The organism is Pseudothermotoga elfii DSM 9442 = NBRC 107921 (genome assembly GCF_000504085.1).
Taxonomy (GTDB): domain Bacteria; phylum Thermotogota; class Thermotogae; order Thermotogales; family DSM-5069; genus Pseudothermotoga_B; species Pseudothermotoga_B elfii.
In genome coordinates this window covers 519,044-576,714 of sequence record NC_022792.1, presented here as the reverse complement: position 1 = coordinate 576,714, position 57,671 = coordinate 519,044, and the positions used below count along the sequence as shown (strand labels likewise).

Sequence of the window (57,671 nt, the reverse complement as noted above, 5' to 3'; positions counted from 1 at the left end):
GGCGCAAAATACTGAATAACCGAAGCTGATAAATACTTAAGAGACAAGAAAACGCCGGAAAGCCCAAACACGTATTGAAGCTTCCAGAAATTTTTTTGATAATGCTTCAAACATATCATTTCAGTGAAAATAACACTCAGATCCTTCGCTATATATTTGCGATTCGAGGATATTCCGGGAAAGTTGCTTTATTTAAGTAGCTCTCGATCTACCATCTACTATTCACAAATCCAAGTAGCAAAAGAGCACAAGAAAAGGCGCAATAACTTTCTCAAGTGGTATCACTCAAGGCTATTTATTTTTCGAAACAAAATACTCTATTGACCTATTCCAACTTTTTTCATCTTCGTCAGAAAAATAACACGCCGGTAATTCACCATGAGACCGATGGTAAGAAAGACATTCACAGCAAATTCCTTTTCGGGGGCAGCCGGGATAAGAACAATTGCACTTTTTGAGGTTTCTTTCCTTGTTTACGCAATTCACAGGTATTCCTCCTATTCGGGCTTCATGAACATCTTGGAAGAAAATATCAACCCTATTATGCCACAGGCAAAGAAAACGGAGTTTACTATCAAGTAAAATGCAAAACTCATCTGCTGAGCATTGGCTGCAAATCTCAAAAGATCTGCCGCATATTTCACAGGAGAGATGTGAGCAATCCAGCGAATGTACGGCGGCATAAATCTTACGGGAAAATAAATACCAGAAAAAAACACCATGATCACATTCATGACAGAAGCGGCATTTGAAGCAGCATTTGGATTTTTCAAAAGGACAACGATTAAGATTCCTATTGCCATCATGCCAAGGGTAACAAAAACAATCGAAGGTACTAAGAAAAACCAGTTAAATTGTATGTTGCTTCTAAAAATTAATTTGGATATGAAGAGGATCATAGCGAGCGATATAAAGCTCATAACAAGCCTTACAAACGAGATGCTCACCAGTATATTCATAGGATCAGCACCTGTTGTCATAAGGCGTTTGAGAACATTCTGCTTTTTATACCTACCAAAAACTGTTACCATCGAAAACATGCCGTTGGAGAACAAAGATAATGCGATAACCCCCATCATCATGTAATCGAATTCCGATACATCTATTCCAGTCTGGCTAATCTGAGATACATTTACCGCAAGATATTGTTTTGCAGAATTCAGAGCTTTCTCAACTATGGGAACAAGAGATGATTGCAAAATTTTCATATCTCCGAGGATAGATACTTCACTCCGGCTATAGTAAAGTATTACATTTTCATCTTTAACAACTACCCCGAGTGGAATTTTTCCGTTTTTGATATCTGTGAGTAATTGTTCTGTATCACTGTATGATTTCAATTCCCAGTTCTCAAGCTTTTCAAGTTCTGAGTAATAAATCTCTCTGTCAAAAAAAACTCCCAAAGTTTTATTTGATGGAGATGTATCTGAAAACATGAACCCAAATATTACAAGAAAGACTATTGGAAAAAGAACAGAAAAAAATAACTCAACAGAATTTCTCAAAGATTCCAAGATATATGCTTTAAGAAAGCTGCTAAATTGTCTACTCATATCCCATCACCTTCTTGAAATTTACCATAAAAATAAGCATGGAGATGGCAAACCAAATACCCGGGAGTACCCACAGATCAAAGGCAGAGAAAGAGTAGAAATTATACCCGAGAGAAACCCTGAGATCTTCAACCAGATATGTGGTTGGCAGCATTCTGGCGATCACTTTCAAGAACTCAGGCATATTATAATTCAAAACAGGAAAATAAAAGCTACCAAGGAACATCAAAATCTGGTAAGATATCTGAGAAATAACCATCGCAGTCGAAATTTTTTTGCAGAATGATGCTATCATTATCCCCAAACCCGAACAGACTATCATTGCATAAAACAATTTAACCAGAAATTCCCCACTTAAACAATTATGGCTTACACCGTAAATAAAGATGCCCATCGAATAAACCACCACACATGAGATAATCATCATCGAGACAAGACTCAAACTTAATGAAGTGAAGTAATCGAGCACACCAACCGGAGTAGTGTGCAATTTTTTGTTTATTCCCTCATATCTATTGTAAATAAGCGTCAACGGTAAGTTAAACACAGCTATAGAAAGAACAGACATCAGCAGTATGCCGGGGAAAATATATGTAGCATAATGAAATTCATTTTCGGTTTCTTTTTCAACAGCCACAGTTTTTGCCTCAACTGAGACATATTCTGCAGATTGATTTTTCATCTGCCTGGATATGCTCAAATCTACTTGCTGAAAGATCATACTTAATATCTGCGCAGCTGTTGAAGATTCATAGTAATTCGAAAGTGTATACAGATCAATCTTTGCCGGCGCATCGGAAAATAACACAGCCCGCATTAGTTTGACGTTAAAACCTTCAGGGATGCGCAGAATCAAATCCACCTTTTTGCTTTTCAACGCTTTTTCTGCCTCTTCAAAAGATTGGAAATACGCCACCTGAAAAGGATCGGGCCGAATCTGATCGAGCACTCTTTCAAGAATTTTTCCAAATCCGGCAAGCTGTTCTTCTTCAACAATTGCCAAGCTGAACGTTGTTGAGTAGCTTTCCGTTGAAACACCTGAAAATATCGAAACGAGTATAAAAAAAAGAATTCCAGGGAAAATTATTGGCCAAAAAAATCCATTAAATTCGCGTATTTCATTGAAAAAGAGAAATTTAGAAAGCTTCAGTATTCGCATCGCGGTCCACCTCAATCTCTGAGGTACCGGCCTGTCAGATGCAGGAAAACATCCTCAAGATTTGGCCTTCTAATTGTTATGTTATCGATTTGAAATCCCATTTGCTTTACTCTGTTCAACAACACCTGAATAGTTTCTTCGACATCATTTGTGGCTAATGCCGCCCTCTGTTCTTCTAAAATCTCCATTCCATCAATTTCTTTTCTCAATTCTGCTATTTTCTCCGCATCATCTACAGTAAACTCAATATAACTATCCATATTCAAAGATTCAACCAGTTGCCAAACAGTACCTGAGGCAATTATTTTTCCGTGATCCATTATTAAAACTCTGTCAGCGAGTCTTTCTGCTTCCTCCATATAATGGGTTGTCAGCAGAATTGTTTTTCCCTGTTTTTTGAGTGTTTCTATAATTTGCCAAACATATCTGCGCGCCTGTGGATCGAGGCCTGTCGTTGGTTCATCAAGGAATATAATCTCAGGTTCATTAACGAGAGCCGTTATAAGCGCCAATCTTTGGAGCTGTCCACCGGAAAGATTTTTCACCCGGCTTTTAGCTTTCTCACCAAGTGAAACGAGCTCCACAAGATTTTTAAGTGTTTTTTTATCAACTTTCATATCATAGAGACCGGCAAAAAGTTCCACAGTTTCCTGAACCGTGAGATATTCGAAAAAAGCTGTTTTTTGGAGCTGGACCCCTATTCGCTTTTTTATCTCTTTATCTATATGATCAACTTTTCTGTCAAAGTAGTAAATTTCTCCGCTATCTTTTTTTCTGAGGCCTTCGAGTATCTCAATAGTCGTCGTCTTGCCAGCACCATTGGGCCCAAGCAGAGCAACCACTTCACCCTGGTTCACATCAAAACTTATATCATCAACAGCTTTAACCGCTCCGTAGTATTTTTTGAGATTTTTGACAATTATCGCTTTCATCCCATCCCCCCTTATGGTAGTATATTAGCAGGGTGGTCTAATGAGAAAGAGTGCTTTTGATTATTTGTTGCAGGGTGTTTACCTTGTATCAACACGTTGTGAAAATCAACTGGCAGGCTTAACGGCCGCCTGGGTTATGCAATCTTCTTTCAAACCAGCAATGATAGCTGTTTCTCTTGGTCCTGATAGAAGAACCGCAGAATTAATAGAAAAAAGCGGAAAATTTTCAATTCAGGTACTTGATAATTCTCAAAAAGATATCGCTAAAATATTTGGTTATCAATCGAGCAGAGATATCAACAAATTTTCCATAGTTGATTGGTTTGAGAGTGAAAAGCTCAAGCTCCCAATCGTTAATGGAATCCTGGCTTATTTCGAATGCGAACTGTCTGGAAAACTTTCATCGGGAGATCACGTGATCTACAATGCCACTGTTTTAAACCATAAAGTTTTGAAAAATGGAGAACCAATGATTTTCTCCATGCGAGACTGGTTTTAAGGAGAGATCACAATGTTCATTCAGATAACCAGAGGTGTATTTGTGAACAAAGATAGAGTCAAAGCAGTAATGCCGCTGAACAGTGTAATGGCAAAGCAGATGAGAGAAGCAGCAAATTTTTCGAACAAGACACTTAACCTTACTTATGGTGCACAGGCAAGAACTGTCGTGATTACAGATAGTGGCCATGTTTTTCTGCTTGGTGAAAAAGTAAACAAGGTTAGGCAGAAGCTTCTTAAAAAGAAAGAGCAGGATCAGCAGTCACATTGAGTGAGGCATAACTTTCATTTTTCATAAGATCTATTGCTGCTCTTGCAACCATTGCAGCATTATCGGTACACAAGTTTTTAGGAGGAATGTATATCTGAAGATCATTTTCCTTTGCCCAGAAGGTTATTTTTTCCCTGAGTCTTGAGTTTGCTGCAACGCCCCCCACAACCACAACTTTTTTCATACCTGTCATTCTAACAGCCATGGCTGTTTTTTCGATAAGAACATCTACTACTGCTTCCTGAAAGGAAGCTGCTATATCAGGCTTGCAAATTTTCTCATTTTCTTTTAATGTATACAAAACCGATGTTTTTACCCCCGAGAAGCTGAAATTCAAGTTGCCTTCCTCCAACATTGCTCTCGGAAATCGATATTTATAAGGGTTTCCCGTTAAAGAGAGCTGTTCTATCGCCGGACCACCGGGATATCCAATTTCAAGAAGCCTTGCCACCTTATCGAAGGCCTCTCCTGCAGCATCATCAAGTGTTCTTCCAAGCAAAACAGGGTTAATTGAAGAGTTCTCAAACATGAGAAGTTCCGTATGCCCACCAGAAACAAGCAATGCCAAATAGGGCGGCTCAAGCTCAGAAAAAGCCAGTTTTGCAGCAAAAACATGAGCCAGCAGGTGATTAACACCGATCAGCGGTTTTTCCAAGGCTATCGCTACACCTTTGGCAAAAGAGATTCCAACAAGTAAGCTTCCTGCAAGACCTGGTCCAGTTGTAACAGCTATTGCGTCAATTTGGGAAAGTGAAATATCTGCCTGCTGAATAGCCTTTTCAAAAACGAGTGGCAGGTTTTTCAAATGGTGTCTTGCTGCAACTTCTGGCACGACACCACCAAAAACAGCATGAATATCTATCTGGGATGAAATAATATTCGAAAGTATCTGATTATCTTTCAAAATAGAAACTGATGTCTCGTCACACGAGGTTTCAATCGCGAGAATTGATGGCACTAAGCTATCTCCCTCATAACTATTCTTGGTTTTTCCTTTCCTTCAACAGATTCTCTTGTCACAACCACTTTCTCGACATTTTTTGTCGAAGGTATCTCGAACATCACATCTATCATTACTTCTTCGAAAACACCTTTTAATGCACGTGCCCCTGTTCCTTTCGTAAGTGCTTTTCTGGCAATAGCGTAAAGTGCATCTTTTGTTATCTCCAGCTCTATATTGTCAAGCTGAAATAATTTTTTGTATTGTTTTACAATGGCATTTTTAGGCTCATTCAAAATTCTTACCAGATCTTCCTCAGTAAGATCATCAAGTGTGGCTATCACCGGGAAACGTCCAACAAACTCTGGAATCATCCCATATTGAACAAGATCATCAGGTACCACGTGAGAAAGAATTTCACCAAGCCTCATACGCTTTTTGCTCTTTATATCCGCCCCGAATCCCATTGAAGAGTCTTGTATGCGCCTTTTCACGATTTCTTCAAGTCCATCAAAAGCTCCACCAACTATAAATAATATATTAGAAGTATCGACTTTTATGAACTCCTGATAAGGATGTTTCCTCCCCCCCTGCGGTGGTACGTTTGCAACTGTTCCCTCAACAATTTTTAAAAGTGCCTGCTGAACACCCTCGCCCGAGACATCTCTTGTTATAGATGGGTTGGGAGATTTCCTCGCAATTTTGTCAATTTCGTCTATGTAGACGATCCCATACTGTGTTCTCTCCACATCAAAATGCGCCACTTCAAGCAGTCTCAATATGACATTTTCCACATCTTCGCCTACGTAACCGGCTTCTGTTAAAGGTGTCGCGTCTGCAATAGCGAAAGGAACATCAAGGATTTTTGCCAGAACTCTTGCTATCAGAGTTTTTCCACTTCCAGTTGGACCAATTAACATGATGTTGGATTTCTCTATTTCAACATCATCATTATCACTCTCGTAAAATACTCTTTTATAATGATTATAAACAGCAACTGAAATTACACGTTTCGCCTTTTCCTGACCTATAACATATTTATCTAACTCGGCTTTTATCTCAGCCGGTTTTGGCAACTCGCGCCTCTTTTCTCTTTTAACCCTTTTGTCGGTGACTAATAAATCATGGAAAAGCTCAACACATTCGTCGCATATATATGCATTGGGCCCAGCTATTAATTTATTCACTTGATTTGCAGATCTTCCACAAAAAGAACAGAATTTTTCTGCCAATTGTCTCCCTCCAAAACAAATGTAACATATAAGAACCCTGTAGATGTTAATAAAATTTCACAGAAAGATTAGCAAAACAAATTTAAAGCTCGGATAAATACTTGGATAAAAACAGCTGTTTTTCCCAGTAACCATCGAGATTTCCTTCCTGTGCAAACCTGCTCAATTCCCTTCTCACCCACTCTGGGAGAACAGCATGGCCAGATGACTCTAACTCTGTCCCTGGTAAGGGCATAAATGTGTGGGCATGAATTTTGCAACCCATCTTAACTAATTTTTTTATGAGATCAAATGTTTTTGCCAGGTCATCCTCGTTTTCAAATGGAAATCCAAAAATAATATCAACGCGTGGAACAAACCCATTATTTAAAACAATCTCGGCTGATCTGACGACATGCTCAACTGTGTGGAATCTTTTTATCAATCTTAAAACTCTGTCGCTACCACTCTGTGCACCTAAGATTATATATCTGTTGTTGACATATTTCTTTATTGTTTTCAACACTTCATCAGTGACAAACTCGGGTCGAACATCTGATGGAAAACTGCCGAAATAAATCTCTTTCATTCCTACTTTTTTCAGATTATACAGCAAGTTGTCTATCGCCTCAACGTTAACTTTCATCCCATCTGAACCATATCCAAACGCATTTGGTGTAATGAATCTTGCAATGTATCTTGATTTATTTATACCACTTTTGCAATGGTGAACAATCGACTCAACACTTCTATGCCTTGGTTTTTTGCCACCTATTAGTGAAACCTCACAATAAGCGCATCCAAATGGGCAACCTCTGGTTATCTCAATAGGCATAAACAGATCCAAATCGCTACAAAATGGAGGATATTCATCTATATTAATCCTTTTAACAAGTCCATCAAAAACAGTGCTCCTTTCGCCTTTGAGAAAGAGCAGTATATTTTCCTCTCCATCACCCTTAAAGACATGATCGAACCCCATTCTGATGACATCTTCTGGTTTTGCAGTTGCATGAGGGCCGCCCGCTATCAAAGCGTATCCCTTTTTCTTCAAAATATTTACCTCTTGAGATACCCAATCAACGTCAAAACTCATGAACGAATAAGCAACAACAGCAGGTGGAGAAATGTTCATTATTTCATTTAGGCTGCCAACAAATGCCATCTCAATTGATGGAAATTTGTCGTGAATCGCTGCGATAAGGGGTATCAAGCTGTATCTGTTGTGTTTGTGAAATCTAAAAATTATCTTCAAGTTTCGCCCTCCATGAGACGAAATACGAAATCTATGAAAACATGGATAGCAATCAGGCGGTATTCTGAGGATTTAACTTCACGATCCAGGTATTGAAGTTGCCTTAATATAATCCTCAATTTTTCAAAACTATAAATCTTAACGTGGTTTATGGAAGATGGCTGATTTTTAAAGGAAAAACCGAGAAATTTAGCCGATTTTACAACGGGTATATTCAGTTTTTGAGATATATTCTTTATATACATCCAAGAATAACTATCACGTTTTTCAACAGCAGAAAGTATCCTGTACAAATCGACAAAGTGTTTGCTAAGGACATTTACTAAAGCAACGATTTCGGTATAAAAAGACATATCATGAAGCAAGTAATGAGCATGCCTGTTTAATGTAGAAACTGCAAAACAAAACTCTTCCATCTGAATTTTTGAATAATTGCATACTGCCAGAGACACTATATCTGGAGTAACCTTTTCACCAATACATGCAAGTTTTTCCGTTTCTCTTTCTATGAGAAGATCATCAGCTCCGACAAAATCAAAGAATTTCTCTACTCCTTCATAATTATATTCCAAAGAGCTCTTTTCGAACCTTTTGCTTATATACTCAATCCATTTTTCCTTTTCCCAAGGTTTGGGAAGAGAGAAATCAATCACATCTGTTTTTCTGGAAGTAGAAAATGTTCTAAGCACAGCTAAGAAATTGCTCGATGAAAGTTGTTGAAGCAATTCTTTTTGATCAACCTTCTTCCATTCGTCAAAATCCACCACATCTATTAGAAAATCCTTAGAGAACAATCCCATTTGAGAAACAAGCTCTGGTATTCTTTTAGATTCTTCAAGAGAAATTTTAATTTTCTTCAGCATCTTTTTCCTGCAAAGTGCTTCCACATATTCATCTTTTAGAACTCGAGCATCTCCACTCAAAAAAATAACTGCCAAATTCTCACCTCTCGTTAATATATCATCTTCTCAAAGATTTGACCTGCGAAATAAAAGCATCTATCTTGGCTTCAACAGAAGGCGTGAATGGATTGCCATCAACTTCAAGGGCTATAAATGGATATCTTTTTTCTCTCTTTTCTAAAGCGTTCTTGATTATAGCTTCAGCAATCCTGCTTGGCATGCAGCCAAACGGTCCTATAGCAACGACTCCTTCGTAATGTTTTCCAATCTCTGTGAGTGCTGAGCCAATTGTGAGGATCGCTTCTCCGGTCAGAGCAGGATCAAGATGCAAAGAAGCATTCGCCATTATTTCATTTATATTCAACATTCTTGTATCGCACAAACCCGCAGCTTCGAAAATATGTTTTACTCTTTTTTCAAAGTATCTCTTAACAGCTATTTCTAAAGCCTTTTTTATTCTTTGCCAGAAAGGAGCATCTTTACTTGTCAATTTTTTCATAAATATATAATCAGTATAATATATCCATTCATGTATTGGGGATACTTGCATAACCACGCCATATGACGCAAACAAATCTTCCAGTTTTTTTCTGCTGAATTCATCCCACCGGACATATATTTCCCCGGTTAACAGAACCTTTGGCGCATTTTTGTATTTTTCTGATAGATTCATTTCGATCAGATCAGTAGATATATTTTTTAATGTTTTAAATATTCCTGATATATCTTGACTTCTTAACGATTTAACAATTTCACTCTTGTGAGTTTGTACGAGTTTTGATGCAAATTCTCTATCGGGATGAAGTGCTAAGATAGTTTTTTCAATATTTGAGTACAGATCAGATATAAGTATAGAAATCCACGCCCTGATAGTGAAGTTTATCCCAAGACCTCCGTATGCATTTTCAGAGTTCAGAGATAGTAATGCAACATCTGAGATTTTGTTTTGCCTGAGCCATAATTTCATGTAAACGTTGTATTGCCCGAATCTACACGGCCCAGATGTCTGTGGCATAAAATACAGAGTTATCTCATTTTCTGGACGGATAGATATATATCTTATCAAACTACCAAGTGTGAGGTGCAGAGGCAGGCATTCTTTCGAAAGAGAATTCCCCCGGCCAAGCTTATATTCAATTTCTCCCATTTCTGGACAAACATGTGTACGCACACCAAAGTGTTCAAAGGATGCCACTAAACAGGATGCGCCAAACGCTCCCATTGTTGGAAATACAAGTCTTACCCTTCTATCTGTCCATGGAATTACCATGTCATCTTTTTTTATAAAAACACCTGCTTTATCCACCTTCACCTCCATGAAGCTGTTAATTGCAGGTTTCTCAACTTTCGTTTTTCTATGTTTTATCACATCAAAAAAAGCCTCCAGACGTGTTTCGATGCCTGCATCAGCTGTATGGCTGTCAAGCTCAAGAATTAAAGCCGGCTTGCCTTTCATTATTTCTTTAAAATAGGATATTACAAAAGAATCTGGCCCGCAGCTAAAATTGGTTATATAAACAGGGTAAAGATCTGGCATATTTTTGACATATCTTGCTGCTTTTAATATCATTTCTCCCCATGCCCAGTACATGTTTTCATAACCACTCTTATCTTCAAATGGCAACATATCAAAACTCGAAACAGGATAACCATAACTTGCTATCTTTTTTGGAATTCCGAGATTGGCATAACTCAGAAAGGCATTATAAGATCTCCCAAAAATTACTATTCCCGTTCCAAACTCTCTGACTTTTTTGAGAAATTCAACACCAAATTCCTTCAATTTCTCTCCAAAATTTTTTTGGGCTTGCATACCTGCTGAATATGCTCTCTCAACATCACGCAATTTAAAACCAGCTTTTTCAAGCATTTTATACAAAGATTTGATAACACTGTCAGGTTTCTCTGTGAAATCTATCCTGCAGCTTAAAATGTTCACATTCTCCAATTCACTTATGTCTGCCTTAAGCCAATCATATTCACTTTGGACAAATGGACAAAAGACACCTTTACTGCTCGAATGGTCAATTTTTATGGCTCTAATTTTTGGAATAAAAATATAATCAGGTTTTTTTCTGAGCAATGAAATCAAAAAGCCATGGGATTGTTCGACAGGAAAACAAAACTCTGCTCCCATGATATCTTTGGCATGTTCATCAGGTTCATCAGGTAAAACAATCTCAAATCCCATGTGAGCAAAAAAAGCCGAAAAGAATGGAAACAAGCTATTCATAGCAAATGAACGGCTCAATCCTATTCTTTTTTGCGCATTTTCAACACGAGGAATCGAATAAAGAAGGTTTTCTCTTTTTTTGACAAAATCAAGTGTATCATCGGTTACTCTATTTTCCCTGATATTTTCATATAAATTGCACGAGCCACCAAAAGGTACCCGCTTACCATCAATTTCTATCACACTGATATTGCATTTTCTATCACATCCACTTTTGCCGCCTTTACAAACAAACGGTTTCAAATACTTCACTTGGCGATCTGCGAGTTCTTTGAGATCATACAGATTTTTTTTGAGGATACCTTTTTGTAAATTTTCAATTGTTATCAGAGCCACGCCGTAAGCTCCCATCAACCCCGGATAAGGAGGTACAACAACTCTTTTACCGGTGAGTGCCGCAAAAGCTATGGGCACAGCTTTGTTGTAGCATGTTCCTCCCTGCGCAAAAAGTTTGTTGCCAACAGGTCTGTTTCCTTTTACCCTATTCATATAGTTCATACATATTGAATAGACTAAGCCAGCACATATATCCTCAGAAGAAATACCATCCTGAATGGCTGTCTTGATATCACTGTTAATAAATGCTGCACACTGATCGCTGAAATTGGGAGGGTTTTTCCCTCTCAAAGCTCTGTCGGCTATATCTGTGTAATTTATTCCCAGAGCTTCCCGCGCGGCTTCTTCCAGAAAAGAACCTGTTCCCGCAGAACAAGCTTCGTTCATTGCATAATCATAAGGAACGCCTTCATTTAAATATGTATATTTTGCATCCTGACCCCCTATTTCGAAAATAGTATCAACTTCTGGGTCAAAATATGCCGCGGCTTTGGCATGAGCCATGATTTCGTTGTAAACCGCTTCTGTTCGCACGTGCAATCCCACAACTTTTCTTCCTGAGCCGGTTACGCCAACTGCAACTATTTTTACAGGTAGATGCTGTGATAATATCTCCCTGTAACAGTTTTTTGAAGCATTTACCGGGTCACCAAGTGTTCTGAGGTAACTACTGGCAAGAATTTTTTTATCACTGATCCTTACAACAACTGCTTTCGTGGTTGTTGAACCCACATCAACTCCTAGAACGCATTCGTCATCAATTTGTGGAATCCCCATGTCCATCGACTTGAATTCTACCAGCTCAACAAATTGAGAAAGAGGTGGATGACGAGGAAATTCTGAAGAACGTTTAAAATCAAATAACCGGCTTTTACCAATTCTGGGTGGATTTTCCATAGATACCCATATATATGCGCCATACGCTTCAAAGTAGGTGGCTTCCTCCGGTACAGTGAATTCAATTTGGTTTTCAAGATGCCTTAACATAAGTGGATTTTTTGTGGTTCCACCAACAATTAAAACTTTATCAACTTTCGCCGCTCTGGCGAGTTGAAGAATCTTATCGGCCATAACCTTGCCAAGTCCATTCAGTATCATTTCTTTTGGTATACCTTTATTCAAAGCATGAGTACAATCACTTTTGCAGAAAACAGTGCACCTCGATGAGAGTTTGTATAAACCATCATACGTGAATGAATTTATACTCCCAAGGTCTATTCCCATTCTCTTTATTTGCTGTAAGAAAAACTCCCCTGTTCCAGAAGCACATTTGCTCCCGGTATAAATACCCGCTATTTTTCCATCGCTACCAAGTTTGTACAGGACAAAATTTTCGCCACCAGCAGTTACTATGGCCTGATATTCACCATATTTTCGTTTTAGACTGGAATATGCAAGCTCGCAGGCTTCCGACTCTGGCAAAGAAGGAACCTTGAACTTTCTTCTAAGTTTTCGACCAGTAAAAGCAATCTGAATAGAATCTGGAAAATCTCTGAGCAAATTCGAAAGTACTGAAAAGGGATCTCCGTTGTGCTGGACCCATATCGGCAGCATCTCATCACAATAAAGTGAAATGCTGCTTGAACCCAAACACAAACCTATTTTCACACACTTTCACCTTCTCCAAGGAAACTCATTGTTTTAACAAACTCTGCCAGCTCTTCAGCAACACTTTTTACAGACGATTCATCTTTTCCCTCTACCATAACTCTGATTAACCGTTCTGTTCCAGAAGGTCTCACAATAATTCTATAGCCATCATTTTGAAATTGATCTATCTTTTCTTTTAATTTTGGGTGCTCTGCAACAGATTTATCTGTAACATCAACATTAATCATATGCTGTGGATAATCAATAACCATCGATTCCAGATAACACGGATCCTTCCCGGATAAAACCATCACTCTTAAAAACTCTATGGCTGTTATCAATCCATCACCTGTCGTTGAGCGATCCAGAAAAATGATGTGCCCTGATCTTTCACCACCCAAATTGGCTTCAAGTGATATCATCTGTTCCAAAACATATCTGTCTCCAACCTTTGTTCGAATCAATTTTATACCACGCTGGCTCAGAAAAATTTCTAAGCCAAGGTTACTCATTACAGTTGCGACAACTATGTCATTTTTGAGCCTCGATTCTTGCTTCATCCAATCAGCCAGAACACCCATCGTTTTGTCGCCGTGTATTTCTTTACCATTTCTGGTCAAAAAAATGCACCTATCAGCATCCCCATCATGAAGAATACCGAGATCAAAATCATTGATATTCTCTTTAAGAAAAGAAGGGTAAAGAGAGCCACAACCCTGATTTATATTTCTTCCGTCCGGCTGATCTGCAAAACACGAAACTTTTACTCCAAGTTTGTTCAAAACAATTGGCGTTGTTCTGTAAGCTGCACCATTTGCAGCATCAACTGCCACCTTTAAACCGGAAAAATCGATGTCTTTAAACATATCGTAAATTGCGTTCACATATATATCCAGAGCTTCGGCAAAGTTCATTACTTTTCCACATCTGGTTTTATTCAGTTCTTTTTCATTTTCAAAATCTCGTTCTATTTCAATTTCTTCTTCATCTGAAAGCTTGTAACCACTCTTTAAGAGCTTTATACCATTGTAAAAGTAAGGATTGTGTGATGCTGAAATTACCACACCAAAACAGCCTTCAACTCTTGTCACCAGAGCAGCCGCTGGTGTTGGAAGTATCCCGCCACGCAAAACCACCACATCGTTTTTCAAAAGTCCTTCACAAATTGCTTCTTCTATTGCCATTCCCGATTCGCGTGTGTCCCTCACAATGAGAAATTTACCGCCACGGTATTTCTTGCCAAGAATAAATCCAAGTTTGTAAGCCATGCTTTCTGTTAAATCAACCTGATACACTCCCCTGATTCCATCGGTTCCGAAAAGCTTCCTCATTATTCCACCTCCATGAGTTTTTCGATTTCTTTTGCTCTGTCCAGATTCCCCGTTTTTGTATACAGTTTTATCAGAAGCCTTAGACCTTTTTGAGCGTATATGGAATCTTTAAAATCCAGAAGTCTTTCAAGTGTAATTTCTGCTTCCTGATATTTTTCAGCGTTTATCATAGAAAGCCCAAGATAATACAAAATTTCAGTGTAAAGTGGATTACTAATTTCAACATTTCCAAGCGATTCTTTGAAATAATCTATAGCTACTTCATAATCACCGGATACGCATTTTTTCAATCCCTCTATGTAAAATTCACTGTAATTCCTTTTTAAGGACTTCAGATATGTCAGATTTTGCAAATTGTTCTGCTCAATATAATGAAAAAAATCCTCATAATAACCATTTGTGTATAGTTCATATGCTCTGATCATTTTTTGATACTCTGCCAAAGAAGATTCCATCGCGCGGTTATTCAAAAACGCTATGACGAACAATATAGCGAAAATAGACATCAAAACCAGAAAAAACTTCTCTCTATTCATATCTTCACCAGCTTTTTGATTACACTGACAATATCGGGGTAATCCAATCTTTGTGGAATTATTGCTGAAACAACTACATCATCTGAATATTCGATGTTTTTAACCCTCCCACTCAAACTTTGAATCGATCTGATCAAATCACTCACTTTGGCGTAATCACAACGAAAGATATGCTCATACATCAAAACCAGTGCAACCGTTCCTGCATCTTTCAAAGCCTGATAAGCTGCCTCGGAATAAGCATCTATCAATCCTCTTACACCAAGTTTTACACCACCAAAATATCGAGCCACCACACAACAAGTATTCATCATGTTATTTTTCTTCAGAGTATTCAAAATGGGTAATCCTGCTGTCCCACTTGGCTCGCCACCATCTGAAGAGAATTCAATCACATCTGTTTCGTAAAGCCTGTATGCCCAGCATACATGGGTTGCATCAATGTATTTTTGCTTATAATATTTTATTTTTTCTCTAATACTCTCATTATTAGAGACTTCGAAAATATGAGAATAAAATAGCGAACGTTTCACATTTAATTTGAATGAACCCTCTTTTGCCACTGTATAAAAACCATTCACCAGATTTCCACCTCTAACTGCAGCTGAATACCACAATGTTCCTTAACACGGTGCCTGATTATCTCGATCAATTTCAATACATCAGACGATCTGGCTTCCCCGAGATTCACTATAAATCCCGCGTGTTTTGTAGATATTTGTGCATCTCCAACGCGCAGCCCTTTTAGCCCGATTTCTTCTATCACCCGGGCAACATAGAAATCTTCACCCGGTTTTTTAAAAACACTGCCTGCGCTTGGCATGTCCAGAGGCTGAGATTCCATCCTTCTGGTCATAATTTCTTCCATAGCATTATTTATTTCATTCATATCGGCCTTTTTCAATTTAAAAGCGGCTTTGAGTATCATCCATCGTGTTCTCTGGAAAATACTCTTTCTATAACTGAACTCGAGCTGCGATCTGTCTAAGGTCATAACTTTTTCACCATCATAAACTTCAACCCATGCCACAACATCACAAATCTGACCACCATAAGCTCCTGCATTCATATATATTGCTCCACCAACGGAGCCCGGTATACCATAAGCAAATTCCAGTCCTGAAAGACTGTTATGAGATGCCTTTTTGCAAACCGAAAACAATGACGCTCCTGACTCGCATACAATCAATTCATCGTCAACAAAACATTTATTTAAATTGACTGTGCTTATTACAACATCGACACCACTATCCGGAGCCAGGATATTCGTGCCCCTTCCAAGGATTTTCGCATCCGGGAAATGGCTCAGAGCACAAATCAGCCCCTCGATTGAGTTTGGAACAACGAACAGACGGGCAGGACCACCTATTTTAAAACTTGTATGATATTTTAGAGGTTCGTCAAGTTTTATTTCGCAAAAATCTCTTTCCATCAGGATAATTATACTCTTTTGTTGTCTATCATATTTATATAGCAGGTGTTTTCAGAAATATCAATCTATAAGGTCACGAATTTTTCAACCTCATCTGTTATGATTCCATCAACCATATTTACAAACCTTACGCATTTGTCCGGATCATTAACTGTATAAATGTAAATATCTACCTTTTTCGATTTTATAGCCGTGCAAATAGATTCGAAGTATTGTGGGTAATCAACAAGCTGAACAGGAAGATGAATCGAGTAAGGCTTTTCTTCAAGCAGCGAGTGAATCAAACCAATTGGATCATTTCGAAGTTCTTCTCCAACAAGAAAACCAAATTTGAAATCCGGATAATGTTTGATGAGAAAAGATATCAGATCATGATCAAAAGAGGAAACAATTGTGTTTTGAGGCGAGAACAACTTTCTCACGGCCTGCAGAGCGCTCTCAGCTGGCGTACGTTCTTTCAACTCAACGTTCAAAATTTTTCCAGGTGGTATTATTGAAAGCACTTCTTCGAACGATGGAATCTTTTCACCTTCGCGATTATACTCTCTGAGTTCTCTAAGGTTAAGATCGGAAATTTTTACGTTTATTCCACAGAATCTCTCGAGATTATCATCGTGAACAACCACAATCTGATTGTCTCTGGTCGACCTCAGATCAAGCTCCACTCCATCTGCCCCAAATTCAAAAGCTTTTTTAAATGCTGTCAGTGTATTCTCAAAAAACTTTGCCGAATAACCCCTGTGCGCCAATATTACCATCCCTCGCTACCTCCTAATTTTGCGAACCAGTTCATGGCATAATTTGCAAAATCTTCCGCATTTGAGGATGACTCCACGATAAACATCCACACATCTTTCCACCAGACTACTATATACTTTCCGTCTTTCTTTGAGCTGTATAACCCACTGTTTAACAGATCAAAGTAGGTACGTGAACTCCATATTCCAATTTCCTTAACGATTTTCTTCCAGTACACTTTTGGTGAGTCGTCATAAAATTTGAATCCGTAGAAAAGGTAATTCTTTCCATCGTGAACATAGCTTGCAACCACGCCCTTTGCCTCAACGGGGCCATATCCATCCACTTCCTCAACAAAAACAAGCAAATACGAATCTTGCAAAGATTTCACAGCAGAACTTATCGAATAAACTCTTGGTGGAACGTAAATTGGCCTGATCATACAGCTTGAGAAAAAGAACAAAACAAGCAGCACAATCAAAGTCTTTTTCAAATCAGCGCCTCCCTTAGAAAATAGTTTCTTTTCAGGAGTTCTTTAACTTTACCCCATTCCATATGTCCAGGCAAAACCAATAAATCCGGATCAACTTTTTTAAAAATATTCAAAAGCATTTTTATACTCTCTACCATCTTTTTTTCATCAGATTCCGGGAAATCTGTTCTGCCTATACTATCCATAAAAATTGTATCACCAGTGAAAAACATCCCATCTGTTGAAAGGACTACGGAACCCTTCGTATGCCCGGGAGTTCTTATAACATCAAAATGCCATTTACCTATTGTCAGAGTATCCTGAAATATATCAAAAGATCCATCGTAAACGAAAGAGTTTCCAAAAAAGCGTGATTTATTGACTGATGGATCACCAAGACCTTGAAGATCTTCCTCAGAAACATAAACTTTCGTAACTTTTATTTCATTCAAGCCACATATGTGGTCATAATGGCTGTGGGTTAACAAAACCACACACTCTTCTTTTAAATGATGCCCTATCCCAAAACCTGGATCTATAACAATCACTGGAGAATTTTTCAAGATATATGTGTTTGTTCCTATAGGGCCTGTTGAAACAAGAGATACAATTTCGTTTATTTCATGAATCATGATATCTACCTCCTGTATAATCTGATTAGTATGATCAGGCATCTTACCCTTTGTTTATTAATAATAGCACGTTTGATTGTAGCTATAGAGGTTATTTTTACACCTATGTCTGCTATCGACATAGTGAGTATTCTTGAAAGAGCCGAATACAGTATTTCGATATGCACATTTTCAATTGATGAGCCGTCTATAATAAAATCACTTGAAGGAGCAGTAAAAAGAGGAGTGGATGTCAAAGTTATTTCAGAAACACCATTATATGCGAGTAACATACCATTGAAAATCGATGCTGAGAGTTCGTTATTTCATCTGAAGGTGATTCTGGTTGATCAGAAGATTTCAATAATAGGATCAGCGAATTTTACTTCTCATAGTATACAGAGATCTTTTAATGATATTCTGATAATCAACGATCCAAATATGGGGGCAAAATTTCAGAATTTTTTTGATGATCTCTGGAACGGATTTTTTGGGAAAATACGATTGAGATCTGATGATCTTTATGCAACAACAACCAATATTGAGGAAACAGTTTTGTGTGAACTTTCAAAAGCCAAGAAAAGCGTCGATGTGGCCATGTATGCCCTGACTCATCCGTCAGTGTGGGCAACGTTGAAGATACTCTCAAGCAAAAAAATTCGTGTAAGATTATTAGTCGATGAATGGTTCCTTAATAACTCAAATTTATGCAAACTGCCATTCACAGCCATACAAACGAGAGTTATAAGAGATATGACATTGCATAGCAAATTATTTATAATCGACGGCAAAACTGTTCTAACAGGCTCTGCGAACGCAACAAAAAGCGGGTATTCAAGAAACGCCGAGATGCTGATAGTTTTGAAGAACAGGAATGTTCTGAAAAAATATATGGAGTACTTTGAGACTATTTGGGAGAGAGGTGAACCGTTCTGAAAATCTTCATATTTGATCTGGATGGAACGATTTTGATGGACTCACATGATATCCATCCGAAAAATCTTGAAGCCATCAGATTACTTCTGGAAAGAGGAAAAGAAATTGTTTTTGCCAGTGGCCGAATGCTCCCGTCTATCACAAAATTATTGCGCCGTTATTTTGACAGGGAATTTTCTTTAATAGCTTACAATGGATCTGTTGTTTGGATCGAAAACAAAGGTAAGATCCTTGATATAAGGATCAACCCAGAAACGGCCGAGGAAGTTGTTAAAGTGCTTAGAATATTGAAAATCCACAGGCAGGCATATATAAATGATAAACTCGTAGTCGAGGAAGAAAATGACTTTGCGAAAGCTTACAGTGATCATTCACAAATTGAGCTAACAGTAGTACCAGATCTGGCAGAAGCAGTGAGAAAAAATGCCCCCACGAAAATACTGGCAATCGACAGCCCGGAAAGATTGGAGCCTGTTATACCAAAATTGAGAGAAAGTTTTCCCAATCTTTCAATCTTCAAATCGTTTGAAAATTATCTTGATTTTGTTCCATTTGAGATTAACAAAGGAAGAGCTCTTCAGATACTGGCAAGAGAAAAAAACTGGAACTTATACGAAGCTGCCGCATTTGGAGACAATGACAACGATATACCCTTGTTGATGTCTGTTAAAGTAAAAGTGGCTGTCAACAATGCAACCAGATCACTTAAGGAGGTTGCTGATTTTGTTACTGAGGATAACACAAAAGGTGGTCCTGGTACTTTTATCATTGATATGTTTGAGCGAGGCATTTGGAATTGATATTTGCACACAGCTCAAATATGTTCACGCTGATTGTTTACTAAATGTACCTCTTCAGGTTCTTTTGAAAGACATCTCACTTTTAAGTATGGGGTGCAATCAGAATCTTGATATAGCCAGAGATGTGGGGTATTTTGCCGGGATGGTTGCACGTTCATACGGTTTTAATTATGTTGCTTTCGGTACACTTGACACACTTGATGAGCTCGATCCCAATCCAGTTGATAGAATTTCCCGTTCTCCATATATTACCGCACAGGTTATCACATACCTTGCTGAAGGCTTTGTAAACAGCGGCGTTATTCCAGTGGTGAATGCTACAGGAAATATAGATGCAGAAGTTGTAAGGGCCTTAGTGAATCGAAAAGCAATTTATCCATCCCTTGTGGAAAGTGAAAATAAGATTCAAAAACTGATAGATCTGGGTTATGAAACAGTTTTCGTCTTGGTTGATGGCTCTGTAAAAGGAAAATTGCCGAATCTAAGAATAGATACCAAGGTAAATCTTTCAGAAATTGAGCAAATAAGAAAAAAAGTCCTTGAGGGTGCTATTGTTCTTTTAAGCAGATCAGAAGAAATTATCAATGTGAACCAGCCTTTCTCAAAAACAGGTGTTCTGGTCTTTTCAAATGAAGAATGGCTTCTTGAACAAGCAAAAGAGGTGATTCGCGGCTCAAGAATTCCTACTGGAAGGGCCCCTTAACAAACATATAGTCAACACGGAAACCCCATCTTGAGATTCAAAACCAAGCCCGTTAGCACTTTTGAATTTTACACTGATTCTCTGTTCAGGTATATTCATAATCTTCGACAAATTTTTAATCATATCGTCTCTGTAATCAGAAAGTCTGATTCTACCACAGGTAACAATCGTATCTATATTCACAACTTCCCAGCCCTGATCCCTTATCATGTCAATAATTTTTTCAAGCAAGAAAATACTCGAAGCGTCTTTCCACTCATCAGTTTCTGGAAAATACTGGCCAATATCCCCCAAGCATACTGCTCCAAGCAAAGAATCTATCAATGAATGGCATAGAGCATCACCATCTGAGTGACCTAAAAGGCCCACAGATGAGTTTATCTCCACACCTGCAAGAATCAATTTTCTTCCTTCAACAAAAGGATGTCTGTCCGTACCTATGCCAACACGAAGGTCATTCATCCGGCATCCTCTCCATCTCGTAAAACGAGGCTGTTTTCGGTTCGAACATGAGAACCACGGTGCCTATCGGGCCATTTCGCTGTTTACCGATGATTATTTCTGCCTCATGAGGCTCATGTATTCGATCGCTCTTCTTGTAATATTCATCTCTATATATAAAGAGCACCGTATCTGCGTCTTGCTCTATTGCGCCAGATTCACGTAAATCACTCAAACGAGGCCTTTTGTCTTCTCGGGATTCAACGGCACGAGAGAGCTGCGAAAGTGCGATTACAACCACATTCAGCTCCCTTGCAAGCAACTTTAAGGATCGCGAAATCTCAGATATTTCCTGCTGTCTGCTTTCAGACGAACCTCCTCGTACATGCATTAATTGCAGATAATCAACAAAAATTGCATCAACATTGTATTCTCTTTTCATTCTTCTGGCTTTTGCACGGAGTGTTCTTGGGTCCAGCGATGGTTCATCATCAACTATCAAATTGGCTTTGTATAATCTCGATGCTCCTATCGTGAGTCTTTCCCATTCGTCGTTGGTAAGAAAACCCGTCCTGAGTTTGTGTAAATCCACACTGGATTCGGTGCAAAGCAATCTCTGAGCAAGTTGTTCTTTCGACATTTCCAAACTGAATACACCTATTGATAAATTGAATTTCACAGCCATATTTCGTGCAATAGTCAACGCGAAGGCCGTCTTTCCGACTGATGGTCGCGCCGCAACAATTACAAGGTCCGATTTGTGGAAACCTGTAGTCTGCCTATCAAGAGACTTCAACCCTGTTGGAAGTCCACTTACCACTGCTCCAGGTTCCAGAACATTCGAACTCCTTGTTCGTAGCTCTTCGAGATTCTCAAAAACTTGATGCATAATCGCTCCAATATGGTTGTAGGTCTTTGTTGCACGAGATTCAGCTATTTCGAAAACCACCCTTTCTGCTTCGTCAAGAATTTCATCCACTTCCCTTTCCTCGTAAGAAGATTCAACAATACTCCTGCCAGCTTCTATTAAGCTTCTGAGAATTGATTTGTCCCTGATTATCCTGGCATAATGCATGGCATGAGCTGATGTTGGAACGGATTCCGCAAGTTTTGCGATATCCAGATCACTTCCGACAAATTTCATCTGGCCGTTTTTCTTCAGCTCCTCGCACACAGATAATATATCTATTGGATCTCCTCTTTCGTACAATCTTTCCATGACTGCGAAAACGACTTGATGCTTCTTTGAGTAAAAATCTTCACTTTTCAATATTTCCATCACATCGTTAACAACACTGGGATCAATCAAAATGCTTCCCAACAAGGCTTCTTCTGCTTCAAGATTGTGTGGGGGAACTAAATTCATAATCACCAACCTCCAATTAAAATCTAACACAAAAAACGGGGCATTTGTTCGCCCCGTTGGTGGAGCCGATGGGACTTGAACCCACGGCTTCTACCTTGCGAAGGTAGCGCTCTCCCGACTGAGCTACGGCCCCAGCAGAATAGATTATAAAACCTTCACTGCCAAATTTCAACTTTCTTTTATCAATCCACGCAAAATCAGCAGTTGTAACGACTCTGCTATCGGAGGGTCGGATGTTGAATCACTCATTGCTTCTGCAATCAACTTTGCCGCTGCTTTGGGGTCTATATCCGGATGTATCAATTCGTTCTCTTTTCCCTCTTCGATCAACTTTGCAACTCTTTCCACAAAAACATTATATCTGTCTCTTAACCTCGACCATGTTTCTCCACTGTTCGCAGCATTAAGTACAGCAGGTTTTTCTCTTTCTATGACTCTTGAGAGAATTTTTCTGCTCGTCACAAAATCCACATAGGCTTTGAGAAAGCGCTTTATTTTCTTAATATAATAATTTTCTCCTTCTATTTCCTTAAAAATGTGTTTTTCAAGTTCTTCAAGCGCATTATTCCATACTTCTTCAAAAAGAGTCTCCTTGCTGGAAAAATAATAGTATATGAGCGCTTTTTTTACTCCGGCACGATGCGCTATTTCCTCGACACTAACGCCATCAAAACCCCTTTCTGAAAATGCGGCCCTGGCAGCTTGAAGAATCTTTTCACGAGCATCGGACATTTTTTCACTCCCTGCCATGAAGTGAGGAGCAACTCCTCACTTCATTTTTTTATCAACAGCAAGGGCTTCTTCTTTATTTGCATAGCGTTTCATGCGTGTCTCGTAGTTGTATATTCCTCGATTAACGGGATATCTGTCTATATAGCCTTGTTCATACCATAATTTATCGGCGTAAACTTTCCATTCATCAGCTAATTTGTCAATTTCTTCTGCTAACTCTTCTACTACTCTTTCTGATCCTTCATGCTGGGGTATTGCATTGAAATGTTTTACCATAGCTCTGTAAACTTTCGGGTTATCTATGATTGGGCATGGTCTGAAGAGGTTGTTTGAATAAGGAACCATACGCTTATAAGATTCAAAGAATGGGGATTTCAAAATTTCGAGCACCGACTTTTCTCTGATGCTATCTACTGCATATTGCTGGAAAACGCACGGTTCGACATAACCTTTTGCATTTACATGGAAGTATTTTGAACCTGCTGCAAGACATCCATGTGTCAAAAATCCATGGTTCCAGAAATCAGCAACAAATGCAAATTTTCCACCAAGCCTGACTTCATCAGTTTTAAAGAACCTCTCGTATCTCTGTTGTGGTGTTGGAACAAGATCCATCGATGCATTAATTCCAACAGGCATATATTGGAAGACCCATGCATAAACAACCTGCTGCTCTTCCAAAAATTTCCAGAATTCATCCTTCATAAGGGTATCGTGATTCATTCTTGTTGCAGTTATAGATGCTCCAAAAGGTACCCCATGTCTTCTCAACCTATCCCAGGTTTCCATAATGCTCTTAAAGACGCCTCTACCTCTTCTCCAATCTGTATCGAGCTCAAAACCTTCCACAGATATTGCCGGTGTAGCATTCCCAAGCTTCGAAAGTTTCTCTGCGATCTCCTCCGTGATAAGAGTGCCATTGGTGTAGATCAGGAAGTAATTATCGTTGAATTCCTCCAGGATATCCATTAAATATGGCCAGTAAAAAGGTTCTCCGCCGGTGATAACCCAAAAATAGATTCCAAGTTCATTGGCTTGCTGTATAACTTTGCTAACCTCTTCTTTTGTCAGTTCGTATTTTCTGCCGTAAAGACCCGCATAACACCCCACACAGTTCAAATTGCAAGCATAAGTGGGGCTTATAACACCAAGTTTCGGCAAAACAACTCTGTGGTCATGCATTTTCTGCTGTCTGACTGGTTCTCCTATTGCGAATTCATTGATGATCAAATTGTTTATGATCTTCTCAACACATTTTGGACTTGATCTTCTGAATACGTTAACCCAGCTGGTAATCATCGGATGTTTTTCCTTAGCCATGATTGCAAGTTTTTTCAGACCACTCTTAGATGGTTCCTTGGTAAATGCGCTGAGTGTTGAAAATAACTTGTACAATCCTTCTTCATCGGTGTTTTTTAAGACCATTGAAACAAGCTTGCCAGCCTGTCTATAAATCAATCCTTTAACTCCTCCCACAACCGCCATAGTTTTACCTCCTTTTTACTGACTGGTCAGTCAAATTATGGAGCAAGAAAATTACTTTTTGATTATCTGTAAATTACTTTTTGATTTCGAAAGTAATTTAGTTTTTCCACCACGAGCTTTGTAGCACGCGTGTCATCTTCGTTATATTCAAGGAGAATATCGAGATATTCCTGATCACGTGTAGAAAGCCATAATTGATAATATCTCGAAGCTCTTAGACCATCGAGATTTGTGCGCCATTGATAACCCAAAAAGCGTGCTACACTTTTCAGTGAGTATGTGAAAAGAGGAAGAGCAATATGTTTCACTAAAATTTGATAGACATCGACAAATCTTGTCTTTATCTTTCTATATACAGTCCCCAAATCACTCCATCTGTTCACAAGAGAGGAAAATCGAGAAGGTTCATATGGACAATAATGATATATGGGACCACTTGTTCTATCAAGAAAATCGAGGAGTTCTCCAAAAACTCTGTATTCATCTTCTATTGACTCACAGAGATAGGGAATATATTTATCGTCAACAAGCACACCAAATAAGTAATCAAAATCTTTCAGTGGGTGTGACTCTATATCAAGAAAAACACCTTCTTCCAACCTGTCATACTGGGATATGACCAGAACCTTATCTTCAAGTAAGGCGGTCACCTTTTTCCTGAGTTTTTCAACAGTATCTATAGAGATATAATCTATATCTTTCGATAAAATATCCGGAAGATCTGTCACACCTTGTTCAATCAATTTCATCTTCAATTTGCTGTTCAAACCGTGTATCGCTAACAAACTCCCTTCTTTAACAAGTATTTTTGTACATTCAAGAACGTGTCTGCAGGTTTTGCACTGAGAAACAGGTTTTGGCACGGGAGGATCGTCCATCTGTGAATAAACAATGTTTTCTATAACACTAAAAAGATGAGGGATGCCTTCTTTCCAGTCTATACTTGCTCTAAAATAAGGCGATTCAACAATAACCTGAGAAATTATATATCCGTTGCTTGAAAAAACATATCCGTGAAAAGCTGCTTCCAGCAAATACTTCTTCTTAAATCTTTTGGCAGTTTTTTTCATTAAAATCTTCCACATCTCTCCATGGGGAACTATCGCGTCGGGTGATGAGATGAGGGTATTCCCGAAAAGATCGGCGGAGATTACAGGTTTTTCGATAGAAAATTTTAGTTTCATCAATTCTCTTGTTTTCTGTTCGTCTGGTATACGTTCATAATTTCTGGATGTTTTTTCTATGCAATACCTCCTTGGGCAGACGAGAAACTGTTCAATGTCATCAAACCAGATATTTTCATTCATAACTTCTCCACCATTCATTCATAACAACTCTGGTTTTCTCTAAAACAAATGATCTGATCCTTTCAAATTGATCCTGAACAAAACTATCGCCCGAAACTTTATCAATCAATGGTACTGTTGATTCAAACAATTCTTCGTTTTTTGGTGATGTCTTGAGAGGCCTTCTAAGTTGCAGAGCTCTAGTAGCACACATTAGCTCTATAGAGACAAGCGAGATTATATTTTCATATATTCTCATCAATTTTAGACAAGCATTCATTCCCATGCTGACATGATCTTCCTGATAACCACTTGTTGGAATCGTATCCACCGATGCTGAATGAGACAAAATTTTATTTTCATTGCAAAGGGCCGCTGCTGTGTATTGCCATATCATGTAGCCAGAATTTGTTCCCTCGTCCCCGATAACCAAAAAGGGAGGCAAATTCGCATTAACTTTCGGGTTCACCATTCTATCTATCTGTCTTTCCACCATATTGCCGAAATCTGACAGAGATATAGCAAGAAAATCAGCTGATAGAGCCAGAGGTTCACCATGAAAATTCCCCTGAGACAGTATTTTTTCACCAAAAACCAGCGGATTATCTGTAGCTGAATTCAGTTCGATCTCGACAATCTTTTTTACATATTCTAAGCAGTCCAGGACAGCTCCATAGACCTGTGGGATGCATCTGAGAGAATAAGCATCTTGAACCTGTGAACAATTTCTGTGAGACTCCCTGATTTGACTACCTTCAAACAGTTCTTTCATCAATTTGGCAACGATTTTCTGACCTCTGTGTGGCCTTGAAATCCATACGATATCCTCGTACGCATCAGGAGAAGCCATCAATACATCTGCAACCAAAGCAGCCACACGCACAGCAAGATAAATCAAATTGGCTACATCATTCACCACAATCGAAAGAATAGCTGCCATTGCTTGAGTCCCATTTACAAGACTCAGACCTTCTTTTTCTGAAAGAATAAGAGGATCTATATTTTTTTCGAGCAGAACTTCCTTAGCTGGGACTTTAACTCCGTTTTTGAGAATATATCCTTCGCCAATTAGAGGCAGAGCAATATGGGCAAGTGGAGCAAGATCTCCACTTGAACCAACTGATCCTTTTGATGGGACATATGGAGTTACTCCTTTGTTCAAAAACTCGCAGAGTTTTTTGACTATCACAGGTCTGACTCCGGAAAAACCAAGAGAGAGAATGTGCCCTTATCAGCATCATCGCCCTGACTATTTCTTCACTCAATGGTTCGCCTACACCGCATGCATGAGAAAGCAAGATATTTTTCTGTATTTGCAACAGATCATCTTTTGGTATCTTAACATTGGCAAAGGCCCCAAAACCTGTATTCACACCATAGATAGCTCGTTCCTCTTTCAATATCTGTTCTACCACTTCGCGACTTTTTTGCATCTTCACTATAGATTCAGGAGAAAGTTCTACTTTTTCACAATATCTGGCAACTTTAACAACATCAGAAACTGTTAATCGAGAACCACCAATTTCTATCATCATGTTCGCCTCCAATCATAGTATATCGAAAAGCAAAAACAGTTGTGATATACTTTAATTTCAAGGGGTGAATGGATTTGGACAGGCTGGCTGAACTTGAAAAGCTTGTAGACAAACTTCTGGAAGAGCACAAGAAAGCAAAAGAAGAAAATGAACAATTATGGAAACAAATTAACGAAGCTTTAAGCAAAATCGAAAAACTTGACAAAGAGAAAAGGGAACTCGAAACCCTTGTTGAAACTTATAGAAACTCCATGAATTCTCTGATTCAAAAACTTCAGAACATGATTAATGTCACGGAGAGTGTTTATGAAGAAAAGCGTGAATATTAGACTTGACGATAAGAACTATGATTTAGTCACAGATGCCACAGAGGAGGAATTACTGAACGTTCTGAATCGTCTCCAAACAGAATATTCTCAGATAAAAAATATCGTCGAAGAGGCAGAAACAGATGAAATATTGCTCGTGATGCTTACAAATGCCCTTTTGAATGAGATAAGGTCTGAAAAAATCATAAACCATTTGACATTCAAGATAAAATCATTTTTCAGTGAAAAAGAGGAAGGTAAATCATGAAGATAGGAGTTTTTGATTCTGGAATAGGTGGATTTACTGTGTTGCAAAAGCTGGTAGAATATATGCCGCACAATGAATATGTGTATGTTGCAGATACACTTTATGCTCCCTACGGTACTAAAACTCATCAGCAGATCTTCGAAAGGGTAACCAGGATAATAAATTTTCTCGCTTTACAGGGTGCAGATTGTATTGTTGCTGCGTGCAACACTGCAGATGCTGTCCTTAAACTATCCAGTTTATCAGCCAGAATACCTCCCTATTTCGGGATACTTGATTTTGACATCAATTTTTCCTCTGCGCAATGCATAGGGGTTGCAGCAACAGAACTGACAATCAAAAGTGGTATATATGAAAAATTACTATTAAATCGAGGAATAAGCAAAATTATTCAACGGCCATGCCAGAAACTTGTCGAACTTATAGAAAACAATGAAGTTCATGGTAGACAAGCAGATATAGAGATTAAAGAATGTTTCGAACCATTTAAAAATGCCGATCTGGTAATTCTTGGATGCACACATTTACCTCTTCTTATAGAAAAAATTCAGACGATCTTTCCTAAATTACGATTTTACGATCCTGCCGAGAGTTTGGTTAAAAATATCTGGCTGAGCTGCCGACAAGATGGAAAAATCATCGGAAAAATTAGCTTTTTCGTGACTCAGGACCCGCTTTCATTTCATACGAAGATCTCAAAATACCAAACTTTGTTGAAACTTCCATATACTGTGCAGTTCACTGACTTGGAGGATGAGAAAAATCATGAAGAGAATACTGGTAGTCTCGGGTTTGTCTGGAGCGGGAAAAAGTACAGTAGCGAGAGTTCTTGAAGACATTGGTTTTTTTTGCATAGACAACCTTCCACCAGCTCTTCTGAACGATTTCATGGTGTTGCTCTCAAGTTCATCTATTGACAAAGTGGCACTTGTCGTGGATATCAGGAGCGCTCAGCTGGGTAACGCCGTTCAGGCTATTAAAAAACTTGTAGATAATTACAGTAACATTGTGACCGTGTTATTTCTGGAAGCTTCTGATGAAGAACTTCTTAAAAGGTTTGCCACAACGAGAAGACGTCACCCGTTGGAAGGGCAATTGAGCTTGAAAGAAGCTATTTCAAAAGAAAAAGAATTGCTCGGAGATATGAAAGAAATGTCTGTAGTTATAGACACGACAGGTCTTGACATCCATACGCTCAGAGAAAAAATAGGATCTCTGCTGAAAGAAGAAGCACAATTTGTTATCAGAATAAGAAGTTTTGGCTTCAAGTACGGATTACCAGCCGACACTGATTTTATAATCGACACACGCTTTTTACCAAACCCATATTATGATCGCAAGCTGGCACAGTTAAATGGTACAGATCAAGAAATAGTAAACTTTTTTTCCAAATATCCCATAGTTGAGGACTTTATACAGTACACTTACAAGCTTTTACATATTGCTGCCACAAGATACAAAAGTGAAGGCAGGCCATTCATGACAGTTTCAATAGGCTGCACCGGTGGAAGACACAGATCAGTTTATGTTGCCGAAAAACTCTCAAAAATACTTAAAGATAGATTTTATGTCTACGTTGAACACAGGGATGTGAATAAATGAAGGTAGTCGCCGTAGGCGGGGGAACAGGTCTTTCAGTTTTGCTGAGAGGATTGAAAAATACTGGGGTAGATTTAACCGCAATAGTTGCGGTTACTGACGAAGGAGGGAGTTCTGGAATAATCAGAGAAGAACTGGAGATGCCTCCTCCAGGTGATGTAAGGAACAATATCATTGCATTAGCTAAAGACGAGGATTTGATGAGCAGAATTTTCTCTTTCAGGTTCAAGACAAATGGTACACTGTCAAATCACAGTGTTGGGAATATAATATTAGCTGCCCTGACCAGAATGACTGGAAGTTTTAGCATAGCTGTCAAACTTGCATCGCAAATACTTGCTATAAAAGGAAAAGTTCTCCCTGTTTGCGAAGAATTGATCAGATTGATCGCTATATATGAAGATGGTAGCGAGATAATCGGAGAAACTGAGATTGTGAGGCAAAAACGCAAAATAATATCAATTAAACTAAACAAAAGGGTTAAAGCCCTGGATGAGGTTATTAACGCACTATCTGATGCGGATGCAATTGTTTTCGGCCCAGGCAGTCTTTATACAAGCGTGATTACTAATCTTCTTGTGGATAATGTTGCTGACACAATTAACAGCAACGAAAAAGCCATTAAAATATACGTTGCAAACATAATGACTCAACCAGGCGAGACAGCGGGACTGAGCCTGCAAGATCATGTAAAAGAATTAGAGAAATATCTTAGAAGTAGGGTTGATTTTATCATCGCAAATAATTTGATGCCACCTGAAAAGCTTTTGAATTCTTATGCCAGGGAATTAGCAGAACCTGTTTTGTCGAATGGTGATGTGGATGAGCGTTATATATTTGAACCTCTGCTGACGATAGAATTCGAACCCAATGATACCAGACCAAAAGCAAGGCACAATCCACAATTACTTGCAAAAGTAATCATGAAACTTTTGGAAAGGGGAAGCTGAAGGATGAGCTTCTCTGAAGAAGTGAAATATGAGCTGTGTTCTACAGAAATTAACGATAAGAAAGAGGCAGAAGCCGAGCTCATAGGTTTTATCAAAGGAAAAGGAGTTTTAAGGTTGTCAAAAAAACAAATGAATCTATCTATTATGTTCCCGAGCATAAAGATTGCGAGGAGATTTATAACTGTTATGAAAATCCTGTCATCTGGTGATTATGAAATCTTTGTTGTTCAAAATCAAAGGTTGTGGAAACAAAAAAACGTTCAATTAGATCTGACGGTTAGTTCATTTGGGAACAATGAAATATATTTTCTGAATACTGATATACCCGAATGGGTCTCAATCGATCCAGAGCTTTTTGGTGTCTTTCTTCGAGGCTTATATTTAGTCTGTGGAACAGTTATAAACCCTGTTGCTTCATACCATCTGGAAATCAATCACTCGGATGAAAACCTACTCAATCAAATATCATTTACCCTGAGAAAAAAATTTGAGATACAATCAAAAGTTCTCCAGGTAAGAAACAATTTCAAACTTACAATCAGAGCAGCGAGTGATTTGATAGAGTTTTTGAACCTTATTGGCGCAATTCAGTCGGCTACAAAGGTCGAACAGATCGTTCAGAGACGTTCTGTGATTTCTGATGTTAATAGAAGTATGAACTTTTTGTCAGCAAACGCTGATAGAATAGGTAATAGTACCGCAAGGCAGCTCAGGGCTATAAAGATAATAGAGGAAAGCATAGGTCTTGATTCACTAAACGATGAGCTGAGATTATTAGCTTATTTAAGACTTGAAAATGAAGATATGAGTTTGCGAGAGCTCGGAGAAATGATGGAGCCAAAGATGACCAAATCAATGGTTTTTACGAGAATGAAGAAAATAATCTCACTCGCCGAACAGATAGAGAAAGGAAAGTCAAGATGAAATGTCCATTTTGTGGTCACCCAGATAGTAGGGTTCTAGATTCAAGACCAACTCTGGATGGCACAGCTATTAGAAGAAGAAGAGAGTGTATTGAGTGTGGCGCTCGTTTCACAACATACGAGCGTTACGAACTTTTGCCTATAATAGTAGTCAAGAAAGATGGAAGGAGAGAGACGTTCGATCGTTCAAAATTGCTCAACGGAGTTTTAAAAGCGTGCGAGAAAAGACCTATTTCTTACGAAACGCTGGAAAAGCTGGTTGAAGAAGTAGAACTTGCTCTTCAAAAACAGGGTAGCACAGAGATCCCATCAAAACTCATAGGGGAGCTGGTTATGTCGAAATTGAGACAAATAGATCAGGTTGCATATGTCAGATTTGCTTCTGTTTACAAAGATTTTAGAGAGATAGATCAATTTCTCGATATTGTCCGGGAATTAAAAAAAGATCAGGAGGTGGATTGATGAACAAGAAAAACGTGATTTACCTGACAAAGGAAGGATACGAAGAATTGAAGCAAGAACTTGATTCTTTGAAGCAAAAGTTGATGTATGAAATATCAGAAAGGATAAAGGAAGCAAGAGAGCTTGGAGATCTGTCTGAAAATACAGAATATGATGAAGCCAAAAATGAACAGGGACGTATAGGAAGCAGAATAACGGAATTAGAACAGATTCTCAACAACTCTGAAATAATAGAAAATACAGATTCGAATCAAATATCCGTCGGTTCCTATGTGATTATTAAAAACCTGAACACAGGCGAGGAACGTTCCGTAAGACTTGTCAATCCTCAGGAAGCTGATATCTTTTCCAACAAAATAAGTGTCGATTCTCCTGTGGGAAGAGCACTAATGGGTAGAAAAGTTGGTGAAGTAGTAAAACTCAAAGCACCCGCAGGTTCGGTAAGATATGAAATTCTTGGAATAAGCTCCAAATCACTTAACCAAGAATGAGGTGATCATGTGATAAAAGATATACTAAGCCAGCGGGCTAAGGAAGTAGAAGAACTCAGAAAACTGGGAGTTAATCCATACCCATACAAATTTGAAAAAACACACACGACGAAAACTATACAGGAAAAATTTCAAGCACTTCAGCCTGGCGAAGTTTTGCAAGATGAGGAGATATCCACTGCAGGACGTGTTATGACAGTTCGTTTACATGGAAAATCCTGCTTTTTCACAATCAAAGATTTCTACGGAAGAATACAAGCATACATAAGACAAAACGAAATTTCAGAGGAAAAATACAACCTTTTCAAAAAATACATTGCACCAGGTGACATTATCGGTATCACAGGTTTTCCATTTAAAAGCAGAACAGGAGAACTAACCGTTTATGTTAAGAATTTCCAGCTTCTTAGTAAATCAAGAAGACCATTACCAGAGAAATGGCACGGCTTAAAAGACAAAGAAGTTGCTTACAGGCAGCGCTACGTTGATATGATAGCTAACGATTCTACCTTAGAGAGGTTTAGAATCCGTTATGAAGCGATAAGATTCATAAGAGATTTTTTAAATCGGCTTGATTTTGTTGAAGTAGAGACACCTGTGTTGAATTTTATACCTGGCGGAGGTGCTGCAAAACCGTTTATTACAAGACTTGAGGCCCTGGATTGCGAAATGTATCTAAGAATTGCCCCCGAATTACATCTCAAAAGGTATATTGTCGGTGGATTTGAAAAAGTCTACGAGATAGGAAAAAATTTCCGGAACGAAGGTATATCGTACAAGCATAGTCCGGAATTCACCTCTATAGAAATTTACCAGGCCTATGCTGATTACAATGACATGATGGAATTGACAGAATCTCTCATTTCTGAACTTGTACTTCACCTTTATGGTTCGTACAAATTAACTTATCAGGGTGTGGAACTTGATTTTAAACCTCCCTGGAAAAGAATTAAAATGAGAGAGTTTATAAAATCGAGATTGGATGTGGATATACTCGAAGATAATGATGAAAAACTATACTACGTGCTCAAAGAGCGGGGCGTCGAGCCGGATACCAAATCTCGAGAAAAAATGATAGAGAAATTGTGGGACCTGGTAGAAGAAGAAGTGATACAGCCAACGTTTTTAATGGATCATCCAGTAGATATATCCCCACTTGCAAAAAGGCACCGTGATGATCCAAGATTGACTGAGAGATTCGAACCGATTATTTTTGGAATGGAGATGGGAAATGCATTCAGTGAGCTGAATGATCCAGATGATCAATTGGAGAGATTCAAAGCCCAATTAAAGCTTAGAGACGCAGGTGATGAGGAAGCCCACAGAATGGATCTCGATTTTATAAGGGCTCTGGAATACGGGTTACCTCCAACAGGTGGCTTGGGAATAGGCATAGACAGGCTGATAATGTTGCTAACAAATTCACCGTCTATAAGAGATGTGATAGCTTTTCCTCTTGTTAGCCAAACCGAAGAGGACGATCTTGAAGGGAGTGCTGTTGAATGAGAGAATGGTTTAAGAAATGGCAGAAGGTTATCGTCTGGATCATAGCTGTATCTTTTGTTGCCGGCATAGCCTGGTGGTCAGTGGCAAGTTACCTATCGGGAAGGCAGGAAAGTAGCAAGATTTCCTTAGACCAGGCAATAGGTTATTTAACTATCGCTGGATCACCTATTGAGGATTCAGATACATGGGTATTGCCTTCTGAACTTGATTCAGAATACGGAAATCTTTTAAGCAATTACGGGATCAGTCAGTTAGATCCCATCTTTCAGGAACCATCACAGAAGGCATCTTTGCTCGAAGATTTGCTTAAAAACAAGGTTATTCTTCACTATGCAAAACAGAATAAGCTAACAGCGTCAAATAAAGAGATAGAAGCAAAATTAAATGAGTACAGGCAGCAGATTGAAAAAGATCAGTCACTGGTCCAGTATATAAAACAGCGTTATGGAAGTGTTAATGTATATCTAAATGCCGTACTGAAACCAACTCTGGAGAAATCTTTAACCCAGCAGAAAGTTGTGGCTTCAGTAGCAAATGTTGATAGTGAAGAAATGAAAAAGTATTTTGAGGAGAATATAGATCAATTACGAAAAAAATATGACAAAGTTGATGCAAAATTAGTTTCATTCACTGATGAAAGCAGTGCAAACAAGTTCATAAACATTCTTCTTGAAAAAGGATTTGATGGGGCAGCGAGTGAAATGGGCTTATCTGTGCAGGATATACCCAATCTCACCCGCGGAATCTTTGATGAAAAATTCGAAAAAGATATCTTTTCAGGGGCTACAAATACAACCGTTGGTCCTATACCGCTTGGTAGTTCGTGGTATGTACTTGAAGTTCAAAGCGCGACTGTTTTAACTGATTTTGAAAACTTTGCACTTTCGGACACATATGAATCAGAAAAAAATTCTCTCCAATCTCAGAAAATGCAGCAATGGTACGAAAATTACACCAGCGAAAAAAATATAGAACTCGTCATCGCAGATGAAGTGTACAGTACATGGAGAAAAGTCAGCTCGGTATCCACGCCAACAGAATATGAATCTCTCAGGGAAGAATTAAAAGAAAAGATTTTCCAGGACAATTCAATCTCGCCTCAAGCTCCTGATACGCTTAAAAGTGCTTATGTGGTTTTGTTAGAAAAAATTGAAGAATCCTTAGATCAGAGTGATGATCAAAGTAGCGAAAAACTTAAGCAGATTATGGCGGAAAAAGAAATGCTAATCAAAGACTTGTATGAACAATATCCAACATCACTTGAAGTGGCAAGCCGTATGTATCAATTAGATCAGAATAATCTACAGGTGAAATACAATTATCTATCTCTTCTCTATTCAGAGATTAAACCATATTTGTATCCCGAATATATTCAGTACTTGCTGCAAAGTTTAATTGAGATCGAATCTGGTTTTTCAAGTATTGCACTGGATACAAATGCTTCTACTGAAATGCGGGCGAGCTCTTATTACAATCTTTACGACTTGAGCAAATCTCTGGAAGATGCAACAAGCGCAAAATTCTATCTTGAGCAGTTGAGAAGAATAGATCCAAATTACATTGACTTCGACGCTGCATTAAGTGAACTTGAATAACAACCTTGATGAAAAAAGAAAGCGGGCATATGCCCGCTTTTCTGGCTGGGGCGGGAGGATTCGAACCTCCGAATGTCGGATCCAAAGTCCGATGCCTTACCAGCTTGGCTACGCCCCACCGTGGTATAATTTTATCACTGCTGGAAACCAACGTCAATAGACTAAGAAGGTGGTACATTGATAAAACTCTACTTTTTAGAAACAAATGAAGAGCTTATCGTCCCTGAGGGCACAAAGCTAATTGATTACGTCTCAAAATTCAGCAAATATCATCAGACAGCCATTGTAGCAGCAAAAATTGATAATTCTATAGTGGAACTCAACAAAAAACTGGATCGCGGTGGTAATGTTTCTTTTATAGATCTTACCACCCTGGATGGTTTGAGAATCTACCAGCGCGGTGTGCTGTTTCTTCTTCACATGGTTTTGAAAGAAATGTATCAGGATTATCAGCTGTGGGTACTACATTCTGTTGGTAATGCCCTGTACTGCGAGTTAAGAAAAAACGGGTACAGAAAAGAGTTTTCAGAAGAAGAAATAGTCAAAATCAAGAGCAAAATGAGTGAACTGGTAAAAATGGATATAACTTTCGAAAAACACGAGTTTTACAAAGAAGATGCCTTCAAAATTTTTACAGAGCAAGGTGACGCAGACAGAATAAGATTGTTCAAATTCAGAAAAAAGAAGACGATAAAGCTTTATAAATGTCTCAACCATTATGATTATTACTATGGTTATATGCCTCCCAGTACGGGTTATTTAACTCACTTCGATCTTCAGAAAGATGGCGAGGGGTTTCTCGTCGTTTTGCCAGACAGGGCAAATCCTGAAAATATAAGCTCACCAAAGAAATTGCCAAAATTGTCCTCTGTTTTTCTTGAATACGCACGCTGGCTTGATGTAATAGGTATTAACACTGTCGCGGATTTAAATGAACTGATAGCCAGGGGTGAGAGAGAAGTAGTTGATTTGATGATACTCAATGAAGCCCTTCACGAGAAAAGAATAGCCCAAATAGCTGAACAGTTTTCTGAAAGCATGGCTCGTTTGATTCTCATAGCGGGCCCTTCATCATCTGGAAAAACAACCTTTGCCAAACGCTTACTGGTCCAGCTTAAAGTATTTGGTTACAAGCCAGTAACAGTATCTCTTGACGATTACTTCGTCGATAGAGAAAAAACTCCTAAGGATGAAAATGGTAATCCGGACTTTGAATCAATTGAAGCCATAGATCTGGATCTTTTTAACCAACATCTGGTTCAATTGCTTGACGGGAAAGAAGTGGAATTACCAAAATTCGATTTCAAAATCGGAAAAAGAATACCTTCTGGTAAAAAAGTTAAGGTTGATAAAAACCAACCAATAGTTGTTGAAGGTATACATGGATTGAATGAAAAGTTAACCTCTTTGATTGATAGATCATATAAATTTAAAATCTATGTGAGTGCTTTAACTCAACTCAACCTTGACGCACACAACAGAATCACGACAACAGATACAAGATTGCTCAGAAGAATAGTCCGAGATTACAAATTTCGTGGCCATTCGGCACTCGAAACAATTATGATGTGGCCAAGTGTCAGACGCGGAGAAGAGAAATACATTTTTCCATTTCAGGAAGAAGCAGATACAATGTTCAATTCTGCTATTGTTTACGAATTAGCGGTACTCAAGACCTTTGCCGAGCAATTGCTTGTTCAGATATCTCAGAATGCCTCGGAGTACACAGAAGCTCTGAGACTCACAAAGCTTCTGGATTATTTTCTACCAATTACGAATATAGAAGATATACCAAGAACGTCGATTCTCAGGGAATTTATAGGAAGGAGTGCCTTTAAATATTGAGAAAATTATCTTTTTTCCTTGCTTTTATAGCCTTCTCTCTCTGCTTTTCAATTGAAATATATGTCGGGACTAACATGATATATTCATCTCCTGCTGAGAATTTTACAGTGGATTGGAATACATTTGCGACTATATGGGAAAACTACTGCAAATTGATGGGACTAGAAGAGCCCGCCACAGGAGAAATTGGTGATTTTTCTTATTTTGTATGGAAAGGTCACACGGCAGGATTTTCCAGACAGGCATCCACTTTTTTTATTGACGGAGTTGCAAAAAAATCAGATAAAATACCTTTAAAAGACACTCTCGATACCTTTGATATACCTGCAATGATCGAAAATAACAGATTGATCCTGCCACAGATGATTGTTGAAGATATGAAGTTCGATGAAAATATGATAGAAGTAGTTTACAAAGGTCGCAATGAGTTGATATTCAGCGAACATGATGGGCAAATCACTGTATCGTCTGTAAATTATGTATCCTACAGAGGTTTGCTTTACAAACCAGGTCAAATGATAGCAGCTTTTGATACACCACAAAGAAAGATTGATCAGCTCATAGAGCTGAAGGGGCTGATCAGAGTAATACTTTATTCGAAAGAATTAATACCAGGAAATGTGGTTTTAATCCCATTTTTTTCTGAACATAAGGTCGATCAGAACGGTATTTTGTTGTTTTATGCTGAAGGTGACGGAAGAATCATAATAAGACCTTATTCACCAGATTTCGAAGGATCTGACTGGGCAGTTTATGCCCAGACAAAGGAGATCGCTGAAAAAATAGCAAACCATTTTGGTTTAAAGATTGAAATCTGTCCTATCTACGATATACCTGTTGGCAAAATTGGAATGATATTATTGTTAAACAATCAGGACATTGAACAAGTAAGAAAATTCGTTGAGGAGATGCTTGAATAAATGAGAAACCTGAAATTTTCGATCCTGATGTGCCTGGTTGTGGTAACGGCGTTTTGCAGAAATTTCACGCTATTTTATCTGAATGACAATTTATCTCCTGTGAGTTATACAATTGATTATGAGGGAGATAATGCTGTGGCTTTTTTGATGGAAAAGCTTGCACAACCTGTAAAAGACACTATCAGCTTTGTTCCAAAAGAACTGCTAAGGGCATATTTTTTTGTAGAACGATCGCTTGTAATCGATTTGAAGTCATCAGCTATAAAAAATTTGAACTTTGATCAGGAAAGGTATCTTCTACATCAGATTCTGAGAACTATTTTTGAAAATTTCAAAGGATTGGACTCAGTCTACATTTTAATTGATGGTAAAAGACAAGATAAATTAGTAAATTATGTGGACATAAGATATGGTTTTTCAAGAAAAATATGGTCAAGCTGGCCTGTAGAGGGAGGATTATGAGCGAATTCATCAAACAAGATGACAGGGCACTGTTATTATTTGAAGATGATACTACATTCATAGTGCAGGTTCAAGACAACATTCTTGGGACCCACAAGGGTGTAGTGGAGTTGAAAAACCTCATTGGAAAAGCTTATGGAGACAGAGCAGAAACAAAAAATGGTGAACCATTTTTGATTTTACGCCCAAGACTTGTGGATGAAATTTTTAAAATGAAACGTAAAACGCAAATTGTTTATCCGAAAGACATGGGCTATATATTAATGATGCTTGATATAAAGGAAGGAGATGTAGTTATAGATGCAGGTGTTGGTAGTGGAGCAATGTGCGCGGCCATAGCAAGAATGATCGGACCAGATGGAAAAGTTTTCGCTTACGAAAGAAGGGAAGATTTTAAGAAAATAGCTGAAGCCAATATTGCAAAATGGGGGCTTTCTGAAAGAGTCGTATTTAAATTGAAAGACATAAAAGATGGTTTTGACGAGAAGGCTAATGCAATCTTTTTGGATGTGCCAGATCCGTGGAATTATATACCGCACTGTCATAAATCTTTGCTTGGATCCGGTAATATCGCAATAGTCTGCCCGACAACGAATCAAGTTCAATTAGTACTGAAAGAGTTACATGGTCATGCATTTGTTGATATTGAAGTATGGGAAAGCCTGCTTCGACAGTACAAACCAGTTCCAGATCGACTCCGACCATTCGACAGGATGGTCGCTCATACAGCCTTCATGGTATTCGCCCGAAAAGTTAATGATTTTAAGGAGGGATAAAAAATGAAAAAGAATTCACTGGGTTTCATAGTCATACTCGCTGTTGCAGTAGTTGCTATTAGTTGGCTTTTATCAGCTGCTGTTACTCCCAAAGAAGTCAACACAGCATTAGAACCGTTCTATCAGACTCTTTCCTATATTCTCAACACTTACTATGAGAAAGATGAAATTGATTTGAATAAACTGATGGATTATGCCATAGATGGCTTGGTAAAAGGGCTTGGAGATGATTTCTCATATTACGAGAACCCCGAAAGTACTGAAGAAAAACAAATAGAACTCGAAGGGGAGTATGGTGGTCTTGGCATAGAAGTAACTTATGACAGCGAATATAAAGCTATCAAAGTCATCTCGCCGATGTATGGCACGCCCGCGTGGCGTACGGGCTTAAAGGCCGGAGACAGAATAGTGACGATAGACGATGAGCCTGTAAGTGAAATGACTTACATGGAAGCTGTCAGGAAGTTGCGAGGCCAGCCTGGAACAACCGTAAGAATAAAGGTACTCAGGGAAAATGTTGAATCTCTTTTATCTTTTGAGATAGTAAGAGAAGTAATACAGATTATCCCTGTGAAACACGCCTTTATAGAAACTTCTAAAGGTAGAATCGGTTATACACTCATAACAAGGTTTGGTGCGAAAACATCACAGGAAATGGCAGAAGCACTGGATGATATTTTTTCCAAGGGAATCAAGGGTTTAATAATCGACCTGCGAGACAACCCTGGAGGATATCTCAATAGCGCGATAGAAGTTGCAAGTTACTTCATAGACAACGGTATCATAGTGAAAACAAAAAATGCTTACGGAGTCGAAGAAGTCTATGAATCAAAGGGCAACAATTACCCAAATATACCGATGGTCGTGCTTGTAAACGGAGGCTCTGCTTCTGCAGCCGAAATACTAACGGGCGCACTGAAAGATCATCAAATAGCCAGAGTGGTTGGAACTAAGACATTTGGAAAAGGGTCTGTACAAACAGGATTTCCCCTGAATAACGGTGGAACATTGTATTTGACAACTGCCCATTACATGACCCCATCTGGAAAAGATATACATAGGATAGGAATAGAACCGGATGTCTTTGTTGAGGAAAGTACAGATGTTTCACACGAATCTGTCGTGATCGATTACACCAAGAAAATCATCGATGTCAATACGGAAGATCCGTTCATAATTAAAGGATTGGAAACTTTGCTGGAGTTGATTGAATGACATCAACGGGAATGGCTGTGACGTGCTTTCTGATATGTATTTCACTTTTTTTGTTTATCATCCTTTCTATGAACCAGGAGAAACAAATATATCAGATACAGCCGTTCCCGAACGTCGTCTTGGTGTCTCCGCTTGATTGGTTTTTAAACCAGATGAAAATAGTTGCCGAGAGAATTCTTTTATACAAAAAAGCACTCTTGACTGGAAAAAGGATCGATATTGATCTTTTATCAGATAGAACAGTATTCCGGGTAAAATCTCTGGATGCTTATCAAGGATTATTTGAAGAAGCCAGAAAGAAAGCTCCATCAGTTTTCGAAAGAAAAAAATTCTTAAAGTTTGGTGACTATGAAAAATTGATGGAAGCATCTTTTGAATTCAATGGAGTACTTTTTGTTTATAAGCCCTGTGTGACTCTTACAAATAATGGTTATATTTTATCCGAGCATATAGATGTCGCCAGAGTCATAATCTTAGCATTGAATGGCGAAGGGCCAGAAGTAAATATACTGGAGAGCAACAAAGATCTGATAAACTCACTTCTTTCAATGGTTGAGAAATACAGGATAGAGGTGGCAAGGACAGAATGAATTACTTAGTATTACTTTATTCACCAAAAAAAATTTCAAAATCGTCAGATTACAGATCAATGATAGTCCCATTTTTGCTCACAAGCACGCTGTGGTTTTCATTTTCAAAAGAAGTACACTATATCTTCCTGTGCACAAATCTTGCAATTAAATTTGTTGAGTTTAATATTCTGATCTACACTTATATAATGATCCTGTGTGGTTTAATCGCTTTTATTGAAAAAACCCCTAAAAAAGTTCTATCATTTCCCATGTTTTTCTTGCCTTATTTTTTTACACCAATTTATTTCAGAATTCTTGAACTTTTGAATTTTCCAGCTATGATGGCTTTCACAATAAGTTTTGTTCACTCTCTTTTTCTTTCGCGCAATCAATACGGTCTTTATTTGCATTTAATTCGTACATCAGCATTTATAATTGTGTTATTGGTGGTGAGACGTTGTTTCTTGGTGAGTTTATAGTCAAATATCGTATACCGATTGTACTGATATTTATTGCTGCCGCTATTTTTCTTGGCTATCTTGGTATAACGAATCTAACTATCAATTCCGACCTTGCTGGACTGGCTCCTCAGGGGAACAACTTTTACACAGAGCAGATAGATTTTCTTGCTGAAAAGTTATCTTCAAACACGCTAACTGTTATTGCTTATACTGATAACAACATTCCAAAAACAAAGGCAGCATTACAAATTTTGAAAGACAGATTCGAAAATACCGATCACATAATTGAAACTATGAAACTCGATAATCCTGAACTGTTCATCAAATATGGTTTTCTTGCGATCGATTCCACTGGATTGAAAACCGTGTCTGATACATTGAACCTCAGTGTTGAGAATATGCTTGATTTTTCTGAATGGAGAAAAGTAATAACATCTTTCTCCACTGCTCAGCAGCTGCTGGAAGAGTATATTTCTCAACAGGGAATAGATCAATATACAATGCTTTCACCCGACAATCGTGTCATGGTTATAAATTTCGTTCTGAAGGATAACATCATAGATGTTGGTAACGTGAGTAATGCTATACAGAACCTGAAAAAAATAGCCAACCAGGTAACAAAAGAAACTGGAGTGAGATTTCTTTTCACTGGAACGGCTGTGGGAGTCTATGAATCGAACGAACAGGTCAAAAAAGACTTTTTCCTAACCACTTCGATATCGTTTATAGGAATCTGCCTTTTGATTTACTTTGGTTATGGAAGCCTATGGATATTGATTTTCCTGATGATATCTATGGCAGTTGCTATGTGTATAACCCTTGGAATTGTCAAGTTATTTTCTGGTGAAATCAATATAGTCACTTCTTTCGTGAATGCAATGATATTGGGGCTTGGTATAGATTATGGAATCCACATGATCACCAAAATAACCTCTCACTCTCAATTAGGAAAAATTGAAGAAAAATCTATAGTCGCTTCTGTAAAGGAATTTTTCAGACCTGCTCTTGCTGCTTTGATGACAACTATAGGAGCTTTTTCATCTATGTTCTTCGGTCTTTCAAAACCATTCATGCAAATGAGTATTTTTTCAATTGTTGGCGTTGTTTCTTTTTTCTCAACCATGCTCTTTTTCCTTCCGGCGCTGTTGATAATTATTAAGCCAAAATTTAAGGAGAAAGGAAAAAACCGAAGATTTGATTTTTCCTTCCTTGTGGCTGGTAGGACAAGAAAAATTTTGAGGTTCATTGCTATAGGTGCAATTGTTGTGTTTTTACCACTTGGAATAATAAACTTGAAAAACTACTGGTATACCCCTTCAGGCCTGGTCTCGGAAAAATCGGAATCTTCCATAGCTTTTTCAGAGGTGAAAAAGAGTTTTCAAAAGGTTGGTTTTGGCGAAATCTGCGTAATAGCTGACAATCTTGAAGAACTCGAAAGAATCAGCAATTTGATCAAAAATTCCGGTTTCATGACCACTCCTCTTTCTATGATGAGCATTTTAGAATATGCATCGTATGAAAACATCGATAAGTTACCGAGCGTTTATTCTGATCTGTTTCAGATTGTGAACAACCCAGTTCTCACAGCAGTTTTCAAGAAAGTTGGTGTCTACCGCCAGATATTAGAAATGTTGTCAATGGCAAAAAATTCCAAAAATCTGCAGGATGTAATAAACGAACTAAAAAAAGATGTCCCCATGCTCTTTTATGAAAAAGATGGTGTTACAAAATATGTTCTCTATACCGACACAACGGAGGATTTATATAAAGAAAACAGGATTAAAAGGGTTTTCAACTTTTTCAAAGAAAACAATGTCCAATCATATGGATATCCTACAATACTTTATAGTGTGATGAACGATATGAGGGGAACTATATATTGGATAGCACTTCTGGTTTCAGCAGGTGTTCTGGTAATGCTTTTGATAGATACAAAATCATTAAAGATGAGTGCTGTAATTCTTGCTTGTGTGATGGCTGCTGTTGTGATTGCGTTCGGTATAGGGTATGTACTTGAAATTCACGCTTCTTTCATGACACTGTTGCTCATACCGATATTGGTTGGAATTGGAGTTGATGGAATGATACACATCAAACATATTTCAGAAAGCAATTCGAGAGAATTAATTTCAAGAACATTGAAATCAATAACTTTCTGTACTTTTACAACAGTTGCAGCATTTGGAAGTTTCTCGCTGGCAGAAGGGAAACTACTACAAGAATTTGGAATATTAATGGGGATAGGTTTATCTGCATCATGGTTGATAACAGTCTTTATAGCTGGTTACCTTCTTAAAGGTGGTGACCAATTTGAAGATAGCGATGTTCACTGATTCTTATTTACCACAAACTAATGGAGTGGCAACTTCAGTTTATTTATACAAACGGGCGCTTGAGCGCATGGGGCATGAAGTTTACATAGTTTCTCCAATTGGTCCAAAAGATGAAACTGTCCTGGTACTAGGAGGAATTCAGTTTAAGTGGGAAAAGAACCACATTATACCAAGCAGTGGGAGAATTTTACCCATAATCGATTTTGTTAAAAAAAAGCAAATAGATGTAATTCATAGCCATGCACCATTTGCTCTTGGTTTTCGGGCATTGATAGTCCAGAGAAGACTCTTTCTTCCACATGTCCACACCTACCATACACTACTTGTTGAATACAGACATTACATTCCCAGACCGCTCACGCCGTCGGCAAAAAGCGTGGAAGAGTTTTCTTCATGGTTTTGCAATATGACAAACCAGGTGATAGCCCCCACTGAAAAAATCAAACTCGAATTATTGAGATATGGTGTAACTAAACCCGTACATGTCGTCCCAACAGGGATTGATGTCGAATTATTTGAAAAACCAAACGACTTTGACATAAAAAAGCGACATTCTATCCAGCCAAAAGCAAAAGTACTCTTATTTGTTGGAAGGTTGGCAAAAGAGAAAAATGTCACTTTTATTCTAAGAGTTTTCAAAATTTTGCTGGAAAAAAAATACGACGTGCACCTGATAGTTGTTGGCGATGGTCCTGAGAGAAATGCATTACAACAACTGGCAAAAGACATTAAAGTCGATCACAGAGTAATTTTCACAGGATATATGCCAAGAACAGAACTCGCGAACTACTATCGACAGGCAGACCTTTTCGTTTTTGGTTCTCAAACCGAGACACAAGGATTGGTGGTGCTCGAAGCTCTTGCTGCTTCAACACCTGTCGTAGCAGTTGCTAAAATGGGCATAGCAGATGTTTTAAAAGAAGGAAAAGGGGCCCTTCTAACAAAAGAAGCCAGCACAACGGAGTTCGTTGAAAAAGTTGAACAAATCCTGAGTGATGAAAGTCTTGCGGAAAAGCTTCGTTTAGAAGGTAAGAAATATATCCTTCACTACTGGTCAATAGATTCTAAGGCAAAACTCATAGGGAAAATTTATGAAACTGCTGTTGAGGAAGGTGCTTGCTTCAGTGATTTCAAATCTAATATATGGCTTGAATTGATGGTTGAAAAAATGAGAGGAATCTCTGCTAAGATATTCGAAAGTACATCAAACGGAGGTGCGAGGCGTGCTGCCATTAAACGTGCTGTTAGGACACATCGTCGCTGACCACGCATTCACAAACAATGCGAAGATAAGGACCTATAAAGGCTCGAAACTGATCGGTCATATTCTCTGGTCAGTTCTGGCTATTCTGGCTTTTACATTCGATACACTCCTGAAATCTCCTTCAGGAATAGCACTCCTTATTGTTTTTGTATCTCTGCACGCATTTTTGGATATTGGACGAGTGAAGATGTATCAAAAAAACAAAAGAATAGTTGACCTGATAGAAGCGGCAGGTATACTTTTAGCAATAATCATAAACACTCTTTGCTTTGACACATTAAGCCAATCTTACCTAACACCAGAATTCGTTCTCTATCTCTTGGGTATGAGTGCTGTATCAGTCGGTGTTACATATCTTTTCAGAAATTTCTATCCGGCCAAGGAATTTCTACCAGATGTTGACGGTATATCAGAACGACTGGCAATTTTTATATTTCTTCTTGCTTCCAAACCACTTTTTGTTGTGATATCGATTGTTATAGCCTTTTTATATCGACTGGTGTTTGTGAAAAAGGCAGACCATACATGGTGGATAAGTCCTGCAAGCGGCATTCTAATAAGTTTGTTGTGGAAAGTGTTGCTTTACACATGATAGGTGAAAAAATAATCTGGACCGCGATTTTGCCTTCAACAAATGATTTTCTGAAAGAAAACTGGAGAACTTTATCGCATGGTACCGCAGTTGTTGCGGAGATGCAAACCAATGGAAGGGGCAGATACAATAGAAACTGGTTGTCGCCGCAGGGCGGTTTATGGTTTTCCATACTTTTCAAGCCAAGAAAATCGCTTCGTCCGGCATTTTTCACAAAAGTGTGTTCACTCTCTGTTATAAAAGCATTGCAAGCATTGAAGGTTGAAGCGAGAATAAAATGGCCAAATGATATATATATCAATGGTAAAAAACTTGCCGGTATTCTTACTGAATCTGTTTTTGATGAAAACATTCCAAAAGCCATCATAACGGGAATAGGTATAAATGTAAATAATAATATTCCACAGGAACTTTCAAACAAAGCTATTTCACTTTATCAGATAACCGGACAAATATATGATCCGAAAATAATTCTTAAAATGATCCTCAGACAAATCGATGGAATGATCAGACGATATTCGAAAAAACCAGAAATAGCAACACGCCTCTGGAAAAAGTACATGATCCAGAAAGAAGGACAGGTCATTTCTTTTATAAAAAGCAATATAATACAGAGCGGAAAGCTTTTGAAAATTCTTGAAGAATCCCTTCTCATAGAAATTGATGGAAAAAAGATTGAGATCAGCTCGTTAGAGATTCTCGATGTTTGACTGGTTGATTATTTCGTATTCAGAATCGGAGACCACTCTTACCACAATTCTCCTGAGCGGATGAATTATTGTCACAATATCGTTTGTTTTGATTTCATATGAAGCCTTTACAGCTCTGCCATTCACAAAAATTTTCTCGTGCTTTAGCATTTGTTGAGCAATCGTTCTTCTTTTTATAAGTTTTGTAGTTTTTAAATATTTATCTATTCTCATAATGCATCACCATCTTGTAGTATACTCAATAAAAAGGAGGATGCAAATGGCTTTCTACAAATATATTGCTGTCGAGAAAAGTGGAAAAAAAGTTAAGGGTGTTCTTGAAGCAGATAACGAATCGCAAATAATAGATCTTCTGAAAAAGAGGCAGTACGTGGTCCTAAATGTCCAGCAGGTTTCCTCAAGGAAGAGTCGGGAACTTCTTAATGTATCTCTGAGTGAGCTGGTAGTTTTTTCAAGGCAATTGGCCACGATGGTGGGAGCAGGTGTCAGGATAAAAGATGCCCTTTCTATACTTTCGAATCAAGTTGTTTTTTCTTCGCGATTCAGAAAAATTATAAACCACCTTGTTGTGTCCTTAGAAACCGGTTCGTCATTTTCTGAAGCTCTCAGAAACGAAGGGGTTTTTGATTCAATCTTCATCAATCTGGTCTCTGCCGGTGAAGAAGGTGGCGTACTGGATAAAACTCTTGATAAAGCCGCTGAGTTTTATGAATCTTCAAAACGACTTCAGGATGAAGTAAAATCTGCTATGGCTTATCCTATGTTTGTCTTAGTATTTGCAATTGGTGTGATATTCGTAATATCGTTTTACATACTCCCAAGATTGATAGGTGCTTTTGGAAGTATACCCTCTTCCGGAATAATAGGTTTTCTTATGGGAGTCAACAAATACCTCAGCACTCATTGGTTGAGCACCATTATAGTTCTATTGACGGTGATTCTGGGATTTGTGTTGTTCATGAAGACTAAATATGGCAATTATGCCAAGGATTTTTTTGCGGGATTGTTTCCTCCAGCAGCCAAATTGAGAAAAATGATGTCGGTTGAACGGTTTTGCAGGACTCTTTCTGTTCTGACAGGTAGTGGCGTTCTTTTGACAAAAGCTATAGAAATGTCTGCCGCAGCTTCGAATAGCCCAAAGATGGTCAAAAAAAGTAAAATAGTTAGTGAGAGAGTAAAAGAAGGGGCCAGTTTGCGGCAGGCAATGATCGAAGCAACGATTTTTCCCCAGATAGTTTACGAACTTGTGGGAACCGGCGAAGAGACAGGAAAATTGGAAGAAGTACTTGCAAAAGTTGCAGATTTTTATGAAGAACAGGTCAGAATAGGGGTTAAGAAATTGGTTTCACTGGTTGAACCAATGCTAATAGCCGGTGTAGGTGGGTTTATCGCGTTCATGGCTTTTACGATGTACAACACTATTTTCCAACTACAGCAAACTATTGGAAGGTGAAAAGATGCTGCTGAAGATGGTATTTAATCTTCTACTTGTTGCTGTATTCCTGTCAACAGTCTTACCAATAATGTCGGTAATTGACAGAATCACTCAACACATACAACCTTACTATATCAAGTGCGCCGTCTTTAAAGCTCTGGAATGGGTGCGCAGAGAAATCCCGGGGCAGGTTGTCATCAATAATACCAGTGGCACCAAAAAACTTATAATAAAGACTATACGAATAGACGAAAAAGAGACAAAAATACTGAGCCTTGATTTCAAAAATACAGTTGAGTTTAACACCAGAAACAATAACGCAATTGAACTGAGCCCGATATGTGTTTCAAATGCAGGAAGCATTGATTTAGGCAGCTGGACCATCACCTTTCCACCGGCTGTAGTGAAAGTGAATATCAGGGAAGAGAGGTGAGATTTTGCAAATCTTTCATAAAATGATCACGGCGATAGATATAACCAAAAGATATGTTGAAGTTATCCGAGGGAGAAAATCAAGAGGCGTTCTGACTTTATTAGATAAATTTTATCAGCAGGGGGAAGATACATCGAAAATTCTCGAACAACTTGCAAAAAAAGTTAATTCCGATGTTGAAGACATTGTAGCAGTAAATTTTCCAAGCGAAAACCTTCTGTTTTTCACAATTGACATACCAGGTGGGCTCAAGATGAAAGATGAAAGAGATTACACAAAAACTGAAATTTCAAGATTATTGAACCTTTCAGCTCAAGAAATTGTTGTGGAACCGATAAGAAATCCGTTAAACAAGGCTCTTGTTATAGTGGCAAAACAGCGGGATGTAAATGAAGCTATAACGAAAGTTGTCAGTGCTGGCTTTCCAGAACCCGATGTGATGCTGCCTGATATTTTTAAATATCTCGAATTAGTAGAAATCAAAAACAGTTCAATAACAACTTTAATTGTGTTAGCACCTGATTATGGTGCGATAATATTATTCATGGCTCAAACACCAATTGGTGTGAGAACATTCACATACTCAAGCTGGGAAATACTTGATATTTTGCGTGAGGAAACAGGAATCACGGCTGAGGACTTCATGAATAATCCCGCCATTCTAAAAGACAACACGAGCGCTGACTCTATAATAGAATCGGTTCTCGTAGATTTGCCTTATACCGTTGAGAGAGAAACTATATTTTTGTTAAACACTATCTTACCAGGTACTTCTATAAGAGAAATATCTAAATTCTATCTGCTTTTCGACCCGCCAATTCTTACGGAACAGAGTGTAAAAATATTCAATTCAATAGATTCGTTCCAAAACAAGATTGAAAATGTAAAATTATCTGTAAATCCAGATAAAGTTGGACTTGGTGCACTGGGAATTTTTATAAGGGGTGGTGCTGAGTTTGGAAAAAATAAACTTGTACAGACACAAAAAACAGATTCTTAAACTATCATCGTTTTTGATTCTTCTGGTATCTCTGATTTTACCTGTGATTGCTGTTAGATTTACAAGTGAGTTTTATAAACAATCTGCACTCGCCTCCTTAGAAGCACAGCATCATCAGATTCTGAGCAAGTACAATTTAGACTTGACTGTCTCTTCGCTTGAAAAACAGGTAGATGATATCGCGTCTGAAAACCGTTCCCTCTTTTTGCTTGGAAGGAAGCTGCAAAATACTATAAATCAGATAGAATCTCATCTGATCAGATATACGAATGGGACCCATCCTATAAAAGAGGTATTTAACCTCTGGAGCAAATCATCATCAAACTGGATGATGCTCTCAGAACTGAAATTTGACGGTTCAATGAAATTAACGATCTACGAATTGTACCAGAATGGTTTTTCACCAGCAGTCGATCGCATATCACAAAAATTGATCGAGCTTGGGTACACAGTAAGCAAATCTGTAGAGTACGATACTTCTATGGATTTCTTATCCAAAAGATTGACAAAAGTAACTGTTGAAGGCAGGCGATAACTGTGCCAAGAAAAATGGCAATTTTGATAGCCGTTCTTGCATTTGTGGTCTGTGCCGCGTATTTTGATATATATGATTATCTGAAATTCAACGCAGTGCTGAAAAAAGCAGATAGTGAGCTTGTGAGGCTTACTGAACTTGATAAAGACGTTTCTCTGAAAAGAGAGTATCTCCTTAAACTCGAAGCCCTGTTAAAACCAAGAATAAAGCTTGAGGAGATCGAGAACACTGTCAAGCAAGTAGGGGGGAGTTTCAAAATCGAAAAAGATGAAAGCTATTCTTTATACGGGGTATGGTCGTCTGAAACCACCAGAGCCATACTGGAAAAGATACTGGATTCTGCAAATATAAATGTAACATCTGTGAGTCTGACAAACAATTTGCAGATACCAGTGTCAATAAGCAATATGGAACAACAACCTTATATAGAGGTGAAAATGATCTTTTCGGGTGTGATGCTTAATGAGTAAGCGATTGATAGGATTGTTGATTCTGGCAACTGCTGTCTGGATAGTGGCTCTGTATTTTCTGCTCTTCTACGATAAAACGCCTCGTCAAACGGCTCAGGAATCTCAGCAGCAAATAGAACCGCTCAGAAGAAGATTGACAGATCAGCAGTTAGAAGAAATAGTGGGTTACATAAAAACGGATCTCAACAACATTGATTTTTTCGAACCATATTTGCTCAAATTCAATGTGGAAGAACTCACAACACAAATGCTTTCTTCAATGAGCAATCTTCAGGGTTATACCTTTGCTGGATATGCCAGAGGAGATAAGGAGCAATTCATATTGTTAGCGAGAGACAAAAATGTTCTTAAAGTTTCTCTTGATGATGTTCTTGATGGCAGATATTTGCCAATACACATAACCAGTTTTGCTGTTGCAGTTTTAGATTTAAGAACGGGGAGTATACTCGCAATAAGGTGAGGAGGGGTTTTTATGAAAAAGATATGGACAGTGCTGTTACTTTTGATATCAATTTTCCTATTTGCTGCCGAAATAAACAGTATATTGCCTGTTTATCAACAAAATGAGGTAATCTTTCAGATTCAATCCAGCGAACCTTTCAACAAAGCAGATATCTTCGTGGAAAAAAGTGCATCAAATGCAGTCATTTCGGTGCATTTGAAGGGAACAGAGCTTTTGAACACACCTTTTTTCCTTCCCATCGCCTATGGACCTGTTGACTCTCTGAGAGCCATCGGTACTTACCAGGGAACTTTGCTGATTTTCCAGCTTTTAATACCGGTTGATGCAAAAATAGATATTTCACAACAAACATTACAGGTTAAATTTCCTGTTTCTGAGAAACGCATAGACTTAGTCTTAACATCAGAAAGTGATTTTGAGACGGCTGTCAAATTTCTGGCGGAAGAGATGAATTTGAATGTGGTCGTATCTGATTCTGTGAAATCAATCAAAATGGCATTAAAATTGTCCGGTATTTCACCAGAAGATGCTCTGAGAAATCTTCTGATAACAGCTAAGGTTGGAGATGAACCCATTGCATACAGTTATATGCCGGATGGGACATTACATATAGGCACCAGAAACGAAATATCTTTTCGCTTTAACCAGTTCTGGGGCATTTATGATGTGAAGAATGAAGAAGTAGTTAAAAAACTCGAAACAATCCTTTCTCCGACAACCGTTATGACTTACCTGCCAAACAAAGCTGTATTGTTCGTGTATGGCAGCTTATTTGAGCAAGATTTAATATCAAAGATTCTGTCAGTAACTCCACCATCTATTACAAAAGAAATCACTATATCTGTCCCAAAAGACGATGTTTTCAAACTTCTTGATTCTCTAAGAAATATTTACAATTTTGAATATAATTCAATTGAGGGACTCAATAAAATCATCATCAAAGGCGATTCGAAAATTGTCCAAAGCGTTCTCAGCTACATAAAAGAACTTGAGACAAAGTTTCAGCAAATAAGTAAATCAACCGAGGAATCAACCCCTGTGGTCCAAACTAAAATTAAACAGTTCAAAGTTGTTTATCCAGAGGAAGCTACTGAAATTCTCTCCCAGATAGGTCTTGAAACAGTAAAAATGCCTTTTGGCGTGATAGAAGTCAAGGGATCGGATTCACAGCTAAAAATAGCTGAAAGTATTCTCAATGATTTTGGTTTTTTCAAAGCTGAATACGAGCACATTTTTATTCCAGAAAAGTTTCAAGAAAGCTTAATTTCAATACTCAGCAACATTTTTGGAATACCAGCTTCTCGATTTATCAAATCTGAGGACAACGGTATTATCGTTTTTGCCCCCGAAGATATAAGAAAAAGCGCAAGGGATATTTCAGATGATTTCGTCAAGTTTCTCATGAGTAGAAAAAAGTCGGAGATCTTTTTCCTGAATGACTACGAAGTAGCCAGCCAGGTATCTGACATTCTAAAGCAAATTTATGGAATCGAAAGCAACAGTGTTCAAAATGTACTGAAGGTGGTTGGTACAGATGAAGATCTCAATAAAGCAAGGAATTTCATTGCTACCTTTGTAAAAGACAGAACGATCAGAAGTCTTGAAGTACAACTGGATGATGATGTCTATTCTGAGTTGAAAACCCTTATGGAAAGTACACTTGATGTGAAATTTGAAGCAAACCTGAAATCGCTGCGAAGAATCCTAATAAGTTCATACAATAAAGAGGACCTTAACAAAGCAGCTGCTGAAATTAAGAAAATTACTGAAACTATCTCATCTTTAAAAATCGAGAAAGACACGAAGCTGGTTCCCGCGCTAGAAACAATCAATTTTGACGACATAAAACTGCTTCTCACAAAACTCTATGAAGTTGATGTGGAAAAAACTGACCTATTTTATATTCTCAGCGGAGAAAAAGCAAAAATCGAGCAAGCAGAGAAATTTTTATCTCAACTGAGCGGTCAATTAAGCGAAAAACCAAGTAAAGTTTACAGAATAACACAAATACCTGAAGGTTTTTCTGTACAGGAATTAGTGGAAGTCCTCAATAAATTGACAAAAGTTGAAGTTTTAACAGCAGGTCAAACTATGGTTTTATGGGCCGATAAGCAGTCTGTAGAAAATGCAGAGAAAATTTTGCAAGAGCTTATAGCAAATCTTCCAAAGGTTTCGGAAACAGAAAAAAAGATCACAGTAAAAGTAATCGAATACAGTGAAAAAGTACCTTTTGAGGAATTCACTGGCTTTTTACAATCGATTGGAAATACATCGAAACTCAGTGCCTATCCAAACCTTGGGGTTGTAGTGATATCTGGATACGAAGAAGATGTTCAGGATGCAATAAACAACTATAAAAACTTTCAGGAAATTGTTCAACAGAAATCTGAGCTTGCAAAAGTTGAGACTCAACCGGTTAAAATATCAAAAAATGAAGATGGAAGTATAGCTGTGAAGTGCAACGAAATTTCTCTCAGAGAAGTAATATCAGAAATTGCCAGAGAATTGAATATTTCAATGGTATTTATCGCTGTACCCGAAGAAAAAATAACGATGAACGTTTCCTCAATAAACTGGAAACAATTCACAGATCTGATACAAAGCCAGTATGGTTATGCCTTTTTAGAAAGCGATAATGTTACGGTCCTCATAAAACCCAGGTCCGTTACTGATACGACGACTGAAGAAAAATTTGTATATACTCTTCCCCATAATCTCGACAGAATAAAGTCACTGATCGAATTTTACGGTGGGAAAGTCTATATTGACGAATTAAATGATTTGATGGTGGTTACTGGTTTGAGTAAAAAAATGAAAGACCAGCTTGATCAGACAATTCTGCAGATTGCACAACCGCTTAAACAAATTGAAATCGAGGCAAAACTGGTGGACAGATCTCTTATAGATGAAATTACCAGGCAAAACTCTTTGAGTATTTCTTTACCCGGACAGGCTCCAGAGATAACTGTAAGCAGTACATCGCTCAGCCTTAGCACATCTGTAATAAATCTTTTTGACTATCAGAAACTCTTCTCTTATCTTTCCGGCGCATCTGTAACAGCTGTTTTTGAATTAAATAACTCAAACAATTTAGACAACTTGCTGGCAAGCCCAAGAATAGTTACAAGTAGTGGAAAAGAAGCAAGAATCCTTATTGGGGACAGAGTTCCATACCAGACTATTGATGCTGATGGTAATGTTATAGTTAATTTCCTGGATACAGGTATAGAACTGAGAATAACTCCATATGTTCGTACAGATGGCACAATTGAATTGAACATTTTTACAAAAGTTAGCAAGCCAACTTATTATCCAAATATAGACATTCCTGGCGAGAGCACGCGAGAAACAGAAACTGATGTGATACTCAAAAATGGCGATACATTGGTAATCGGCGGCTTGATGAGAGAAACAAAAGAAGAAACAAGCGCAAAAATGCCATTTCTTGGTGACTTACCCTTCATTGGACAGTTATTCAGGAGCAAAACTGAAAAGGCCGATAAGAGAGAATTACTTATTTTCATAACAGCGAGGGTGATTGAACAATGAGGAGAACCGCTGTCGCAGCAGGAAGTTTTTATCCTGCTTCTCCTGAAAGATTAAAATTTTCTATTGAAGAGGCCTTTACATCTTCGCTTGGTCCTGGGCATATTCCAGATAAACCTGATCAGCCTTTGAAAAAACATAGTTCTGTGATTGTTCCTCATGCAGGTTATATCTACAGCGGTCCCGTTGCAGCACATGCTTATGCTGAAATAAGTAAATTGGGAAAACCAGAACTTGTGGTTCTGGTTGGTCCAAATCACACAGGTTACGGACGACCCATAGGTGTTTACAATAGAGGAACCTGGGTCACTCCATTTGGAGAGCTCCATGTTTCAACAGATGCAGCCGAGATATTTCTACAGTACTGCGATGAAGCAAACGCTGATTTTAAATCACACATAAGCGAACACTCCATAGAAGTCCAATTGCCTTTTTTGCAGTATTTGTTTGACGATTTTCAAATATTACCTATCGCAGTGTTTCCCATATTCATAAAAAGTTGTGAAAAAATAGCTATAGCGCTTGACCACATTGCAGAAAATTTCCCTTCGACGTTATTTGTTTTCACAACAGATTTTAATCACTACGAAAGTGATGAAATAACCGTAAAGAAAGACCAAATGGTGATAGATAAAATTCTAACAAAAGATCCCACAGGACTTTATTCCGTAGTAGCAAAAGAGAAGGTAACAATGTGTGGTTTATCTGTCGTGACAAGTTTTCTGTTCATGAAACATTTTGGTTTACCAAGACTGCTAAAACATGCAACAAGTGGTGATGTCACTGGAGAAAGAAGTCAGGTAGTTGGCTATGCCAGTTTCATTTGCGAATCAATCTAAAAAATTCATTCAATTCAGGTAAATTGAGCAATTTACAGAAAATCACATAAATAACCATCCCAAGTAAAACGAGCAACAAAGTCAACATGTGTGACGATCCAAACAAAGATATGATCATAATAATTATTCCCATAGCACTCGAAGCAACCAAAATTTTTGCTATATGTTTCCAATCGATAGTGGGCTTTATTCTAAAGGCAAGATAGATCATTCCACAGAGTCCCGCTAATGAAGTTGCCAGAGCAATTCCAATTATATTCATAGTCAAACCGAGAACAAAATCCAGAACGCTGTTTACGATAAAAGAAATGACTGTTGCAATAAAAGGTGTTCTCATATCTTTTTTTGCATGACAAACACGCGAAAGAACGGCCATAATAGAATAAAAAGGTAACCCTATAGAATAGTAAAACAGAACCGCGCTTGTTTTGATAGTATCTTCGTATGTAAAAGCCCCATGCTGGTAAACCAGCGATATTAATCTTTCACTTAAAGCCATCAAACCTACCGCCGAAGGCACTGTTAAAAAGAGTGATAATCTAATGGATTCAGAGGTGTACTTCTTTGAGTTTTGCATCTCATTTGATATCACCGGCAAAACAACAGTAGCCATAGCAACACCAAAAACTCCAAAAGGTAATTGATAGAATCTGTTCGCATACTGCATTGCCGAAACACCGCCAGGGCCGAGTAAAGAAGCAACGTTTATATCTATCAAAACGTTAAATTCCGAAACTGTCATAGCCAGTAATGCTGGAAAAAAGAGTCTCAGAAAATCTCCTGTACCTTTGAAGGTTGGTTTGTATCTAAATCCGGATTTTCTTGCACCGGGTATCAGGCTGACAAACATTAATGCTCCTCCAACAGTAAACCCAATCGTCGGACCGAGTACTGCCGGTTCAAAAAGATCAGACATCAGGGTTCCGAGGATTACCCCAAAATTCATCAGCATAGGAGAGAGAGCAGGAATGAAAAACTTATTATGCGAATTTTGAATTGCATATAATACCGCCCAGAGAAATATAAAAACAACGAAAGGCATGCTAAAGCGAGATAATGATGATGTAAGTAGTCGGACTTCCTGCGATGCCCCGCTCGATAGTAATATCGGTACTATCTTTGGATAAATCTCTACAAAAACTGTCAGAGAAATGGTAACTATACCTATGCTCGTTATAACGGCAGAAGCAAACTCATTGCTCTTTCCACGATCGTTGTAAAGCGGTACGAAAGCCGAGGTCATAGCCCCTTCAGCAAAGGCGCGCCTGAGCAAAAAAGGAAAAGAAATGGCAATCACATATGAATCAAATTCAACTCCCGCGCCGAATTTGTGCGCAAGAAGTACATCTCTAATCAAACCGGTTACGCGGGATATTAGAGTAGCCAAGGAGAAAAGAATCCCGTATTGAAATATCTGCGGCATTTTATTTATTTCTTCTCTCTATGTAAGTTTTCAAACCTGAAGTCAAAATTGCAACTGCATCCCTCAGTTGTTCGCGTTCCAGAACATACGCTATTCTGATCTCACTCATCCCCGTAGATGGTGTTACATAAAATCCACTGAGAGGTGCCACCATTGTCGTTTTTCCTTCAACCTCATACTCCGTCAACATAAATTTCACAAAATCTTCAGAATTGTCGATTGGAAGTTTCACCGAAATATAAAAAGCCCCGTGAGGTTTCTTGAAGACTGCTCCATCAATGCGCTGAAGTTCTTCGTAAACAACATCTCTTCTCATTTCATACTCTTTTCTCATTTGTGAATAATACAAATCGTCAAGCGTCAGAAGACCAATAGTACCGTATTGAGATGTCATAGCAGGACAGAGTCTCGCCTGAGCCAGTTTCATAGCTGCTTGATATATATCTTTATTCTTGGTAATAAATGTACCAATCCGCGCGCCGCAGGCACTATATCTTTTAGAAATACTGTCAACAACTATGACTTTGTCAGAAATATTAGAAAAACTCATCATAGATATGGCCCTAAAACCATCAAAAGTGAATTCTCTATAAACCTCGTCTGAAATCACAAACAAATCTCTCTTCAAAGCAACTTCAGCAATAACTTCAAGTTGTTTTTCATCGTAAACAGCCCCCGTAGGATTGCAGGGATTGGAAAAAATGATTGCTTTAGTCCTGTGACTGATTTTCTCCAGAAAATCACCCATCTTTGGTATTTGATATCCATCCTCCGGGCGAGTTCTAACTGGAACAAGATTGATACCAAGTTGAGCAGCAAATCCAGCGTAATTGGCATAGAACGGCTCCAGAACAAGTATTTCATCTCCCGGATCCGCCACGACTGTCATAGCGAACAGGACAGCTTCACTTCCACCATTGGTAACGATGATTTCATCCGGGAAAACATCTATATCGAATCTGGCGTAATATTTTGTAAAAGCCTCCCTCAG

Annotated in this window: 58 protein-coding genes, 2 tRNA genes and 1 pseudogene (1 of these 61 cut by a window edge); 34 read left to right on the top strand and 27 right to left on the bottom strand. The window is 38.3% G+C overall.

Features of this window, described 5'->3' with window-relative positions; all coding sequences use genetic code 11:
* Positions 1–291: 291 nt before the first annotated feature.
* The 4 genes from TEL01S_RS11140 to TEL01S_RS02730 are packed head-to-tail and all read right to left on the bottom strand — an operon-like array spanning position 292 to position 3,644.
* Positions 292–486: a DUF6485 family protein gene (locus TEL01S_RS11140; protein ID WP_012002601.1), complete on the bottom strand. Its 195-nt coding sequence runs from the start codon at positions 484–486 to the stop codon at positions 292–294.
* An 11-nt stretch (positions 487–497) separates the two neighbouring features.
* Positions 498–1,553 carry an ABC transporter permease gene (locus TEL01S_RS02740; RefSeq protein ID WP_012002600.1) on the bottom strand — a complete coding sequence of 352 codons (1,056 nt, stop codon included), beginning with the start codon at positions 1,551–1,553 and terminating at the stop codon, positions 498–500.
* Positions 1,546–2,712: an ABC transporter permease gene (locus TEL01S_RS02735; protein ID WP_012002599.1), complete on the bottom strand. Its 1,167-nt coding sequence runs from the start codon at positions 2,710–2,712 to the stop codon at positions 1,546–1,548. The genes TEL01S_RS02740 and TEL01S_RS02735 overlap by 8 nt, the downstream gene beginning before the upstream one ends.
* Positions 2,713–2,723: 11 nt before the next feature.
* Positions 2,724–3,644, bottom strand: a complete 921-nt coding sequence (locus tag TEL01S_RS02730; RefSeq protein ID WP_012002598.1) for an ABC transporter ATP-binding protein — start codon at positions 3,642–3,644, stop codon at positions 2,724–2,726.
* 40 nt (positions 3,645–3,684) lie between these two features.
* Between TEL01S_RS02730 and TEL01S_RS02725 the strand changes: the two genes are divergently transcribed.
* Positions 3,685–4,143: a flavin reductase family protein gene (locus TEL01S_RS02725; protein ID WP_051366158.1), complete on the top strand. Its 459-nt coding sequence runs from the start codon at positions 3,685–3,687 to the stop codon at positions 4,141–4,143.
* A 12-nt stretch (positions 4,144–4,155) separates the two neighbouring features.
* Positions 4,156–4,413: a DUF370 domain-containing protein gene (locus TEL01S_RS02720; RefSeq protein ID WP_038051216.1), complete on the top strand. Its 258-nt coding sequence runs from the start codon at positions 4,156–4,158 to the stop codon at positions 4,411–4,413.
* Here the strand turns inward: TEL01S_RS02720 and tsaD are convergent.
* The 12 genes from tsaD to TEL01S_RS02660 all read right to left on the bottom strand — a co-directional run bounded on the left by tsaD (position 4,379) and on the right by TEL01S_RS02660 (position 18,021).
* Positions 4,379–5,371, bottom strand: coding sequence for a tRNA (adenosine(37)-N6)-threonylcarbamoyltransferase complex transferase subunit TsaD (gene tsaD, locus TEL01S_RS02715; protein ID WP_012002595.1), 993 nt, complete (start codon positions 5,369–5,371; stop codon positions 4,379–4,381). The genes TEL01S_RS02720 and tsaD overlap by 35 nt on opposite strands.
* The gene (gene clpX, locus TEL01S_RS02710; RefSeq protein WP_012002594.1) at positions 5,371–6,585 is read right to left on the bottom strand and encodes an ATP-dependent Clp protease ATP-binding subunit ClpX; all 1,215 of its coding nucleotides are present in this window, start codon (positions 6,583–6,585) and stop codon (positions 5,371–5,373) included. Before clpX ends, tsaD begins: the two co-directional genes overlap by 1 nt.
* 82 nt (positions 6,586–6,667) lie before the next feature.
* Complete coding sequence (locus TEL01S_RS02705) at positions 6,668–7,819, bottom strand: TIGR04013 family B12-binding domain/radical SAM domain-containing protein (RefSeq protein WP_012002593.1); 1,152 nt, start codon at positions 7,817–7,819, stop codon at positions 6,668–6,670.
* Positions 7,816–8,757 (bottom strand): DNA polymerase III subunit delta, encoded by a 942-nt coding sequence (locus tag TEL01S_RS02700; RefSeq protein ID WP_012002592.1) that lies wholly within the window; start codon positions 8,755–8,757, stop codon positions 7,816–7,818. The genes TEL01S_RS02705 and TEL01S_RS02700 overlap by 4 nt, the downstream gene beginning before the upstream one ends.
* 22 nt (positions 8,758–8,779) lie before the next feature.
* The gene (locus TEL01S_RS02695; protein WP_028843392.1) at positions 8,780–12,898 is read right to left on the bottom strand and encodes an acyl-CoA dehydratase activase; all 4,119 of its coding nucleotides are present in this window, start codon (positions 12,896–12,898) and stop codon (positions 8,780–8,782) included.
* Positions 12,895–14,211: a phosphoglucosamine mutase gene (locus TEL01S_RS02690; protein ID WP_012002590.1), complete on the bottom strand. Its 1,317-nt coding sequence runs from the start codon at positions 14,209–14,211 to the stop codon at positions 12,895–12,897. The genes TEL01S_RS02695 and TEL01S_RS02690 overlap by 4 nt, the downstream gene beginning before the upstream one ends.
* Positions 14,211–14,747, bottom strand: a complete 537-nt coding sequence (locus TEL01S_RS10670; RefSeq protein WP_012002589.1) for a tetratricopeptide repeat protein — start codon at positions 14,745–14,747, stop codon at positions 14,211–14,213. Before TEL01S_RS10670 ends, TEL01S_RS02690 begins: the two co-directional genes overlap by 1 nt.
* On the bottom strand, positions 14,744–15,328 hold the full coding sequence (locus tag TEL01S_RS02680) for an IMPACT family protein (RefSeq protein ID WP_012002588.1): 585 nt from the start codon (positions 15,326–15,328) through the stop codon (positions 14,744–14,746). The genes TEL01S_RS10670 and TEL01S_RS02680 overlap by 4 nt, the downstream gene beginning before the upstream one ends.
* Positions 15,325–16,179, bottom strand: coding sequence for a UDP-N-acetylmuramate dehydrogenase (gene murB, locus TEL01S_RS02675; RefSeq protein WP_028843393.1), 855 nt, complete (start codon positions 16,177–16,179; stop codon positions 15,325–15,327). Before murB ends, TEL01S_RS02680 begins: the two co-directional genes overlap by 4 nt.
* A 65-nt stretch (positions 16,180–16,244) precedes the next feature.
* Positions 16,245–16,937 (bottom strand): glycerophosphodiester phosphodiesterase family protein, encoded by a 693-nt coding sequence (locus TEL01S_RS02670; protein WP_028843394.1) that lies wholly within the window; start codon positions 16,935–16,937, stop codon positions 16,245–16,247.
* A complete protein-coding gene (locus tag TEL01S_RS02665) occupies positions 16,931–17,410 on the bottom strand; it encodes a DUF3242 domain-containing protein (protein WP_028843395.1) in 480 nt (159 codons plus the stop codon). Before TEL01S_RS02665 ends, TEL01S_RS02670 begins: the two co-directional genes overlap by 7 nt.
* The gene (locus TEL01S_RS02660) at positions 17,407–18,021 is read right to left on the bottom strand and encodes an MBL fold metallo-hydrolase (RefSeq protein ID WP_012002584.1); all 615 of its coding nucleotides are present in this window, start codon (positions 18,019–18,021) and stop codon (positions 17,407–17,409) included. The genes TEL01S_RS02665 and TEL01S_RS02660 overlap by 4 nt, the downstream gene beginning before the upstream one ends.
* Positions 18,022–18,093: 72 nt before the next feature.
* Here TEL01S_RS02660 and TEL01S_RS02655 point away from each other — a divergent pair, with 72 nt between their 5' ends.
* The 3 genes from TEL01S_RS02655 to TEL01S_RS02645 are packed head-to-tail and all read left to right on the top strand — an operon-like array spanning position 18,094 to position 20,439.
* On the top strand, positions 18,094–18,936 hold the full coding sequence (locus TEL01S_RS02655) for a phospholipase D-like domain-containing protein (RefSeq protein ID WP_161632315.1): 843 nt from the start codon (positions 18,094–18,096) through the stop codon (positions 18,934–18,936).
* On the top strand, positions 18,933–19,736 hold the full coding sequence (locus tag TEL01S_RS02650) for a Cof-type HAD-IIB family hydrolase (RefSeq protein WP_012002582.1): 804 nt from the start codon (positions 18,933–18,935) through the stop codon (positions 19,734–19,736). Before TEL01S_RS02655 ends, TEL01S_RS02650 begins: the two co-directional genes overlap by 4 nt.
* Entirely contained in the window at positions 19,660–20,439 is a 780-nt protein-coding gene (locus TEL01S_RS02645) for a hypothetical protein (protein ID WP_228369031.1), read from the top strand. Before TEL01S_RS02650 ends, TEL01S_RS02645 begins: the two co-directional genes overlap by 77 nt.
* On the opposite strand, the gene ispF is transcribed toward TEL01S_RS02645, so the two are convergent.
* The 7 genes and pseudogenes from ispF to hutH form a co-directional block, all read right to left on the bottom strand.
* A complete protein-coding gene (gene ispF / locus TEL01S_RS02640; RefSeq protein WP_012002580.1) occupies positions 20,410–20,901 on the bottom strand; it encodes a 2-C-methyl-D-erythritol 2,4-cyclodiphosphate synthase in 492 nt (163 codons plus the stop codon). The genes TEL01S_RS02645 and ispF overlap by 30 nt on opposite strands.
* Positions 20,894–22,246, bottom strand: a complete 1,353-nt coding sequence (gene dnaB / locus TEL01S_RS02635; protein ID WP_012002579.1) for a replicative DNA helicase — start codon at positions 22,244–22,246, stop codon at positions 20,894–20,896. The genes ispF and dnaB overlap by 8 nt, the downstream gene beginning before the upstream one ends.
* Before the next feature lie 57 nt (positions 22,247–22,303).
* Positions 22,304–22,379: transfer RNA gene (locus tag TEL01S_RS02630), tRNA-Ala, on the bottom strand.
* Positions 22,380–22,414: 35 nt separating this feature from the next.
* Positions 22,415–22,978: a TetR/AcrR family transcriptional regulator gene (locus TEL01S_RS02625; RefSeq protein ID WP_012002578.1), complete on the bottom strand. Its 564-nt coding sequence runs from the start codon at positions 22,976–22,978 to the stop codon at positions 22,415–22,417.
* A 36-nt stretch (positions 22,979–23,014) separates the two neighbouring features.
* On the bottom strand, positions 23,015–24,463 hold the full coding sequence (locus TEL01S_RS02620; protein ID WP_012002577.1) for a radical SAM protein: 1,449 nt from the start codon (positions 24,461–24,463) through the stop codon (positions 23,015–23,017).
* 62 nt (positions 24,464–24,525) lie between these two features.
* On the bottom strand, positions 24,526–25,788 hold the full coding sequence (locus TEL01S_RS02615; protein WP_081430059.1) for a TM0106 family RecB-like putative nuclease: 1,263 nt from the start codon (positions 25,786–25,788) through the stop codon (positions 24,526–24,528).
* Positions 25,763–27,281: pseudogene (gene hutH / locus TEL01S_RS02610) on the bottom strand (histidine ammonia-lyase). Before hutH ends, TEL01S_RS02615 begins: the two are co-directional and overlap by 26 nt.
* Positions 27,282–27,352: 71 nt before the next feature.
* Between hutH and TEL01S_RS02605 the strand changes: the two are divergent.
* Genes TEL01S_RS02605 through TEL01S_RS02560 form a run of 10 tightly spaced genes read left to right on the top strand, consistent with a single transcriptional unit; the run spans position 27,353 to position 35,386 of the window.
* Positions 27,353–27,613: a hypothetical protein gene (locus TEL01S_RS02605; protein WP_012002574.1), complete on the top strand. Its 261-nt coding sequence runs from the start codon at positions 27,353–27,355 to the stop codon at positions 27,611–27,613.
* Entirely contained in the window at positions 27,591–27,860 is a 270-nt protein-coding gene (locus tag TEL01S_RS02600; RefSeq protein ID WP_012002573.1) for a hypothetical protein, read from the top strand. Before TEL01S_RS02605 ends, TEL01S_RS02600 begins: the two co-directional genes overlap by 23 nt.
* Positions 27,857–28,693 (top strand): glutamate racemase, encoded by an 837-nt coding sequence (gene murI, locus TEL01S_RS10665; RefSeq protein ID WP_051366155.1) that lies wholly within the window; start codon positions 27,857–27,859, stop codon positions 28,691–28,693. The genes TEL01S_RS02600 and murI overlap by 4 nt, the downstream gene beginning before the upstream one ends.
* Complete coding sequence (gene rapZ / locus TEL01S_RS02590) at positions 28,626–29,462, top strand: RNase adapter RapZ (RefSeq protein ID WP_028843398.1); 837 nt, start codon at positions 28,626–28,628, stop codon at positions 29,460–29,462. The genes murI and rapZ overlap by 68 nt, the downstream gene beginning before the upstream one ends.
* A complete protein-coding gene (locus TEL01S_RS02585) occupies positions 29,459–30,409 on the top strand; it encodes a gluconeogenesis factor YvcK family protein (RefSeq protein ID WP_028843399.1) in 951 nt (316 codons plus the stop codon). The genes rapZ and TEL01S_RS02585 overlap by 4 nt, the downstream gene beginning before the upstream one ends.
* A gap of 3 nt (positions 30,410–30,412) precedes the next feature.
* Positions 30,413–31,333: a DNA-binding protein WhiA gene (whiA, locus tag TEL01S_RS02580; protein WP_028843400.1), complete on the top strand. Its 921-nt coding sequence runs from the start codon at positions 30,413–30,415 to the stop codon at positions 31,331–31,333.
* Positions 31,330–31,794, top strand: coding sequence for a transcriptional regulator NrdR (gene nrdR, locus TEL01S_RS02575; RefSeq protein ID WP_012002568.1), 465 nt, complete (start codon positions 31,330–31,332; stop codon positions 31,792–31,794). Before whiA ends, nrdR begins: the two co-directional genes overlap by 4 nt.
* On the top strand, positions 31,794–32,285 hold the full coding sequence (gene greA / locus TEL01S_RS02570; RefSeq protein WP_012002567.1) for a transcription elongation factor GreA: 492 nt from the start codon (positions 31,794–31,796) through the stop codon (positions 32,283–32,285). The genes nrdR and greA overlap by 1 nt, the downstream gene beginning before the upstream one ends.
* A 9-nt stretch (positions 32,286–32,294) precedes the next feature.
* Positions 32,295–33,791 carry a lysine--tRNA ligase gene (gene lysS / locus TEL01S_RS02565; protein WP_012002566.1) on the top strand — a complete coding sequence of 499 codons (1,497 nt, stop codon included), beginning with the start codon at positions 32,295–32,297 and terminating at the stop codon, positions 33,789–33,791.
* A complete protein-coding gene (locus TEL01S_RS02560) occupies positions 33,788–35,386 on the top strand; it encodes a peptidyl-prolyl cis-trans isomerase (RefSeq protein ID WP_028843401.1) in 1,599 nt (532 codons plus the stop codon). Before lysS ends, TEL01S_RS02560 begins: the two co-directional genes overlap by 4 nt.
* A 42-nt stretch (positions 35,387–35,428) precedes the next feature.
* Here TEL01S_RS02560 and TEL01S_RS02555 read toward each other — a convergent pair.
* Positions 35,429–35,504: transfer RNA gene (locus tag TEL01S_RS02555), tRNA-Gln, on the bottom strand.
* Positions 35,505–35,563: 59 nt separating this feature from the next.
* On the opposite strand from TEL01S_RS02555, the gene TEL01S_RS02550 reads away from it, so the two are divergent.
* Genes TEL01S_RS02550 through TEL01S_RS02500 form a run of 11 tightly spaced genes read left to right on the top strand, consistent with a single transcriptional unit; the run spans position 35,564 to position 46,536 of the window.
* A complete protein-coding gene (locus tag TEL01S_RS02550) occupies positions 35,564–37,231 on the top strand; it encodes a nucleoside kinase (protein ID WP_028843402.1) in 1,668 nt (555 codons plus the stop codon).
* On the top strand, positions 37,228–38,151 hold the full coding sequence (locus TEL01S_RS02545) for a DUF4941 domain-containing protein (RefSeq protein ID WP_028843403.1): 924 nt from the start codon (positions 37,228–37,230) through the stop codon (positions 38,149–38,151). Before TEL01S_RS02550 ends, TEL01S_RS02545 begins: the two co-directional genes overlap by 4 nt.
* Entirely contained in the window at positions 38,152–38,613 is a 462-nt protein-coding gene (locus TEL01S_RS02540; RefSeq protein ID WP_012002562.1) for a GerMN domain-containing protein, read from the top strand.
* The gene (locus TEL01S_RS02535; RefSeq protein ID WP_028843404.1) at positions 38,610–39,389 is read left to right on the top strand and encodes a tRNA (adenine-N1)-methyltransferase; all 780 of its coding nucleotides are present in this window, start codon (positions 38,610–38,612) and stop codon (positions 39,387–39,389) included. Before TEL01S_RS02540 ends, TEL01S_RS02535 begins: the two co-directional genes overlap by 4 nt.
* Before the next feature lie 3 nt (positions 39,390–39,392).
* Positions 39,393–40,604, top strand: a complete 1,212-nt coding sequence (locus tag TEL01S_RS02530) for a S41 family peptidase (RefSeq protein WP_012002560.1) — start codon at positions 39,393–39,395, stop codon at positions 40,602–40,604.
* Complete coding sequence (locus TEL01S_RS02525; protein WP_028843405.1) at positions 40,601–41,194, top strand: hypothetical protein; 594 nt, start codon at positions 40,601–40,603, stop codon at positions 41,192–41,194. Before TEL01S_RS02530 ends, TEL01S_RS02525 begins: the two co-directional genes overlap by 4 nt.
* Entirely contained in the window at positions 41,191–41,655 is a 465-nt protein-coding gene (locus TEL01S_RS02520) for a hypothetical protein (RefSeq protein ID WP_012002558.1), read from the top strand. The genes TEL01S_RS02525 and TEL01S_RS02520 overlap by 4 nt, the downstream gene beginning before the upstream one ends.
* Positions 41,634–43,970 carry an efflux RND transporter permease subunit gene (locus TEL01S_RS02515; RefSeq protein WP_028843406.1) on the top strand — a complete coding sequence of 779 codons (2,337 nt, stop codon included), beginning with the start codon at positions 41,634–41,636 and terminating at the stop codon, positions 43,968–43,970. Before TEL01S_RS02520 ends, TEL01S_RS02515 begins: the two co-directional genes overlap by 22 nt.
* Positions 43,948–45,234: a glycosyltransferase family 4 protein gene (locus TEL01S_RS02510; protein ID WP_028843407.1), complete on the top strand. Its 1,287-nt coding sequence runs from the start codon at positions 43,948–43,950 to the stop codon at positions 45,232–45,234. Before TEL01S_RS02515 ends, TEL01S_RS02510 begins: the two co-directional genes overlap by 23 nt.
* The gene (locus tag TEL01S_RS02505; protein WP_012002555.1) at positions 45,194–45,826 is read left to right on the top strand and encodes a hypothetical protein; all 633 of its coding nucleotides are present in this window, start codon (positions 45,194–45,196) and stop codon (positions 45,824–45,826) included. The genes TEL01S_RS02510 and TEL01S_RS02505 overlap by 41 nt, the downstream gene beginning before the upstream one ends.
* Complete coding sequence (locus TEL01S_RS02500) at positions 45,823–46,536, top strand: biotin--[acetyl-CoA-carboxylase] ligase (RefSeq protein ID WP_012002554.1); 714 nt, start codon at positions 45,823–45,825, stop codon at positions 46,534–46,536. Before TEL01S_RS02505 ends, TEL01S_RS02500 begins: the two co-directional genes overlap by 4 nt.
* Here TEL01S_RS02500 and TEL01S_RS02495 read toward each other — a convergent pair.
* The gene (locus tag TEL01S_RS02495; RefSeq protein ID WP_012002553.1) at positions 46,516–46,749 is read right to left on the bottom strand and encodes a S4 domain-containing protein; all 234 of its coding nucleotides are present in this window, start codon (positions 46,747–46,749) and stop codon (positions 46,516–46,518) included. The two genes, TEL01S_RS02500 and TEL01S_RS02495, sit on opposite strands and share 21 nt — an antisense overlap.
* Positions 46,750–46,795: 46 nt before the next feature.
* Here TEL01S_RS02495 and TEL01S_RS02490 point away from each other — a divergent pair, with 46 nt between their 5' ends.
* The 8 genes from TEL01S_RS02490 to amrB are packed head-to-tail and all read left to right on the top strand — an operon-like array spanning position 46,796 to position 55,257.
* Complete coding sequence (locus TEL01S_RS02490; protein ID WP_012002552.1) at positions 46,796–47,989, top strand: type II secretion system F family protein; 1,194 nt, start codon at positions 46,796–46,798, stop codon at positions 47,987–47,989.
* 4 nt (positions 47,990–47,993) lie between these two features.
* On the top strand, positions 47,994–48,404 hold the full coding sequence (locus TEL01S_RS02485; protein WP_012002551.1) for a hypothetical protein: 411 nt from the start codon (positions 47,994–47,996) through the stop codon (positions 48,402–48,404).
* Positions 48,405–48,408: 4 nt separating this feature from the next.
* Complete coding sequence (locus TEL01S_RS02480) at positions 48,409–49,404, top strand: hypothetical protein (protein WP_012002550.1); 996 nt, start codon at positions 48,409–48,411, stop codon at positions 49,402–49,404.
* Positions 49,361–49,939 (top strand): hypothetical protein, encoded by a 579-nt coding sequence (locus TEL01S_RS02475; protein ID WP_028843408.1) that lies wholly within the window; start codon positions 49,361–49,363, stop codon positions 49,937–49,939. Before TEL01S_RS02480 ends, TEL01S_RS02475 begins: the two co-directional genes overlap by 44 nt.
* 2 nt (positions 49,940–49,941) lie before the next feature.
* On the top strand, positions 49,942–50,409 hold the full coding sequence (locus TEL01S_RS02470; protein WP_012002548.1) for a hypothetical protein: 468 nt from the start codon (positions 49,942–49,944) through the stop codon (positions 50,407–50,409).
* The gene (locus TEL01S_RS02465) at positions 50,402–50,869 is read left to right on the top strand and encodes a hypothetical protein (RefSeq protein ID WP_028843409.1); all 468 of its coding nucleotides are present in this window, start codon (positions 50,402–50,404) and stop codon (positions 50,867–50,869) included. The genes TEL01S_RS02470 and TEL01S_RS02465 overlap by 8 nt, the downstream gene beginning before the upstream one ends.
* Before the next feature lie 12 nt (positions 50,870–50,881).
* Positions 50,882–54,421 carry a type II secretion system protein GspD gene (locus TEL01S_RS10660; RefSeq protein ID WP_012002546.1) on the top strand — a complete coding sequence of 1,180 codons (3,540 nt, stop codon included), beginning with the start codon at positions 50,882–50,884 and terminating at the stop codon, positions 54,419–54,421.
* On the top strand, positions 54,418–55,257 hold the full coding sequence (amrB, locus tag TEL01S_RS02455) for an AmmeMemoRadiSam system protein B (RefSeq protein ID WP_012002545.1): 840 nt from the start codon (positions 54,418–54,420) through the stop codon (positions 55,255–55,257). The genes TEL01S_RS10660 and amrB overlap by 4 nt, the downstream gene beginning before the upstream one ends.
* Here the strand turns inward: amrB and murJ are convergent.
* Positions 55,238–56,680 (bottom strand): murein biosynthesis integral membrane protein MurJ, encoded by a 1,443-nt coding sequence (murJ, locus tag TEL01S_RS02450; RefSeq protein WP_012002544.1) that lies wholly within the window; start codon positions 56,678–56,680, stop codon positions 55,238–55,240. The two genes, amrB and murJ, sit on opposite strands and share 20 nt — an antisense overlap.
* A gap of 1 nt (position 56,681) precedes the next feature.
* Positions 56,682–57,671, bottom strand: partial view of a pyridoxal phosphate-dependent aminotransferase gene (locus tag TEL01S_RS02445; RefSeq protein ID WP_012002543.1) — the 3' portion only. Its footprint extends 210 nt past the window's final position; only the last 990 of its 1,200 coding nucleotides appear in the window; its start codon lies off the right edge, out of view; it ends in the stop codon at positions 56,682–56,684.

What these genes read in the sequence shown, in the direction of transcription:
- TEL01S_RS02525 (WP_028843405.1), top strand. Translation starts at nt 40,601, where the DNA reads ATGACATCAACGGGAATGGCTGTGACGTGCTTTCTGATATGTATTTCA.
- TEL01S_RS02500 (WP_012002554.1), top strand. Translation starts at nt 45,823, where the DNA reads ATGATAGGTGAAAAAATAATCTGGACCGCGATTTTGCCTTCAACAAAT.
- TEL01S_RS02625 (WP_012002578.1), bottom strand. Translation starts at nt 22,978, where the DNA reads ATGTCCGATGCTCGTGAAAAGATTCTTCAAGCTGCCAGGGCCGCATTT.
- TEL01S_RS10660 (WP_012002546.1), top strand. Translation starts at nt 50,882, where the DNA reads ATGAAAAAGATATGGACAGTGCTGTTACTTTTGATATCAATTTTCCTA.
- TEL01S_RS02725 (WP_051366158.1), top strand. Translation starts at nt 3,685, where the DNA reads ATGAGAAAGAGTGCTTTTGATTATTTGTTGCAGGGTGTTTACCTTGTA.
- TEL01S_RS02660 (WP_012002584.1), bottom strand. Translation starts at nt 18,021, where the DNA reads ATGATTCATGAAATAAACGAAATTGTATCTCTTGTTTCAACAGGCCCT.
- TEL01S_RS02585 (WP_028843399.1), top strand. Translation starts at nt 29,459, where the DNA reads ATGAAGGTAGTCGCCGTAGGCGGGGGAACAGGTCTTTCAGTTTTGCTG.
- TEL01S_RS02520 (WP_012002558.1), top strand. Translation starts at nt 41,191, where the DNA reads ATGAATTACTTAGTATTACTTTATTCACCAAAAAAAATTTCAAAATCG.
- dnaB (WP_012002579.1), bottom strand. Translation starts at nt 22,246, where the DNA reads ATGAATTTAGTTCCCCCACACAATCTTGAAGCAGAAGAAGCCTTGTTG.
- TEL01S_RS10670 (WP_012002589.1), bottom strand. Translation starts at nt 14,747, where the DNA reads ATGAATAGAGAGAAGTTTTTTCTGGTTTTGATGTCTATTTTCGCTATA.
- TEL01S_RS02740 (WP_012002600.1), bottom strand. Translation starts at nt 1,553, where the DNA reads ATGAGTAGACAATTTAGCAGCTTTCTTAAAGCATATATCTTGGAATCT.
- TEL01S_RS02465 (WP_028843409.1), top strand. Translation starts at nt 50,402, where the DNA reads ATGAGTAAGCGATTGATAGGATTGTTGATTCTGGCAACTGCTGTCTGG.
- TEL01S_RS02670 (WP_028843394.1), bottom strand. Translation starts at nt 16,937, where the DNA reads ATGGTAATATTGGCGCACAGGGGTTATTCGGCAAAGTTTTTTGAGAAT.
- TEL01S_RS02615 (WP_081430059.1), bottom strand. Translation starts at nt 25,788, where the DNA reads ATGAATGGTGGAGAAGTTATGAATGAAAATATCTGGTTTGATGACATT.
- TEL01S_RS02620 (WP_012002577.1), bottom strand. Translation starts at nt 24,463, where the DNA reads ATGGCGGTTGTGGGAGGAGTTAAAGGATTGATTTATAGACAGGCTGGC.
- greA (WP_012002567.1), top strand. Translation starts at nt 31,794, where the DNA reads ATGAACAAGAAAAACGTGATTTACCTGACAAAGGAAGGATACGAAGAA.
- TEL01S_RS02535 (WP_028843404.1), top strand. Translation starts at nt 38,610, where the DNA reads ATGAGCGAATTCATCAAACAAGATGACAGGGCACTGTTATTATTTGAA.
- ispF (WP_012002580.1), bottom strand. Translation starts at nt 20,901, where the DNA reads ATGAATGACCTTCGTGTTGGCATAGGTACGGACAGACATCCTTTTGTT.
- TEL01S_RS02485 (WP_012002551.1), top strand. Translation starts at nt 47,994, where the DNA reads ATGCTGCTGAAGATGGTATTTAATCTTCTACTTGTTGCTGTATTCCTG.
- TEL01S_RS02495 (WP_012002553.1), bottom strand. Translation starts at nt 46,749, where the DNA reads ATGAGAATAGATAAATATTTAAAAACTACAAAACTTATAAAAAGAAGA.
- murJ (WP_012002544.1), bottom strand. Translation starts at nt 56,680, where the DNA reads ATGCCGCAGATATTTCAATACGGGATTCTTTTCTCCTTGGCTACTCTA.
- murB (WP_028843393.1), bottom strand. Translation starts at nt 16,179, where the DNA reads ATGGAAAGAGATTTTTGCGAAATAAAACTTGACGAACCTCTAAAATAT.
- TEL01S_RS02530 (WP_012002560.1), top strand. Translation starts at nt 39,393, where the DNA reads ATGAAAAAGAATTCACTGGGTTTCATAGTCATACTCGCTGTTGCAGTA.
- TEL01S_RS02720 (WP_038051216.1), top strand. Translation starts at nt 4,156, where the DNA reads ATGTTCATTCAGATAACCAGAGGTGTATTTGTGAACAAAGATAGAGTC.
- nrdR (WP_012002568.1), top strand. Translation starts at nt 31,330, where the DNA reads ATGAAATGTCCATTTTGTGGTCACCCAGATAGTAGGGTTCTAGATTCA.
- rapZ (WP_028843398.1), top strand. Translation starts at nt 28,626, where the DNA reads ATGAAGAGAATACTGGTAGTCTCGGGTTTGTCTGGAGCGGGAAAAAGT.
- TEL01S_RS02560 (WP_028843401.1), top strand. Translation starts at nt 33,788, where the DNA reads ATGAGAGAATGGTTTAAGAAATGGCAGAAGGTTATCGTCTGGATCATA.
- TEL01S_RS02490 (WP_012002552.1), top strand. Translation starts at nt 46,796, where the DNA reads ATGGCTTTCTACAAATATATTGCTGTCGAGAAAAGTGGAAAAAAAGTT.
- murI (WP_051366155.1), top strand. Translation starts at nt 27,857, where the DNA reads ATGAAGATAGGAGTTTTTGATTCTGGAATAGGTGGATTTACTGTGTTG.
- TEL01S_RS02540 (WP_012002562.1), top strand. Translation starts at nt 38,152, where the DNA reads ATGAGAAACCTGAAATTTTCGATCCTGATGTGCCTGGTTGTGGTAACG.
- TEL01S_RS02605 (WP_012002574.1), top strand. Translation starts at nt 27,353, where the DNA reads ATGGATTTGGACAGGCTGGCTGAACTTGAAAAGCTTGTAGACAAACTT.
- amrB (WP_012002545.1), top strand. Translation starts at nt 54,418, where the DNA reads ATGAGGAGAACCGCTGTCGCAGCAGGAAGTTTTTATCCTGCTTCTCCT.
- whiA (WP_028843400.1), top strand. Translation starts at nt 30,413, where the DNA reads ATGAGCTTCTCTGAAGAAGTGAAATATGAGCTGTGTTCTACAGAAATT.
- TEL01S_RS02735 (WP_012002599.1), bottom strand. Translation starts at nt 2,712, where the DNA reads ATGCGAATACTGAAGCTTTCTAAATTTCTCTTTTTCAATGAAATACGC.
- TEL01S_RS02730 (WP_012002598.1), bottom strand. Translation starts at nt 3,644, where the DNA reads ATGAAAGCGATAATTGTCAAAAATCTCAAAAAATACTACGGAGCGGTT.
- TEL01S_RS02600 (WP_012002573.1), top strand. Translation starts at nt 27,591, where the DNA reads ATGAAGAAAAGCGTGAATATTAGACTTGACGATAAGAACTATGATTTA.
- TEL01S_RS02690 (WP_012002590.1), bottom strand. Translation starts at nt 14,211, where the DNA reads ATGAGGAAGCTTTTCGGAACCGATGGAATCAGGGGAGTGTATCAGGTT.